54 protein-coding genes and 2 tRNA genes (1 of these 56 only partly in view) are annotated in these 54,498 nt (G+C 68.5%); 39 read left to right on the top strand and 17 right to left on the bottom strand.

Features of this window, described 5'->3' with window-relative positions; all coding sequences use genetic code 11:
* From JJB11_RS06945 to JJB11_RS06960, 4 genes are all read right to left on the bottom strand, one after another.
* Positions 1-307: the 5' end (the start) of a ChaN family lipoprotein gene (locus JJB11_RS06945; protein WP_201167613.1), read on the bottom strand. It extends 425 nt beyond the left edge of the window; the window shows 307 of its 732 coding nt (coding positions 1-307); the start codon lies at positions 305-307; its stop codon lies off the left edge, out of view.
* Between the two features lie 98 nt (positions 308-405).
* Entirely contained in the window at positions 406-678 is a 273-nt protein-coding gene (locus tag JJB11_RS06950) for a BTH_I0359 family protein (RefSeq protein WP_201167614.1), read from the bottom strand.
* 121 nt (positions 679-799) lie between these two features.
* Positions 800-1,771, bottom strand: coding sequence for a DUF3108 domain-containing protein (locus JJB11_RS06955; protein ID WP_201167615.1), 972 nt, complete (start codon positions 1,769-1,771; stop codon positions 800-802).
* Positions 1,768-2,547 carry an IclR family transcriptional regulator domain-containing protein gene (locus tag JJB11_RS06960; RefSeq protein ID WP_201167616.1) on the bottom strand — a complete coding sequence of 260 codons (780 nt, stop codon included), beginning with the start codon at positions 2,545-2,547 and terminating at the stop codon, positions 1,768-1,770. The genes JJB11_RS06955 and JJB11_RS06960 overlap by 4 nt, the downstream gene beginning before the upstream one ends.
* Positions 2,548-2,663: 116 nt before the next feature.
* On the opposite strand from JJB11_RS06960, the gene JJB11_RS06965 reads away from it, so the two are divergent.
* The 4 genes from JJB11_RS06965 (at position 2,664) to JJB11_RS06980 (ending at position 7,049) form a co-directional block, all read left to right on the top strand.
* Positions 2,664-3,677 carry a fumarylacetoacetate hydrolase family protein gene (locus tag JJB11_RS06965; RefSeq protein ID WP_201167617.1) on the top strand — a complete coding sequence of 338 codons (1,014 nt, stop codon included), beginning with the start codon at positions 2,664-2,666 and terminating at the stop codon, positions 3,675-3,677.
* Positions 3,678-3,847: 170 nt separating this feature from the next.
* Positions 3,848-4,813, top strand: a complete 966-nt coding sequence (locus JJB11_RS06970) for a Bug family tripartite tricarboxylate transporter substrate binding protein (RefSeq protein WP_201167619.1) — start codon at positions 3,848-3,850, stop codon at positions 4,811-4,813.
* Positions 4,814-4,901: 88 nt separating this feature from the next.
* On the top strand, positions 4,902-5,282 hold the full coding sequence (locus JJB11_RS06975; RefSeq protein ID WP_201167620.1) for a hypothetical protein: 381 nt from the start codon (positions 4,902-4,904) through the stop codon (positions 5,280-5,282).
* Positions 5,283-5,321: 39 nt separating this feature from the next.
* Positions 5,322-7,049 (top strand): OPT/YSL family transporter, encoded by a 1,728-nt coding sequence (locus tag JJB11_RS06980; RefSeq protein ID WP_201167623.1) that lies wholly within the window; start codon positions 5,322-5,324, stop codon positions 7,047-7,049.
* A 42-nt stretch (positions 7,050-7,091) separates the two neighbouring features.
* Here JJB11_RS06980 and otsA read toward each other — a convergent pair whose 3' ends face one another.
* The 3 genes from otsA to otsB are packed head-to-tail and all read right to left on the bottom strand — an operon-like array spanning position 7,092 to position 11,050.
* Complete coding sequence (otsA, locus tag JJB11_RS06985) at positions 7,092-8,495, bottom strand: alpha,alpha-trehalose-phosphate synthase (UDP-forming) (RefSeq protein WP_201167625.1); 1,404 nt, start codon at positions 8,493-8,495, stop codon at positions 7,092-7,094.
* Between the two features lie 12 nt (positions 8,496-8,507).
* Positions 8,508-10,313 (bottom strand): glycoside hydrolase family 15 protein, encoded by a 1,806-nt coding sequence (locus JJB11_RS06990; protein ID WP_201167626.1) that lies wholly within the window; start codon positions 10,311-10,313, stop codon positions 8,508-8,510.
* Complete coding sequence (otsB, locus tag JJB11_RS06995) at positions 10,310-11,050, bottom strand: trehalose-phosphatase (protein ID WP_201167631.1); 741 nt, start codon at positions 11,048-11,050, stop codon at positions 10,310-10,312. Before otsB ends, JJB11_RS06990 begins: the two co-directional genes overlap by 4 nt.
* A gap of 115 nt (positions 11,051-11,165) precedes the next feature.
* Here otsB and JJB11_RS07000 point away from each other — a divergent pair, with 115 nt between their 5' ends.
* Genes JJB11_RS07000 through JJB11_RS07010 form a run of 3 tightly spaced genes read left to right on the top strand, consistent with a single transcriptional unit; the run spans position 11,166 to position 14,155 of the window.
* Positions 11,166-12,140: a TraB/GumN family protein gene (locus tag JJB11_RS07000; protein ID WP_201167634.1), complete on the top strand. Its 975-nt coding sequence runs from the start codon at positions 11,166-11,168 to the stop codon at positions 12,138-12,140.
* A gap of 42 nt (positions 12,141-12,182) precedes the next feature.
* Positions 12,183-12,881, top strand: a complete 699-nt coding sequence (locus JJB11_RS07005) for a PhaM family polyhydroxyalkanoate granule multifunctional regulatory protein (protein ID WP_201167636.1) — start codon at positions 12,183-12,185, stop codon at positions 12,879-12,881.
* Between the two features lie 14 nt (positions 12,882-12,895).
* The gene (locus JJB11_RS07010) at positions 12,896-14,155 is read left to right on the top strand and encodes an FIST N-terminal domain-containing protein (RefSeq protein WP_201167638.1); all 1,260 of its coding nucleotides are present in this window, start codon (positions 12,896-12,898) and stop codon (positions 14,153-14,155) included.
* A gap of 18 nt (positions 14,156-14,173) precedes the next feature.
* On the opposite strand, the gene JJB11_RS07015 is transcribed toward JJB11_RS07010, so the two are convergent.
* Positions 14,174-14,908 (bottom strand): helix-turn-helix domain-containing protein, encoded by a 735-nt coding sequence (locus JJB11_RS07015; RefSeq protein WP_201167640.1) that lies wholly within the window; start codon positions 14,906-14,908, stop codon positions 14,174-14,176.
* Between the two features lie 113 nt (positions 14,909-15,021).
* Here JJB11_RS07015 and JJB11_RS07020 point away from each other — a divergent pair, with 113 nt between their 5' ends.
* The 3 genes from JJB11_RS07020 to JJB11_RS07030 all read left to right on the top strand — a co-directional run bounded on the left by JJB11_RS07020 (position 15,022) and on the right by JJB11_RS07030 (position 18,905).
* Positions 15,022-15,810, top strand: coding sequence for a hypothetical protein (locus tag JJB11_RS07020; RefSeq protein ID WP_201964676.1), 789 nt, complete (start codon positions 15,022-15,024; stop codon positions 15,808-15,810).
* A 14-nt stretch (positions 15,811-15,824) separates the two neighbouring features.
* Positions 15,825-17,765: an MFS transporter gene (locus JJB11_RS07025; protein ID WP_242528870.1), complete on the top strand. Its 1,941-nt coding sequence runs from the start codon at positions 15,825-15,827 to the stop codon at positions 17,763-17,765.
* A 75-nt stretch (positions 17,766-17,840) separates the two neighbouring features.
* Positions 17,841-18,905 carry a zinc ribbon domain-containing protein gene (locus JJB11_RS07030; RefSeq protein WP_201167646.1) on the top strand — a complete coding sequence of 355 codons (1,065 nt, stop codon included), beginning with the start codon at positions 17,841-17,843 and terminating at the stop codon, positions 18,903-18,905.
* Between the two features lie 105 nt (positions 18,906-19,010).
* On the opposite strand, the gene tgt is transcribed toward JJB11_RS07030, so the two are convergent.
* Entirely contained in the window at positions 19,011-20,171 is a 1,161-nt protein-coding gene (tgt, locus tag JJB11_RS07035; RefSeq protein ID WP_201167649.1) for a tRNA guanosine(34) transglycosylase Tgt, read from the bottom strand.
* Positions 20,172-20,179: 8 nt separating this feature from the next.
* Positions 20,180-21,211 (bottom strand): tRNA preQ1(34) S-adenosylmethionine ribosyltransferase-isomerase QueA, encoded by a 1,032-nt coding sequence (gene queA / locus JJB11_RS07040; RefSeq protein WP_201167652.1) that lies wholly within the window; start codon positions 21,209-21,211, stop codon positions 20,180-20,182.
* A gap of 61 nt (positions 21,212-21,272) precedes the next feature.
* On the opposite strand from queA, the gene recG reads away from it, so the two are divergent.
* Genes recG through ubiA form a run of 4 tightly spaced genes read left to right on the top strand, consistent with a single transcriptional unit; the run spans position 21,273 to position 26,160 of the window.
* Positions 21,273-23,336 carry an ATP-dependent DNA helicase RecG gene (gene recG, locus JJB11_RS07045; protein ID WP_201167655.1) on the top strand — a complete coding sequence of 688 codons (2,064 nt, stop codon included), beginning with the start codon at positions 21,273-21,275 and terminating at the stop codon, positions 23,334-23,336.
* A gap of 48 nt (positions 23,337-23,384) precedes the next feature.
* Positions 23,385-24,338: a LysR substrate-binding domain-containing protein gene (locus tag JJB11_RS07050; RefSeq protein ID WP_201167658.1), complete on the top strand. Its 954-nt coding sequence runs from the start codon at positions 23,385-23,387 to the stop codon at positions 24,336-24,338.
* A complete protein-coding gene (locus tag JJB11_RS07055; protein ID WP_201167662.1) occupies positions 24,335-25,279 on the top strand; it encodes a Dyp-type peroxidase in 945 nt (314 codons plus the stop codon). Before JJB11_RS07050 ends, JJB11_RS07055 begins: the two co-directional genes overlap by 4 nt.
* The gene (ubiA, locus tag JJB11_RS07060; RefSeq protein ID WP_201167664.1) at positions 25,276-26,160 is read left to right on the top strand and encodes a 4-hydroxybenzoate octaprenyltransferase; all 885 of its coding nucleotides are present in this window, start codon (positions 25,276-25,278) and stop codon (positions 26,158-26,160) included. Before JJB11_RS07055 ends, ubiA begins: the two co-directional genes overlap by 4 nt.
* An 18-nt stretch (positions 26,161-26,178) precedes the next feature.
* Here the strand turns inward: ubiA and proC are convergent, their stop codons facing one another.
* Positions 26,179-26,997 carry a pyrroline-5-carboxylate reductase gene (proC, locus tag JJB11_RS07065; protein WP_201167667.1) on the bottom strand — a complete coding sequence of 273 codons (819 nt, stop codon included), beginning with the start codon at positions 26,995-26,997 and terminating at the stop codon, positions 26,179-26,181.
* A complete protein-coding gene (locus JJB11_RS07070; protein WP_201167670.1) occupies positions 26,994-28,157 on the bottom strand; it encodes an esterase-like activity of phytase family protein in 1,164 nt (387 codons plus the stop codon). Before JJB11_RS07070 ends, proC begins: the two co-directional genes overlap by 4 nt.
* Before the next feature lie 108 nt (positions 28,158-28,265).
* On the opposite strand from JJB11_RS07070, the gene glpK reads away from it, so the two are divergent.
* From glpK to JJB11_RS07175, 21 genes are all read left to right on the top strand, one after another.
* On the top strand, positions 28,266-29,765 hold the full coding sequence (glpK, locus tag JJB11_RS07075) for a glycerol kinase GlpK (protein WP_201964678.1): 1,500 nt from the start codon (positions 28,266-28,268) through the stop codon (positions 29,763-29,765).
* Positions 29,762-31,360: a glycerol-3-phosphate dehydrogenase/oxidase gene (locus tag JJB11_RS07080; protein WP_201964679.1), complete on the top strand. Its 1,599-nt coding sequence runs from the start codon at positions 29,762-29,764 to the stop codon at positions 31,358-31,360. Before glpK ends, JJB11_RS07080 begins: the two co-directional genes overlap by 4 nt.
* Before the next feature lie 241 nt (positions 31,361-31,601).
* Positions 31,602-31,970: a 50S ribosomal protein L14 gene (rplN, locus tag JJB11_RS07085; RefSeq protein WP_193675928.1), complete on the top strand. Its 369-nt coding sequence runs from the start codon at positions 31,602-31,604 to the stop codon at positions 31,968-31,970.
* Between the two features lie 12 nt (positions 31,971-31,982).
* Complete coding sequence (gene rplX / locus JJB11_RS07090) at positions 31,983-32,300, top strand: 50S ribosomal protein L24 (RefSeq protein ID WP_201167676.1); 318 nt, start codon at positions 31,983-31,985, stop codon at positions 32,298-32,300.
* Positions 32,301-32,307: 7 nt separating this feature from the next.
* Positions 32,308-32,847, top strand: coding sequence for a 50S ribosomal protein L5 (gene rplE, locus JJB11_RS07095; protein WP_201169053.1), 540 nt, complete (start codon positions 32,308-32,310; stop codon positions 32,845-32,847).
* 9 nt (positions 32,848-32,856) lie between these two features.
* The gene (gene rpsN, locus JJB11_RS07100) at positions 32,857-33,162 is read left to right on the top strand and encodes a 30S ribosomal protein S14 (protein WP_201167678.1); all 306 of its coding nucleotides are present in this window, start codon (positions 32,857-32,859) and stop codon (positions 33,160-33,162) included.
* Between the two features lie 19 nt (positions 33,163-33,181).
* A complete protein-coding gene (rpsH, locus tag JJB11_RS07105) occupies positions 33,182-33,577 on the top strand; it encodes a 30S ribosomal protein S8 (RefSeq protein WP_201167680.1) in 396 nt (131 codons plus the stop codon).
* Positions 33,578-33,592: 15 nt separating this feature from the next.
* Positions 33,593-34,126: a 50S ribosomal protein L6 gene (rplF, locus tag JJB11_RS07110; RefSeq protein ID WP_201167682.1), complete on the top strand. Its 534-nt coding sequence runs from the start codon at positions 33,593-33,595 to the stop codon at positions 34,124-34,126.
* An 11-nt stretch (positions 34,127-34,137) separates the two neighbouring features.
* Positions 34,138-34,506 carry a 50S ribosomal protein L18 gene (rplR, locus tag JJB11_RS07115; protein WP_201167686.1) on the top strand — a complete coding sequence of 123 codons (369 nt, stop codon included), beginning with the start codon at positions 34,138-34,140 and terminating at the stop codon, positions 34,504-34,506.
* An 18-nt stretch (positions 34,507-34,524) separates the two neighbouring features.
* Positions 34,525-35,046 carry a 30S ribosomal protein S5 gene (rpsE, locus tag JJB11_RS07120; protein WP_201167688.1) on the top strand — a complete coding sequence of 174 codons (522 nt, stop codon included), beginning with the start codon at positions 34,525-34,527 and terminating at the stop codon, positions 35,044-35,046.
* An 11-nt stretch (positions 35,047-35,057) separates the two neighbouring features.
* Positions 35,058-35,249: a 50S ribosomal protein L30 gene (rpmD, locus tag JJB11_RS07125; protein WP_201167689.1), complete on the top strand. Its 192-nt coding sequence runs from the start codon at positions 35,058-35,060 to the stop codon at positions 35,247-35,249.
* Positions 35,249-35,680: a 50S ribosomal protein L15 gene (gene rplO / locus JJB11_RS07130; RefSeq protein ID WP_201167691.1), complete on the top strand. Its 432-nt coding sequence runs from the start codon at positions 35,249-35,251 to the stop codon at positions 35,678-35,680. The genes rpmD and rplO overlap by 1 nt, the downstream gene beginning before the upstream one ends.
* A 15-nt stretch (positions 35,681-35,695) precedes the next feature.
* Positions 35,696-37,012, top strand: a complete 1,317-nt coding sequence (secY, locus tag JJB11_RS07135) for a preprotein translocase subunit SecY (RefSeq protein ID WP_201167693.1) — start codon at positions 35,696-35,698, stop codon at positions 37,010-37,012.
* A gap of 2 nt (positions 37,013-37,014) precedes the next feature.
* Positions 37,015-37,233: a translation initiation factor IF-1 gene (infA, locus tag JJB11_RS07140; protein ID WP_201167696.1), complete on the top strand. Its 219-nt coding sequence runs from the start codon at positions 37,015-37,017 to the stop codon at positions 37,231-37,233.
* Positions 37,234-37,277: 44 nt separating this feature from the next.
* Positions 37,278-37,391, top strand: a complete 114-nt coding sequence (rpmJ, locus tag JJB11_RS07145) for a 50S ribosomal protein L36 (protein WP_011481465.1) — start codon at positions 37,278-37,280, stop codon at positions 37,389-37,391.
* Positions 37,392-37,424: 33 nt separating this feature from the next.
* Positions 37,425-37,790: a 30S ribosomal protein S13 gene (gene rpsM / locus JJB11_RS07150; RefSeq protein WP_201167700.1), complete on the top strand. Its 366-nt coding sequence runs from the start codon at positions 37,425-37,427 to the stop codon at positions 37,788-37,790.
* 80 nt (positions 37,791-37,870) lie between these two features.
* Entirely contained in the window at positions 37,871-38,275 is a 405-nt protein-coding gene (gene rpsK / locus JJB11_RS07155) for a 30S ribosomal protein S11 (RefSeq protein WP_201167704.1), read from the top strand.
* A gap of 143 nt (positions 38,276-38,418) precedes the next feature.
* Positions 38,419-39,042 carry a 30S ribosomal protein S4 gene (gene rpsD / locus JJB11_RS07160; RefSeq protein ID WP_201167707.1) on the top strand — a complete coding sequence of 208 codons (624 nt, stop codon included), beginning with the start codon at positions 38,419-38,421 and terminating at the stop codon, positions 39,040-39,042.
* Positions 39,043-39,168: 126 nt separating this feature from the next.
* Positions 39,169-40,158, top strand: a complete 990-nt coding sequence (locus JJB11_RS07165) for a DNA-directed RNA polymerase subunit alpha (protein ID WP_201167710.1) — start codon at positions 39,169-39,171, stop codon at positions 40,156-40,158.
* Positions 40,159-40,226: 68 nt separating this feature from the next.
* Entirely contained in the window at positions 40,227-40,622 is a 396-nt protein-coding gene (gene rplQ / locus JJB11_RS07170) for a 50S ribosomal protein L17 (RefSeq protein ID WP_201167714.1), read from the top strand.
* Positions 40,623-40,630: 8 nt separating this feature from the next.
* Positions 40,631-40,707 (top strand) — tRNA-Met (locus tag JJB11_RS07175).
* A gap of 52 nt (positions 40,708-40,759) precedes the next feature.
* Here JJB11_RS07175 and JJB11_RS07180 read toward each other — a convergent pair.
* Entirely contained in the window at positions 40,760-41,680 is a 921-nt protein-coding gene (locus JJB11_RS07180; protein ID WP_201167742.1) for a LysR family transcriptional regulator, read from the bottom strand.
* 99 nt (positions 41,681-41,779) lie between these two features.
* On the opposite strand from JJB11_RS07180, the gene JJB11_RS07185 reads away from it, so the two are divergent.
* Complete coding sequence (locus JJB11_RS07185; protein ID WP_201167745.1) at positions 41,780-42,502, top strand: SDR family oxidoreductase; 723 nt, start codon at positions 41,780-41,782, stop codon at positions 42,500-42,502.
* Positions 42,503-42,513: 11 nt separating this feature from the next.
* Complete coding sequence (locus JJB11_RS07190) at positions 42,514-43,182, top strand: NAD(P)H-dependent oxidoreductase (protein ID WP_201167747.1); 669 nt, start codon at positions 42,514-42,516, stop codon at positions 43,180-43,182.
* Positions 43,183-45,240: 2,058 nt separating this feature from the next.
* Here JJB11_RS07190 and JJB11_RS25940 read toward each other — a convergent pair.
* Genes JJB11_RS25940 through JJB11_RS07210 form a run of 3 tightly spaced genes read right to left on the bottom strand, consistent with a single transcriptional unit; the run spans position 45,241 to position 52,530 of the window.
* Positions 45,241-46,665, bottom strand: a complete 1,425-nt coding sequence (locus tag JJB11_RS25940; RefSeq protein WP_201167751.1) for a hypothetical protein — start codon at positions 46,663-46,665, stop codon at positions 45,241-45,243.
* Positions 46,662-48,389: a cytochrome P450 family protein gene (locus JJB11_RS07205; RefSeq protein ID WP_201167752.1), complete on the bottom strand. Its 1,728-nt coding sequence runs from the start codon at positions 48,387-48,389 to the stop codon at positions 46,662-46,664. Before JJB11_RS07205 ends, JJB11_RS25940 begins: the two co-directional genes overlap by 4 nt.
* A gap of 40 nt (positions 48,390-48,429) precedes the next feature.
* Positions 48,430-52,530, bottom strand: a complete 4,101-nt coding sequence (locus JJB11_RS07210) for an AAA family ATPase (protein WP_201167754.1) — start codon at positions 52,528-52,530, stop codon at positions 48,430-48,432.
* Between the two features lie 220 nt (positions 52,531-52,750).
* Between JJB11_RS07210 and JJB11_RS07215 the strand changes: the two genes are divergently transcribed.
* The gene (locus JJB11_RS07215) at positions 52,751-53,839 is read left to right on the top strand and encodes a porin (RefSeq protein ID WP_201167756.1); all 1,089 of its coding nucleotides are present in this window, start codon (positions 52,751-52,753) and stop codon (positions 53,837-53,839) included.
* 53 nt (positions 53,840-53,892) lie between these two features.
* Positions 53,893-53,969, top strand: a tRNA-Met gene (locus JJB11_RS07220).
* Positions 53,970-54,082: 113 nt separating this feature from the next.
* Here JJB11_RS07220 and JJB11_RS07225 read toward each other — a convergent pair.
* Positions 54,083-54,424, bottom strand: a complete 342-nt coding sequence (locus tag JJB11_RS07225) for a hypothetical protein (protein ID WP_201167759.1) — start codon at positions 54,422-54,424, stop codon at positions 54,083-54,085.
* Between the last annotated feature and the right edge of the window lie 74 nt (positions 54,425-54,498).

Below are 54,498 nucleotides of genomic sequence, written 5' to 3' on the forward strand. Positions count from 1 at the left end.
CGGGCGCGTAGCGCGGCCACGGCCAGCCCTCGGCGTTCCAGTGCAAGGCGGTGCGCACCTCGTCTTCCGTCGCGGCCGCGGGCAAGCCCGCCGTGGAGGTGCCCCGGTCGGCCATCTCGAGAGCTACGCCGGCGAGGGTGCCCTTATGAGCCAGGGTCTCCACCCAGCGTTGCTGCAGGCGCGGCTGCGCCGGCGCATCGTGCTGTTCGCCCAGCAGCAAGGCGTCCACGCCAGCGGTGTCGAGAAGGGGCCCGGCGGCGCAGCCGCCGAGCAGCAGGGCCGAGGCAAGGGCGAGGCGGAAGCGCATGGCGCGATCCTAGCCCCAGCGGGTCGGCTGCCGCCGCGGCCCCAGAAAGCAGAAAGCGCGGAGCAAGCCGCGCTTTCCACTCCTCCGCCGGGCTGGCGTCAATGGATGACCAAGGGGTTCTGGGCTAGCTCGGCATAACCGTCGAGCGTCGCTTCCACCTCTTCCTGGGTCGGTGTGTTCAGCTGCCAGGCATTGATCTGCCGCTGGAAGGCGTCGGCCCAGGTCCCGTCGAGGTAGACCTCCTTGTTGGAGCGCTTGTCGACGATCTCGAAGCCGTGCCGCACCAAGTCCGGGTGCGGTTCGCCCTCCACGGGCTCGTTCGCCTGGAGGTGCACCACCACGAACGAATCGGAGTCATAGAGCATCTGCATGTTTTGAGTCCTTATGCCTTTAGCTGGCTGCGACTGGCTTCGATTCAAGTGTGGCACTCAAAGAGCTTCCCCGCAGGCACCGGCCGGATTGGCCATGGATTCAATGTAGGTGCCGGGGCGTTCAGCCCTTGTCGGTTGAGGACCAGCGCTGGTCGACCCAGCCACCGTCCGGGTTTGTCAGACGCAGCCGCACCGGCGCGTAATCCTGTCCGCGAGCGAGCCACAGTTCGATGCGCTGGTCGAACTCCTTGCGAGGCAGGTGTTCGAGCTTGACGGCGCGCACGCTGCCCCCGGGCAGCAGCAGTTCCTCTTCGCCGACCACGCGAAAGATCCACTCGTCCGCGTCGCGCGTGGTGGCGGTCGGGATCGCCAGCTCGGTGCCGGGGGTGAAGCGTTCCGGCGCAGCCGCCGCGAGCATCGCCAGTTGCAGCAGCACGCTCAGGCGGTCCTGCATCCCCGTGCGCAACACGGCCTCGGGCTGGTTGTTGCTGAAGACCACCCGCCCACCCGCGCGGTCGAAGTGCGTGGCCTGTTCGCTGCGGGCGCGGTCGGAGAAGCGTTCCGGCAGCAGCCCCGAGGCGCTGAACGCGCCCGTGCTTTCCTGCACCCGCGGACGCAGTCCGGCGGCCGTGAGTTCGAGGCGCGCCGCGTAGCGCTCGCCGTCCTGGCGCCAGTCCAGGCGCGCCGTGCCTTGGACGCGCACGCCGCGCGACTGCGTGCTGACCTCGTAATGCAGGACGGCCGACGGCAGCGCGGCGATGCTGGCGGGCAGCGCCTGCGTGTGCGCCGCCGCCGCGGCTGGCGCCGGCATGGCCGGGGCGACCCGCCGCGGCGCCGCAGCGGGCGCCGGGCGCGCGGACACAGCCGGCTTCGGCGGCTCCGGGGGTGCGGTCGCCGCAGCGGCCTGCACTGGCGGTGAGGGAGCTGCGATCGGCGCCGGCACGATGCTGCGCGTTCGGAATCGCGCGATGCGCGGGGCGCTTTCCGGCGCCAGCGTGAGCTGCGTCGGCCGCAGCAGCACGAAATGCGCGGCCAGCACGAGGACGGTGAGCAGCGCGAGCTGCCGCGACCGCCTCGGCGGGCCGGTGTTCATCCCTTGTGCCCGAGATCGCTGGAAAGCTGCGCGGCCGCGCGCCGCAAGGGGCCGTCCACGGCGCCGCCCCATTCGGGATCGAACACGCCGGCGGGGCCGAGCGACACGATGCCGAGCACCATGTGCCCGTCGGCATCGAAGACCGGAACGCAGAAGCCGACGATGCCGGGCAGCAGCGTGTCCACCACCCGCGCGGAGCCGCGCTGGCGCACGCCGTCGAGCAGCGCCCGCACTTCGGCCATCGTGGTGGGCACGTCGGCGCGGCCCTGCTTCTGCGCCCGCGCCATCTCTTCCTTGAGCATGGGCGCGATCGCCTCCTTGGGCGCGTAGGCGGCGAAGCACTGGCCGGTGGCGGACGTGAGCAGCGGCATGACGTCGCCCAAGCGCAGGTTGACCGTGACGGCGGACGGCGATTCTTCCCAGTGCACGATGGTCGGGCCGTGGTTGCCCCACACCGCCAGCGCCAGTGTGTGGCCGATCTCCTCCATCAGCCGCGCGACCCGTTCGCGCGCGAGCTTCACCGCGTCCAGCCGTTCCAGCGAGGCGAGTCCGAGCTTCAAGGCCGCGGGCCCCAGGTCGTAGCGCGTGGTCGCCGCGTCCTGCACCACCAGTTGCAGGCGCTGGAAGCTCACCAGGTAGCGGTGGGCCTTGGCCGCGCTCATGCCGGCGGCGCGCGCCAGGTCGCGCAGCATCAGCGGGCCGTCCGCGGCGCCGAGCACCTGCAGCAGCGCGAAGCCCACCTCCACCGACTGGATGCCTGCGCGTTCCTTGATCACCGGGCGGCCTCCGCGAGGCCGTTGGATCTCCGGCTAGAATTACGTTTAGGTAAATTCATTTCACAATGCGTAATGGTCCGGACGGACTCTAGCGCATCCTCTTTCCGGGGTCCACGATGAAACTGGCAACGTACAGGGATGGTTCGCGCGACGGGCAACTGGTGGTGGTCTCGCGCGACCTGCAGACGGCCCACTATGCCACCGGCATCGCGCACAAGCTGCAGCAGGTGCTGGACGACTGGAACTTCCTCGCCCCCCAATTGCAGGATCTCTACGAGACCCTCAACGGCGGCAAGGCGCGCCACGCCTTCCCCTTCGATCCCACGCAGTGCATGGCGCCGCTGCCGCGCGCCTACCAGTGGGCCGACGGCTCGGCCTACATCAACCACGTGGAGCTGGTGCGCGCGGCGCGCAACGCCGAAGTGCCCAAGACCTTCTACGAAGACCCGCTGATGTACCAGGGCGGCAGCGACGACTTCCTGGGCCCGACCGAGGACGCGAAGTTCCTGAGCGAGGACTGGGGCATCGATTTCGAGGCCGAGGTGACGGTGGTGACGGGCGACGTGCCCATGGGCGCCACGCCCGACCAGGCGCTGGACGGCGTGCGGCTCGTCATGCTCGCCAACGACTGGAGCCTGCGCAACCTCATTCCCAACGAGCTCGCCAAGGGCTTCGGCTTCTTCCAGAGCAAGCCGGCGACCGCGTTCAGCCCCGTCGCGGTGACGCCCGACGAACTGGGCGATGCGTGGTCCGGCGGTCGCCTCAACCTGGTCGTGCAAAGCAGCTGGAACGGCCGCAAGGTCGGCATGTGCGACGCGGGCCCGGACATGACCTTCCACTTCGGCCAGCTGATCGCGCACATCTGCAAGACGCGCAACGTTCGCGCCGGCAGCATCGTCGGCTCGGGCACGGTGAGCAACAAGGGCGTCGCCGACGCGAAGGGCCGCACCGAGTGGCCCAAGGGCTACAGCTGCATCGCCGAGAAGCGCGCCATCGAGACCATCCAGGACGGCAAGCCCTCCACCGACTTCATGCGCTTCGGCGACACGATCCGCATCGAGGTGAAGGGCAAGGACGGCCAGAGCCTGTTCGGCGCCATCGACCAGAAAGTCGTGAACGCCGCCGGCTGATCGGGCGCCGCCGAAGACGAAAACCAGAGGCAAGAACGCAAAGGGCGCAAAGGATTCGCAAAGGTCGCAAAAGGACATCCATTCTCCAGATGGATTCTTTTGCGAGCTTGGGCTGTTCGCTTTTGCGACTTCTGCGTTCGGCTGTTCCATCTCTCCAACTCAGAAGACACATGCAACGCAGACACTTCCTCGCCGCGTCCGCAGCGACGCTCGCCACGCCGTTCGCGCTCGCCCAGTCCTGGCCCGAGCAGCCGATCCGCTGGATCGTTCCCTATCCGGCGGGCGGCGGCACCGACGTGCTGGCGCGGACCGTCGCGGAGGCCATGCGCCCTGGCCTGGGCCAGACCATCGTGATCGACAACCGCCCGGGCGCCTCGACCAACATCGGCGGTGACATGGTCGCGCGCGCCAAGCCGGACGGCTACACCGTCATGTCCGCCGACAACGCGATCCTCGCGTACAACGAGCACCTGTTCACCAAGCTGCCCTTCAACCCCGAGAAGGACTTCAGCTACCTGGGCGCGATGGCCCGCTTCCCCCTCGCGCTGGTGGTGAACCCGTCCTTCCCGGCGAAGGACGTCAAGGAATTCATCGCGTATGCGAAGGCGCATCCGGGCAAGCTGAACTACGCGTCGCCCGGCAACGGCTCGCCGCACCACCTGGCGATGGAGCTGTTCAAGAACCGCACCGGCACCTTCATCACGCACATCCCCTACCGCGGCGCCGCGCCGGCGGTGCAGGACGTGATGGCCGGCCAGGTGCCGTGCATGTTCCTGGACCTGGCCGGCGGCCTGCCCGCCATGAAGGGCGGCAAGGTGCGCGTGCTGGCGATCGGCTCGAGCAAGCGCGCTCCCTCGCTGCCGGACGTGCCGACGCTCGCCGAAGCGGGGGTGCCCGGGGCCGAGGTCTATGCCTTCCAGGGCGCCCTGGGCCCCGCCGGCCTGCCCGAAGCCATCGTCACCCGCTTCAATGCGGAGCTGAACAAGGCCCTCGCCAGCGCCGAAGTGCGCAAGCGCGCCGCCGACTTCGGCATGGAACTGCTGCCCGGCACGCCCGCGCAGTTCAAGGCGATGGCGCGCGCCGAGGCGAAGCGCTGGGGCCCGATCATCCAGGCGGCCGGCGTCAAGCTGGACTGAGCGCTCCCCGGGGTCGAGGCTGGACCTTGGCCCCATGCGCGGCGCGCGCCGCGCGGCCACAATGCACGGGTCCACGGAGGCCCGTGCCATGCCCACCAACGTCCGCGTCATCCATCCCCCGGATTTCCTGCGCGCGCGCGCGGATGGGCAGGTGGACCTCGAGATGGGCAAGGACCTGCTGCAGCAGGTCGCGGCCGCTGCCGAGCCGCTGGGCGCCTACGAGGTGCTGATCGACATCCGCGACGCAGTAGGGCGGCTCACGCCGGATGAAGTGCACGAGCTCGCCGGCTCGCTGATCCAGTTCCGCCGCACGTTCCTGCACAAGACCGCGGTACTGTGCCCGCGCGACCGCTTCGACAACGCGCGCTTCTTCAGCCTGCTCGCGGCGAGCTACGGCTTCAGGAACATCCGCGCCTTCCTCTCGTACGAGGACGCGATGGAGTGGCTGATGTCTCCCGACCAAGACTGAAGCTCCCGGCCACGGACCGCTGCCCGCATACTGCGGGCGATGGCTGCACCCGCCGGACCCCGCTGGAGCTGGCTGCCCGCGCAAGGCAGCCGCAGCTACCACCTCCTGCTCGCGGCCACGGGCATGCTGGTGCTGGGCCCGCTCGCCGGCGTGACGGCGGCCTACATGAACTTCTCGCTCGGGTTCTTCGTCGGCGGCCAGGTGCTCGCGGGCCTGCTCGGCTCCGCCGTCACCGCCGGCTACGGTGCGCAGGGCAAGCACGGCGCCAACTACATCCAGACCGCGGCCGCATCCGTCGCCAGCATGAGCGGCCTCGGCGTGCTGGTGCAGGCGATGGTCTGGATGGGGCTGCCGCAGCCGCCCGCGTGGCAGCTGGTGGGCTACTTCGCCTGCATCGGCATGTTCGGCGTCGGCGTGGGCATGCTCTACACGCCGGTGCTCGTGGACCGCCTGCACCTGGCCTTCCCCTCGGGGCTGGCGGTCGCCAACATCCTGCGCGCGCTCACCGACACGCGCCTGTTGCGGCACTCGGTGCAGCATCTCGGCGGCGGCGCGCTCGCCGGCCTGGTCACGGGACTGGCAGCGCCGCGCATCGGCTGGCTCGGTCGCATCGACTGGTCCGCCTCCACCTTCGGCGCCGGCATGGTGGTCGGCGCGCGCATCGGCGTGCCGGCGTTCGTGGGCGGCGTGCTCGCCTGGGCCGCGCAGCCCTTCTTCGTGCGCATCGGCTGGCTGCAGCCCGGCGACCCCTTTCGCAAGATCACGTTCCTCATCGCGCTGGGCATGATCATGGGCGCGGCGGCCGTGGACCTGGCGCTGATCCTGTGGCGCGCGTGGGCGAGCCTTCGCGGCCAGGACGCGGGCGACGCGCCGGCCGATGATCCCGGCTGGCGGCGCGTGCATCGCGGGCGGCTCTGGCTGTGGGTGCTGGCCTGGGGTGCCGCCACGCTCGCCACGGGCCACCTGCTGCTCGGGCAGCCGCTGTTCTTCCTCGCACTGGCAGTCGCGCTGGTGTTCCTGTTCGCGCTGGTGAACGGCATCTCGGTGGGCGTGAGCGACTCCAATCCGATCTCCTCCGCGTTCGTGGTCTCCGTGGTGCTGATGGCGCTGCTGGGCCTGTCGGATCCCGGCGTGGGCCTCATGGCGGGCGCGGTGCTGTTGGTTTCCACCAGCGTGGCTTGCGACATGCAGCAGGATCGCTCCACCGGCTGGCGACTGGGCACGCCGCGCGTGCTGCAGTTCCGCTACCAGGTGCTGGGGATCCTGGTGGGCGCCGTGCTGGCGGTGGTCTTCGCACGCGTGTTCATGGCGGCCTACCCGGTGCTGCTGCAGGACCAGACCGCGATGCAGGCCGGCCAGCAGCCGGCGCAGTGGAGTTCCGCCATGACCTACAAGTTCGTGGGCGTGCTGCGCAGCCTCACGGACGACAAGCCGTACCAGCGCACGGCCATCCTCGCCGGCGTGCTCGCGGGCTTCGTGATCGAGCTGCTGCGCAAGCGCCTGCGGCCGCGCGCGTTCCTGTTCGACGCGGTGCTGCTGCCCTCCCCGTATGCTCTTTCGTTCGGGGGCTTCGTGAACCTGCCGACGTCCTTCTGGCTGGGAGCGGGCGGGGTGACGGGCACCTTGCTGGAGCGGCGTGCGCCACGGCGCGGCGAGCTGCCGCAGGACATGAGCGCCACCTCGCTGTTCGGCGGCGGCCTCATCGCGGGCGATGCGCTCGCGGCGCTCGCGCTGGGCGTGGCCGGGCTGCTCGCGACCGTGTTCTGAGGAGTCTGCGCAGGCCCGTTTCTCTGCCGCGCACTCCGAGGCTCAGAGGCGCAGCCAGGACGTGCCTTTTTCCTCGGCACGCGCTTCGGCGAGCGCGGCCAGGAAGCGTTCGCACCACCAGTGCACGTCCTGCTGCCGCACATTGCGCATGAGCGACTGGTGCCGTTCGCGCCGCTCTTCCAGCGGCATCTGCAGCGCCAGCAGGATCGCAGCCGCGGTGCCTTCGGTGTCGTAGGGATTCACCAGCAGCGCTTCCTTCAGCTGCTCCGCCGCGCCGGCAAAGCGCGAGAGCACCAGCACGCCGGGATCTTCCTCGTCCTGCGCGGCCAGGAATTCCTTCGCCACCAGGTTCATCCCGTCGCGCAAGGGCGTGACCAGCGCGACCCGGCTGGCCTTGTACAGCCCCGGCAGGCGCGCGCGCGCCACGGTGCGGTGGATGTAGCGCACGGGCATCCAGTCGAGGTCGCCGAAGTTTCCGTTGATGGAGCCGCACAGGCTTTCGAGCTCGTGCAGCAGGTCGCTGTACGCCCCCACGTTCTCGCGGCTCGGCGAGGCGATCTGGATCAGCGTGGCGCTGGAGCGCAGGTCCGGGTTCTTGTCCAGGAACTCGCGGAACGCCCGCATGCGCTGCGGCAAGCCCTTGGAGTAGTCGAGACGGTCCACGCCGACCAGCAGCTTGCGCCGGTAGTACTCGCGCTTCGTGCGCTCGTACATCTCGACCGCCTCGCGGGCGTTGGCGAGCTCGGTGAACTCCTGCACGTCGATGCCGATCGGGAACGCGCCCGCGTGCACCGTCCGCCCGAACGCGCGCCAGCGCTGGTCGGGCAGGCGCTGCGCATGCGCCTCGCTCTCCACGTAGCGCGCGAAGTGGTCCAGGTCGGCCTCGCTCTGGAAACCCACGAGGTCGTACGCGAACAGGGCGCGGATCAGCCAGTCGTGGCCGGGGATCGCCGCCAGGATCAGCGGCGGCGGCAGCGGAATGTGCAGGAAGAAGCCGATGCGTTGCTGGCAGCCGAGCGCGCGCAGTTCCGCCGCGAGCGGGATCAGGTGGTAGTCGTGCACCCAGATCACGTCGTCCGGGCGCAGCAGCGGCAGCAGCTTGCGCGCGAACAGCTGGTTCACGCGCCGGTAGCCCGCGATGTAGCCGGCGTCGAAGTCCGCCAGGTCCAGGCGGTAATGGAACACCGGCCACAGCACGCCGTTCGAATAACCGAGATAGAACGCGTCGTGGTCTGCCTTCGACAGGTCGACCATCGCCAGCTTGACCGGGCCGGCCTGCTGCACGTGCACGTCGTCCACTTCGGTCTGGTCGACGATCCTGCCGCTCCAGCCGAACCAGAGGCCGCCGGTGTTGTTCAGCACCTCCGCCAGCGCCACGGCGAGGCCGCCAGCCGCCGTCTTGCGCGGGTCCGCGATGCGATTGGAGACGACGACGAGCCTGCTCATTGCATTTGCAGGTCAGATCACCGTATCCCACGGCGCCGACAGCCGCACCGCTGCATTGATCGTGCCCACCATGGAATAGGTCTGCGGGAAGTTGCCCCACATCTCGCCGGTGACCGGGTGCGTGTCCTCGGACAGCAGTCCGAGGTGATTGCGGCTCTTGAGCATGACCTCGAAGATCTCACGCGCCTGCGCCTTGCGGCCGATGCGCGCGAGCGCGTCGATGCGCCAGAACGTGCAGATGTTGAACGCCGTCTCCGGTTTGCCGAAGTCGTCGGCGGCCTCGTAGCGGCGCATGTAGGGCCCGTCGCACAGCGACTTCTCCAGCGCGTCCACCGTCGCGACGAAGCGGGAGTCGTTCGGGTCGATCATGTTCACTTCGGCCATCAGCAGCGCGCTCGCGTCGAGGTCGCGACCGCCGAAGCTTTCCGCGAAGGCCTGGCGCTGTTCGCTCCAGGATTCCTTGAGGATGCGCGAGCGGATCGTGTCCGCGCGTTCGCGCCAGTAGCGAATGCGCTCGGGCAGGCCCAGCGTCGCCGCGATCTTGGCGAGCCGGTCGCACGCGGCCCAGCTCATGAGCGCGGACGAGGTATGGATGCGCGCCCGGGTGCGCAGCTCCCACATGCCGGCGTCGGGCGAGTCGTAGATCTTGAACGCCTGCTCACCCACCGCTTCCATGTGCGCGAACTCGGCGCGGCCCGCGCGCTTGAGCAGCCGGTGGTCGTGGAAGGCCTGCGCCGCCCCGAGCAGGATGTTGCCGTACACGTCGTGCTGGAAGTGCTCCTGCGCCTGGTTGCCCACGCGCACCGGCCCCATGCCGCGGTAGCCCGGCAGGTGTTCGACGATCCTCTCCGTCAGCTTCTCTTCCTGGCCGATCCCGTACAGGGGCTGGATGTGGCCGCCGCCGGAGCGGATCACCACGTTCATCAGCCAGCGCAGGTACTCCTCCATGGTCGCCACTTCGGAGATCGAGTTGAGCGCGCGCACCACGAAGAACGCGTCGCGCAGCCAGCAGTAGCGGTAGTCCCAGTTGCGCCCGCTGTTCGGCGCCTCGGGAATGCTGGTGGTCATGGCCGCGACGATCGCGCCGGTGTCCTCGAACAGCGACAACTTCAGCGTGATCGCTGCGCGGATGACGGCCTCCTGCCACTCGAGCGGCAGCGACAGCGCGCGCGTCCACTGCCGCCAGTAGGCGACCGTCTCCTGCTCGAACAGGCGCGCCGTGTCCTCGATCCCGGTGGCGAGCGTCTCGTCGGGACCCATGATGAAGTTCATCGGGCGGTCCACCACGAAGTAGGTCTCGGCCAGCACGTACGAGATCGGCGCGTCGGTGTTGATGCGGATCGTGCTGTTGCCGGCCACGTAGCGGATGTGCGTGCTGCCCTGCGTCACGGTGGGCTTGGCGCGGCCCCAGTCGAAGCGCGGCCGCAGCAGCACCCGCATGCGCGGCGAGCCCGAGAGCACGCGCACGCGCCGCACGAGCGTGAGCGGGCGGAAGGTCCGGCCCCGGCTCCAGAAGCGCGGCGCCAGGTCGGTCACTTCGATGCCCTGGCCCTTGCGGTCGTACATGCGGGTGCGCAGCACCGCCGTGTTGGGCTCGTAGAACTGCTCGCTGCGGTCGTAGTCTTCCAGCTCGAAAGCCCACAGGCTTCCGTTCGCCGTGGGGTCCAGCAAGGAGTTGAACACGGGATCGCCGTCGAAGCGCGGCAGGCAGCACCAGACGATGCGCGATTGCTGGTCGATCAGGGCGCTGTACGCGCAGTTGCCGATCATGCCGACCTGCAGGCTGTTGGGGGTGACCAGGGGTGCGTTGTTGTTCATGCGTTTCTCGTCGGGCGGCGCGCGACGGCCGCCTCCAGTTCGCGGCGCAAGGCCGTGGGATCCGATACGCGGCGCCAGGCGACCGAGGGACCCTCGCCGACCTTGACGCCGATGCCACCGAGCCGCTGCACGGTGGAAAAGCCGACTTCGTCCGTCACGTCGTCGCCGATGAAGATCGGCGTGCGGCCGGCGAACGGAGCCTCGCCGAGGAAGTCCTCGATGGCGCGGCCCTTGCTCGCGCCGCCGGGCTTGGCCTCGGCGACCATCTTCCCGCGCAGCAGCGTCAGGCCGGGCGATTCGTTCACCGCCTCCTGCATGGTGCTCAGGCAAAGGGACTCGAGCTCCGGGCGCTGCCGGTAATGCAGCGCCAGCGACCCGCGCTTGTTCTCCACCAGCAGGCCGGGATGGTCGGCGGCGAGCGCGCAGGCGGCTTCTTGCACGTGGTCCAGCGGGTGCGTGTGCAGCAGATGCACGGCTCCGTCCACGCCGCGGCGCTCGGCGCCGTGCACGCCGGCGACGGGCAGGTGCAGGGGGCGCAGGAAGGCGTCGATCTGCGTGATGGGCCGCCCCGAAATCACGGCGACGGCGCCGTCCAGGTAGGCGCTGAGTTCGCGTAGGACGGCGAGCAGAGGCTGCGGCACATGCACGGCGCTCGGTTGAGGGGCGAGGTCCACCATGGTCCCGTCGAAGTCCAGGAACAGGGCGCAGGAGGGATAGAGGATCTCCGCGAGCGTCATGTAATGTCGAACGTAGCAAAGGCGAGGGCGGCCCGCCAGACCGGCGGGACTCCGCCCAAGGTAGGAAGCATCCTACGCGCGCCCGTGCTGCCCGGGTGGCGGACAATGCCCGGCCATGCGCTTCACCGCCCCCTTTCGCACCCTCCTGTGCGGTTTTGTCTGCGTGTTCGCCACAGCGCTGGCCCAGGCGCAGGACAGCTGTCCACCGCATCCCCCCAGCCCGCAGGACCTGCACGCCGGCGCGTCGCGCACCGACGTTCGCGATCGAGGCTTCCTGTGGCGCCTCACCCGCGGTGGCCGGACTTCGTGGTTGTATGGCACCGTGCACGCGAGCCGGCCCGACTGGGTGCGGCCGGGGCCGCGGGTGCAGGCGGCGCTGGCCGGCAGCGAAGTGCTGGCGCTGGAGCTCGATCCTTCCGATCCGGAATTGATGCGCGCCTTCAGCGCGCCCGCCGACCCGGCGCGGGTTGCGCGCGTCACGGCCGGTCTGGCGCCGCGCATCGCGGCCCTCGCCGCGCGCGAGTGCGTCTCCGCAACGGCGCTTGCGCACTTGCAACCCGTGCTGCAGGTCGCGACGCTCAGCCTCGAGGACACGCGGCGCGACGGCTTCCATCCCGAGCTGGCCATCGACGTCATGCTCTGGGCGCTTGCGCGGGGCGCCGGCAAGGACGTGGTGGCGCTGGAGACGCCAGCCTCGCAGCTCGCCGCCCTGCTGCCCGAAAGCGAGGCGGAGGAACACGCATTGCTGGACGAGAGTCTCAGGGAAATCGAGACGGGCGAGGGCCGCACCACGCTGCGCCGGCTGCTGCAAGCCTGGGCCGACAACGACACGCCGCAACTGGCCAGCTATGCCAAGTGGTGCCAGTGCCTGGACAGCCCGCAGGAGCGCCGCTACATGGAGCGCCTGAACGACGAGCGCAACGGGCCGATCGCCGACAAGCTGGCAGTGCTCGATGCGTCCGGCCGCCCCTTCTTCGCCGCGGTCGGCTCCCTGCACATGACCGGCCCGCAGGCGCTGCCGCGGCTGCTGCACGAGCGCGGCTTCCAGGTGGAGCCGATCGCGCTGGCTGCCCGCAGCACCGCGCGGTGAGGCTGGAGTAAGCTGTAGCCCGCAGCACCCCAGGAGCGCGCCATGAGCGACAACACGAACTTCGGCTTTGCCACGCTGGTCCCGGGTTTCGATTTCCTGCAGAACCTGTCCAAGGGCGCGTCGTCGATGCCGCAGATGCCCACTCTGTCCAGCTGGATCGCTCCCACGCTGAACGTGGAGGAACTCGAGAAGCGGATCTCGGACCTGAAGGCGGTGCACTTCTGGCTGGACCAGAACAGCAAGGCCCTCGGCGCGACGATCCAGGCGCTCGAAGTCCAGCGCATGACGCTGGCCACCCTGCAGGGCATGAACGTGAGCATGGGCGAAGTGGCCAACGCGCTGAAGCTCAAGACCTCCGAGAACATGTCCAGCATGCAGAAGATGGCGGGCGCGGCCGGCACGATGGCGGGCAACATGGCAAGTGGCGGCGGCCGCCGCAAGGCTGCCGAGGAGCCGGCGAAGGAGTCCGCGCAGGAGCCGGCGAAGGAAGCGCCGCCCGAGAAGAAGGCCAAGGGCGGCAACGGCGCGTCAGGCGCGCCGGCGGTGGACCCGCTGCAATGGTGGAGTTCGCTCACCAACCAGTTCCAGGAAATCGCCGCCAATGCGATGAAGGACGTCGCGCAGACCGCCGCGGCGATGGAGCCGGCCGCCAGGGCCAAGGCGTCCGCCGCCGCGAAAGCCCCGGCCAAGGCCGCCAGGAAGACCGCGGCGCGCAAGCGGCCGCCCCGCAAGGCGGCGTAGTCCCGGGAGCCGCCGTGCAGTTGTTTCCCTTCGGCCATGCCACGCACCCGCAGTGGCAGATGGCGGCCGGGCTCGTGCTCGCGCAGTTGCGTGCGCAGATGACGTTGCCCACCTACGCGGCGCATCCGACGCTGGCGCTCGTGTACATCACGGACCACTACGCGGCCTCGGCGCAGGACATCCTGGACCACCTCGGCGCGGAGCTGCCGACCGTGACCGACTGGTCCGGCACGGTGGGCATCGGCATCGCCTCCTCCAACGTGGAGTACTTCGACGAGCCCGCGCTGGCCGTGATGCTGTGCGCGCTGCCGAGCGACCAGTACCGCGTGTTTTCCGGCGTCGCGCCGCTGCCCGCGACCTTCCGGCCGTACACCGCCCTGGTCCACGCGGACGGCTCCACGCCGGAACTGGGCGAGCTGGTGGCCGAGATGGCCGATCGCACGGTGACCGGCTACCTGTTCGGCGGGCTCGCAGCCAGCCGCGGTGACGTCGTGCAATTCGCGGTCGGCGGCAACGGCAACCTGCGCGGCCACGGCAAGGCCGGCGGCGTGTTCCGCGGCGGCCTCTCCGGCGTGGCGTTCGGCGAAGGCGTTCAGATCGTCTCGCGCGTGACGCAAGGCTGCCAGCCGGTGGCGCCCGAGCGCCGCATCACGGCGGCCGACGGCAACCTCGTCACCGAGCTGGATGGCGAGCCCGCGCTCGACGTGTTGCTGGAGGACCTGCAGCTCACGCTGGAGCAGCCGCAGGCCGCGGTCGCCGCCTTGCGCCAGACGCTCGTCGGGCTCACGGAGCCGAGCGACGACGTGGCGAGCACGCCAGTGAGCCGCAGCGGCCACTTCGGCGAGGACGTCATCGTGCGCCACATCATCGGCCTCGACCCGCGCCGCCGCGGCGTGGCCATCGCGCAGAACGTGGAAGAGGGCATGAAGCTCGCGTTCTGCCGTCGCAACGTGGAAGCGGCGCGCGCCGACCTCGTGCGCATCTGCGCCGAGATCCGCGAGGAGGTGGAGCCCGAGGAGCTGCCGCTCGCCGCGGCCACCGCGTTGGCCGCCGCCGACGCACTGGCCGCGCCCACGCCTGAGCGCGCCATCGCGGGTGCCGTGTACGTCAGCTGCTCGGGCCGCGGGGGACCGCACTTCGGCGGGCCGAGCGCGGAGCTGCAGATCGTGCGGCGCGCGCTCGGCGACGTGCCGCTGGTGGGCTTCTTCGCCAACGGCGAAATCGCGCGCAGCCACCTCTATGGCTACACGGGCGTGCTCACGGTGTTCCGCTAGCGCTGCGCGGCGCGGCGCTCACTTGCGCCGCAGCTGGGTGAAAGCCGAGAACTCCCAGCTGCGCATCGCGAGCACCACGGTGTAGCCCTCGCGCTGCGACTGCGGCAGCTTCTGGTCGGCCTGGTGCTGCTGCGCGAAGTCCTGCGCGACGCGCTGCAGCCGGTCGACGAAGGAGGACGCGATGGCGCGGCTCACGGAGCCGTGCACGAGGAGCATGCATTCGCCGGGCCCGTCGAAGCCGCCGTTGAAGTAGTCCAGCACCACGTGCTCGCGGAAGTAGTCCATCACCGGTCCGTGCGGCCGCCAGCGGAAGGCCTTGGCCAGCTTGAGCCGGTAGCGATTGAGCGGGCGCAGCTCGATGATGCCCAGGCGATCGAGCTGGGCGAAGTACTTGATGCACTCGGCTTCGCCCAGCCGGTACTCCGTCGTGATCTGCTCCAGCGTCCACTGCGACAGCACGCAGATCGCGCACAGCAACAGCTTCTTGTCCGAGACCACCGCCCTTTCCTGCTCGTGCGTCAGCTCCTTCAGCAAGGGCTGCGCATCGGCCACGCGGCGCGCGAGTTCGGCGAAGTCCAGCTTGAGCACGCGGCAGATGGCGTCGATGCGGGACAGCGTCATGTCGCCCTGGGCCAGCATGCGCTTGACGCTGGACTCCGCCATGCCCAGGCCGCGGGCGAGGTCCGCATAGGTCATCTGCGCGGACTTCAGCTCCTTCTTGAGCGTGAGGACGAGGTCGGCGGTGGTGCTCATGGAAAGTATCGGCTGGCGATACCGAAAGGACGATGCGCCGCAATCTAGCCGAAAATGCGAGACCGGCCCAGCGCCGTTTCGCAGACTGCGGCCTTCTTTCCACAGGAATTGCCGTGCGGTATCGATTGACCCGTCCCGAGATGCACCTGGTCCTGGCCTGCGCCGCGCTCGTGGCGCTCGCCCTGCTAGCGCCCGCCGTCGCGCAGCCGCCCGACGCCCACGCGTTCGCGGACCAGCGTGCGCTGTTCGGCATACCGCACGCGCTGGACGTGCTGTCCAACCTGCCGTTTGCGGCGGCAGGCGCGTGGGGGCTCGTGCTGCTGCACAGGGCGCGCCTGTCGCAGCTGCACCCTACGCAGCGCGGCTGCGCGCAGGTCTTCTTCATAGGCCTGCTCGTGACCGCCGCAGGATCGAGCTGGTACCACCTCGCTCCGGACGACATTGGCCTGGCGATCGACCGCGGCTCGATGAGCGTGGCCTTCGCCGGCCTGCTCGGACTCGTCGCCGCAGGCCGGGTGAGCGATCGGGCGGGCCGGGCACTGTGCGTCGGGCTGCTGCTGGCAGCACCGGCCAGCGTGCTGTTCTGGCTGCGCACGGGCAACGTGCTGCCGTGGGCAGTGGTGCAGTTCGGTGGCATCGCACTCGTGCTGCTGGTGCTCGCGACGGGTTCGCAGAGGCTGGCGACGCTGCCGGTGCGCTGGAGCCTCGTGCTGCTCGCCTACGCGATCGCCAAGCTGTTCGAGGTCAACGACCATGCCGTGCTCGCCGCCAGCGGCGAGTTGTTGTCCGGCCACACCCTCAAGCACGTCGCGGCCGCTTTGGCCGCAGCGCCCGTGATCGTCGCCCTCCTGCCGCTGAGGCGGCGGCAGAATGGGACGGGGAACGTGGCCCGGGCTACGTGATGGAGGAGAACGCCATGGACAACACCGCCAGCGTGGCCACGCTGCCGTCGCCTGCGCACGAAGAGCACCCGAACCAGTTCGCGTTGCTGAAGCAGCGGCGCTTCGCGCCCTTCTTCTGGACGCAGTTCGCCGGGGCCGCGAACGACAACCTGTTCAAGTTCGCGTTCACCGTGATGGTCACCTACCAGCTGCAGGTGGCCTGGATGCCGCCGGCGATGGCGGGCCTGGTGATCGGCGCGCTGTTCATCCTGCCCTTCCTGCTGTTCTCCGCCACCAGCGGACAGCTCGCCGACAAGTTCGACAAGCGCAGCCTGGTGCGCTTCGTCAAGTGGCTGGAGATAGTCATCATGCTGCTCGCGGCCTTCGGCTTCTTCACGGCGAACGTCGTCGTGCTGCTGGCCTGCACCTTCCTCATGGGGCTGCACTCGACGATCTTCGGACCGGTGAAGTTCGCCTACCTGCCGCAACACCTGGCCGAACGCGAGCTCACCGGGGGCAATGGCATGGTGGAGATGGGCACCTTCGTGGCCATCCTCCTGGGCAACGTGGCGGGCGGCCTGATCGTCGCGGTGCCGCAGGTGGGGCCGCACTGGGTCGGCGTAGGCTGCATCGCACTGGCCGCGGCGGGCCGTCTGGTGGCGCAATGGGTGCCGGTGTCGCCGGCAACCGACCCGGGCCTGAAGATCAACTGGAATCCGTTCACCGAAACCTGGCGCAACCTGAGGCTCGCGCACGGGAACGTCGTCGTGTTCCGCTCGCTGCTGGGCATCAGCTGGATGTGGTTCTTCGGCGCGGTGTTCCTGAGCCAGTTCCCCAGTTTCGCCAAGGAGGTGCTGCACGGGGACGAGCACGTCGCTTCGCTGCTGCTGGTGGTGTTCTCGATCGGCATCGGCACGGGTTCGCTGCTGTGCGAGATGCTGTCGCGGCGCCACGTGGACATCGGCCTGGTGCCGCTCGGGGCGATCGGCATGACGGTCTTCGCCGTGGACCTGTACTTCTCGTCGCATGCCCTGCCGCCGGCCGGGTCGCTCACCGTCACGCAGTTTCTCGCGCAGGCGGCGCATTGGCGCGTGATGGCGGACCTGGCCCTGCTCTCGCTGTTCGCCGGCCTCTATTCGGTGCCCATGTATGCGCTGATCCAGCTCCGCGCGCAGCCCACGCACCGTGCGCGCATCATCGCCGCCAACAACATCCTGAACGCGCTGTTCATGATCGCCAGCGCGCTGATTGCCGGTGCGCTGCTGTCCGCCGGCGCGACGATTCCGCAGATCTTCCTGTTCACCGGCATCGCCAATGCGCTGGTCGCCGGCTACATCTTCCTGCTGGTGCCCGAGTACCTGCTGCGCTTCGTGGCCTGGGTGGTCACGCATCTCGTGTACCGCTTCCGCGTGCAGGGCGAGGAGCACATCCCGGTCGCCGGCCCCGCGGTGCTGGCCTGCAACCACGTGAGCTTCGTCGACGCCGTGCTGCTGATGGCGGCGAGCCCGCGCCCGATCTACTTCATGATGGACCACCGCATCTTCCAGGTGCCGGTGCTCGGCTGGCTGTTCCGCCTGGCCAAGGCCATTCCCGTCGCGCCGCAGAAGGAAGACTCCGCGGTGTACGAAGCCGCCTTCGAGCGCGCGGCGCAGGTGCTGCGCGAAGGTGACCTGCTGGCGATCTTCCCCGAGGGATCGATCACGCGCGACGGGCAGCTGCAGCCCTTCAAGGCCGGGATCATGAAAGTGCTGGAGCGTGCGCGCGCCGATGGCGTGGAGCCGCCCGTGGTGCCGATGGCGCTGACCGATCTGTGGGGTTCTTTCTTCAGCCGCATCGAGGAGCACGGCGCGATGGTGCGGCCCTTCCGGCGCGGCATCTTCAACCGCGTCGGGCTGAACATCGGCACGGCGCTCGCGCCCGCCCAGGTGCAGCCGGACGTGCTGCAGCAACGCGTCGCGCACCTGCTGGCCGCGTGACGCCGCCGCGAGGGGGGCTTTCATCGCGTGAGGGAATAAGTCGGCGCTACCCGACAAACGACGGAGGGAAACGGAATGAGCAAGGCACTGCGCCTGTCCGAGCAATGGTTCCGCCGCGGCCTGTGGCTGGTTGCGGTGGTGTTCGCAGGCTTCCTGATCGGACTGGGGAGCACCATCGTCGGGGACCTGCCCAAGGTGGAGAAGCCGCTGCAGGTCGAGGACTTCCTGGACAAGGCCGCCGCCGACCGCCTGCGGGCCGGCATCCAGCAGTCGGAGCGCAGCGCACGCGAGGCGCAGGATGCGCTGGAGCAAGCCCGGCTGAAGCGGCGCGTCGCCGAGTCCGACACGCAGACCGGACGCGAGACTTTCCAGAACTGGCTCGCCACCCGCCGCGCGACGCAACTGTCCGAACAGGACCCGGATCTCGTCGCACGCACGCAGGCGCTCGACCGGCTGAAGCAGGCCGAACGCGCCGCGCAAGCCGCGGAGCAGCGGCAGGATCAGGTGCTGCTGGATCTGCGGCAGGGGCAGGCACGGGCTCGCCAGCAACTGCAGGACATGGAGCAGGAGGCTTACCGCAAGTTGAACCAGGAGGCGCGGCGCGTGGAACTGCGCGTATTCCTGTATCGGCTGGCGCTCACACTGCCCTTGCTGGTGATCGGCGGCTGGCTGCTGCGCAAGCACCGGCACGGCACGTGGTGGCCGTTCGTGTGGGGCTTCGCGATGTTCGCGCTGTTCACGTTCTTCGTCGAACTGGTGCCCTACCTTCCCAGCTACGGCGGCTACGTGCGCTACATCGTGGGCATCGTCGTCACGGTGGTCGCGGGCCGGCAGGCCATTGTGGCGCTGAACCGCTACCTGGAGCGGCAGAAGGCCGCAGAGCAACTGCCGGACGTGCAGCGGCGCGAGGAGCTGAGCTACGACACCGCGCTCGCGCGGCTCGCCAAGGGTGTATGCCCCGGTTGCGAGCGGCCGGTGGACCTGCGCAACGACAAGATCGACTTCTGTCCGCACTGCGGCATCGGGCTGTACGACCGCTGCCCGCAGTGCGCGACGCGCAAGAGCGCGTTCGCGAAGTTCTGCCACGCCTGCGGGACGGGGGCGGGGGCGTTCACGCGATTGATCCCTGCCGCGACCTGACTTCGTGGGCTGGCGGTGAGCGCAGCGAACCCCAGCTCGCAGCGCTACGCTGGATCGCTGGGGTTCGCGTTGCTCACCACCAGCCTACGAGACCGCAAGCCTGGATCAAACGCCCCGCTGACGGTCCTGCCGGAACGCCTGCGCGAACTGCGCGAAGCGGCCCGCGTCGAGCGCGTCACGGATCTCGCGCATCAGGTTCAGGTAGAAGTGCAGGTTGTGGATCGTGGCCAGCATCGGACCCAGCATCTCGCCGCAGCGATCGAGGTGGTGCAGGTAGGCGCGCGAGAAGCCACCGGTGACGCTGCCGTCCGGGTTGGTGGTTCCGCGGCAGGTGTAGCAGGTGCAGGTTTCGTCCAGCGGACGCTCGTCGCTGCGGTGCTTCGCGTTGCGGATCTTCAGGTCGCCGAAACGGGTGAACAGGTGGCCGTTGCGGGCGTTGCGCGTCGGCATGACGCAGTCGAACATGTCCACGCCTTGGGCCACGCCTTCCACCAGGTCCTCCGGCGTGCCCACGCCCATCAGGTAGCGCGGCTTGTTCGCGGGCAGACGGTGCGGCGTGTGCGCCATGATGCGCAGCATCTCGTCCTTGGGCTCGCCCACGCTGACGCCGCCAACGGCGTAGCCCGGGAAGTCCATCTCCACCAGCGCCTGCAGCGATTCCTCGCGCAGGTTCTCGAACATGCCGCCTTGCACGATGCCGAACAGCGCGTTGGGGTTCTCCAGCCGGTCGAACTCGGCGCGGCAGCGCACGGCCCAACGGCGCGACAGCTCCATCGAGAAGCGCGCTTCCGCCTCCGTGGTGCGGTGGCCCTTGGTCTCGTAAGGCGTGCATTCGTCGAACTGCATGACGATGTCCGAGTTCAGCGCCGCCTGGATCTGCATCGAGGTCTCGGGCGTGAGGAACAGGCGGTCGCCGTTCACCGGCGAGGCGAACTTCACGCCCTCCTCGCTGATTTTGCGCATCTCGCCCAGGCTCCACACCTGGAAGCCGCCCGAGTCCGTGAGGATGGGCTTGTGCCACTGCTCGAAGCGGTGCAGGCCTCCGAACTGCTTCAGCACGTCGAGGCCCGGGCGCATCCACAGGTGGAAGGTGTTGCCCAGGATGATCTGCGCGCCCATCTCCTCCAGCGAGCGCGGCATCACGCCCTTGACGGTGCCGTAGGTGCCCACGGGCATGAAGATCGGCGTCTGCACCATGCCGTGGTTCAGCGTGAGCGTGCCGCGGCGCGCCAGGCCCTCGGTCTTGTGGAGTTCGAATTTCAGCATCGTCGTTCTCAGGTGGGGCTGCGCGCGAGCAGCATGGCGTCGCCGTAGCTGAAGAAGCGGTAGCGCGCGGCGATCGCGTGCCGGTACAGCGCCATGATGTGCTCGTAGCCGGCGAAGGCGCTCACCAGCATCATCAGCGTGGATTTGGGAAGGTGGAAGTTGGTGAGCAGCACGTCGACCTGCCGGAACGCGAACCCCGGCGTGATGAAGATGTCGGTGTCGCCGCTCGCCTGGCCGCTGCGTGCCCACGACTCCAGCGTGCGCACGGTGGTCGTGCCGACCGCGACGAGCCGGCCGCCGCGCGCGCGCAGCCGCGCGATCGCATCCTGCGTGGCCTGCGGCACCTCGTACCACTCGCTGTGCATGCGGTGCTCGGCGATGTTCTCCGTCTTCACCGGCTGGAAGGTGCCGGCGCCCACGTGCAGGGTGACGCTCGCGCGCTCGACGCCACGCTCGGCCAAGGCGCGGAGCACCGCTTCGTCGAAGTGCAGGGCTGCGGTGGGCGCGGCGACGGCGCCCGGGTTCTTCGCGAACACGGTCTGGTAGCGATGCGCGTCTTCCTCGCTGTCCGCGTGCGTGATGTAGGGTGGCAGCGGCACGTGGCCATGCTGCTCCATCAGTGCGTAAGGGTCCGCGCTGAACCCGAACCGGAACAGCGGCCCGTCCTCCTGCGGATAGCGTCCGAGCAACGTCGCGGTGAAGCCGCCATCCATGCGCAGCTGCGTGCCCACGGGCGGCTTCTTGCTCACCCGCATGTGGGCGACGACCTCGTGGCCTGGCAGCACGCGTTCGACCAGCAGTTCCAGCTTGCCGCCGGTGGGCTTCTCGCCGAACAGGCGCGCCTTGACCACCTGCGTGTCGTTGAAGACCAGCAGGTCGCCGGGCGCGAGCAGCGAGGGCAGGTCGCGGAAGATGCGATCGACGGGAGCGGGCCCCGTGCCATCCAGCAGCCGCGAGCCGCTGCGTTCGGCGGCCGGGTGCTGGGCGATCAGTTCGGGAGGCAGGGCGAAATCGAAATCGCCCAGGGTGAATGGGTGCATGCGCTTGAGGGCCGGACGGACCCGTTCCAAGTGAATCTGAAGAGCAGGGCAGAATTGTCCCATGCCCGAAACGCAGGCGCTGACCGAACCCCAGAAGGCCCTCCGCAAGATGGGCCTGGCGCGGGACATCGACCTGGCGCTGCACATTCCCTTGCGCTACGAGGACGAAACACGGATCGTGCAGCTGCGCGACGCCCGCGAAGGCGACACGGTGCAGATCGAGGCGACGGTCACGGAGTGCCAGGTGCAGTACCGGCCGCGCCGCCAGCTCGTGGTGACCGTGGACGACGGAAGCGACACCTGCGTGCTGCGCTTCTTCAGTTTCTATCCCTCGCAGCAGAAGGCGCTGGCGCCGGGCGCGCGCCTGCGCATCCGCGGTGAGTTGAAGGGCGGCTTCCTCGGCTGGCAGATGGTGCACCCGACGTACCGCGCCGCCGGTGGCGAGCTGCCCGAGGCCCTGACCCCCGTCTATTCGACGGTGGCGAGCCTGCCGCAGGCTTACCTGCGCAAGGCGGTGGCTGGCGCACTTTCCCGCGCGGATCTGTCGGAAACGCTTCCGCCCGATGCGCCGCCCGCGCCGGGGAACGCCACTGCATGGGCATTGCGCCAGGCCTTGCAGTTCCTGCACCACCCGACGCCGGAGGTTTCGCTGGCGGCGCTGGAGGATCGCACGCACCCGGCCTGGCTGCGCCTGAAGGCGGAGGAGCTGGTCGCGCAGCAGCTCTCGCAGGTGAGCAGCCGGCGCGCGCACGACGTGTTGCGCGCACCGGCGCTCCGGGCGAAGCCGGGCGGGCTGCACGAACAACTGCTCGCCGCGCTGCCCTTCCAGCTCACGGGCGCGCAGCGCCGCGTGAGCGAGGAGATCGCGCAGAACATGGCGCGCGAACGCCCCATGCACCGGCTGCTGCAGGGCGATGTCGGTTCCGGCAAGACCATCGTCGCTGCGCTGGCCGCAGCGATCGCGATCGACGCCGGTTGGCAATGCGCCCTGATGGCGCCGACGGAAATCCTCGCGGAGCAGCACTTCCGAAAGCTGATCGGCTGGCTGGAGCCGCTGCTCGCGCCGCGCGGTCTGCGGGTGGCGTGGCTCACGGGCAGCCAGCGCAAGAAGGAACGCGGCGAGATGCTGCAACTGGTCGCGAGCGGCGAGGCTGCGCTGGTGGTGGGCACGCACGCCGTGATCCAGGAACAGGTGCAGTTCAGGAACCTGGCGCTGGCGGTCATCGACGAACAGCATCGCTTCGGCGTGGAGCAGCGCCTGGCCTTGCGCGGAAAGATGAACTCCGGCGGCGAGCCTCATTTGCTCATGATGTCGGCCACGCCGATCCCGCGCACGCTGGCGATGAGCTACTACGCGGACCTGGACGTGTCCACCATCGATGAACTGCCGCCGGGCCGCACGCCCGTCGTCACCAAGCTGATCTCCGACAGCCGCAGGGACGAGGTGATCGAGCGCATCCGCGGCCAGCTCGCCGAAGGCCGGCAGGTGTACTGGGTGTGTCCGCTGATCGAGGAGAGCGAGACGCTGGACCTCACCAACGCCACTGCGACCCACGAGGCGCTCAGTGCGGCCTTGCCGGGCGTGATGGTGGGCCTGCTGCATTCGCGCATGCCGGTGCCGGAAAAGAAGGCGGTGATGTCGCTCTTCACCGGCGGCCAGATGGGCGTGCTGGTCTCCACCACGGTGATCGAGGTCGGCGTGGACGTGCCCAATGCCTCGCTGATGGTGATCGAGCATGCCGAACGGTTCGGCCTGTCGCAGTTGCACCAGCTGCGCGGGCGCGTGGGGCGCGGCGCCGCGGCCTCGGCCTGCGTGCTGCTCTATGCGGCAGGCGACAACGGCCGCCTGGGCGAGACGGCGCGGGCGCGGCTGAAAGCGATGGCGGAGACGAACGACGGCTTCGAGATCGCCCGGCGCGACCTCGACATCCGCGGCCCGGGCGAGTTCCTGGGCGCGCGCCAGTCGGGCGCGCCTCTGCTGCGGTTCGCGGACCTCGCGACCGACACGGCCTTGCTGGAGTGGGCGCGTGCGGTCGCACCGCTGCTGCTGGACCGGCATCCCGCGCTGGCCGCCCAACACGTCGCCCGCTGGTTGGGTGGAAAATCGGATTACCTGAAGGCGTAGTGAAGAACATGGGGACAGACCTTCAGTTCTGTCCCCTCCGATCAAGAGATGACGCTCACCGAACTCAAGTACATCGTCGCGGTCGCGCGTGAGAAGCACTTCGGCCGCGCAGCCGAGGCTTGCTTCGTCTCGCAGCCGACGCTGTCCGTGGCGATCAAGAAGCTCGAGGACGAGCTGGAAGTGAAGCTGTTCGAGCGCAGCGCCAACGAGGTGTCGGTGACCCCGCTGGGCGAGGAGATCGTGCGGCAGGCGCAGAGCGTGCTGGAGCAGGCCGCCGCCATCAAGGAGATCGCCAAGCGCGGCAAGGACCCGCTGGCGGGGCCGCTGCGCCTGGGCGTGATCTACACGATCGGCCCCTACCTGTTGCCGGACCTGGTGCGCCAGGCCATCGCCCGCTCGCCGCAGATGCCGCTCATGCTGCAGGAGAACTTCACGGTCAAGCTGCTGGAGATGCTGCGCATGGGCGAGATCGACTGCGCGATCATGGCCGAGCCTTTTCCGGACACCGGCCTGGCGATCGCGCCGCTGTACGACGAGCCCTTTCTCGCGGCGGTGCCGACCACGCACCCGCTGGCGCAGCGCAAGACCATCACGGCCGAGGAACTCAAGCGCGAGACCATGCTGCTGCTCGGCACCGGCCACTGCTTCCGCGACCACGTGCTGGAGGTGTGTCCCGAGTTCGCGCGCTTCTCCAGCGATGCCGAGGGCATCCGCAAGAGCTTCGAGGGCTCGTCGCTGGAGACCATCAAGCACATGGTCGCAGCGGGCATGGGCGTGACGCTGGTGCCGCGGCTGTCCGTCCCCAAGGAGGCTTTCTCCGCCAAGCCCAGGCGCCGCAGCGACGACCAGGCCTTCGTCAAGTACATCCCCTTCGACGGCGACCCGCCCAGCCGCCGCGTCGTGCTCGCGTGGCGCCGCAGCTTCACGCGCTACGAGGCGATCGCGGCGCTGCGCAACGCCATCTACGCCTGCGAGTTGCCGGGCGTCAAGAGACTTTCATGAGAGAAGCCAGTACCACTCCGATCGAGAAACCCTACCAGCCCGGCATCTTCGAGGGCATCCCCGCCGTGGCGCGCTACGTGCTGTTCACCCTGGCCGATCCCTCCGTGGACGGCGCCGCCATCAAGGAGGCGCTCACGCGCCTGACGCCCCTGGTGGATGGCAGCGACGTCGTCGTGGGGCTCGGCCCCTCGCTGGTGAAGGCGCTCGGCGCGGACATCCCCGGCCTGCACGAGTATCCGGACTTCTCCCGCGGCGACCTGAAGATCCCCGTCACGCCGGGCACCTTGTGGTGCTGGTTGCGCGGATCCGACCTCGGCGACCTGCTGCAGGTCACGCGCAAGGTGCAGAAGGCGCTGGCGCCGGCGTTCAACGTGCGGCACGTCACCGATGCCTTCCGGCATGCGTGGAAGGAGGGCGGCCACGGCCGCGATCTCACGGGGTTCGAGGACGGCACGGAGAACCCGGAAGGCGAGGCCGCGGAGCAGGCCGCTTTCGCGCACGGACTCGGCGCGGGCCTGGACGGATCGAGCTACGTCGCCGTGCAGCAATGGGTGCACGACCTCGACGCGTTCGAGGCGCTGCAGGACGAGGCGCGCGATTTCCACATCGGCCGGCGCCTGGCGGACAACGAGGAGCTCGAGGACGCGCCGGAAGAAGCGCACGTCAAGCGCACGGCGCAGGAGAGCTTCGATCCCGAGGCGTTCCTGCTGCGCCGCTCCATGCCGTGGATGATGAGCATGCAGGCGGGGCTGATGTTCGTCGCGTTCGGCCAGTCCTTCCGGGCGTTCGAGCAGCAGATGCGCCGGATGACGGGGCACGACGACGGCATCGTGGATGCGATGTTCCGGATCTCCAAGCCTGTGAACGGCGCCTACTTCTGGTGTCCGCCGATGCGCGAGGGCCGGCTCGACCTGCGCCGCCTGGGGCTCGGCGTGGCATGACCGCGCTGGGGCTCGCTCCCTTGAGGTCGAAGGCCGGTCTCTACCTCGACCTGATCCGCTGGAACCGGCCCGCGGGCTGGCTGCTGCTGCTGTGGCCATCGCTCGCCGCGTTGTGGATCGCCGCTGGCGGCTTTCCGGGCTGGCATCTCGTCATCGTGTTCGTGCTGGGGACCATCCTGATGCGCAGCGCCGGCTGCTGCGTGAACGACGTGGCCGACCGCGAGTTCGACAAGCACGTGAAGCGAACGGCGCAGCGGCCCGTCACCACCGGTGCGGTGGGCGTGCGCGAAGCGTTGCTCCTCGGTGCGGTGCTCGCATTGCTCGCCTTCGGCCTGGTGCTCACGACCAATGCGGCGGCGATCGCGTGGTCGTTCGCGGCGCTGGCGATCGCCATCGCGTACCCGTACGCGAAGCGCTTCGTCTCGATGCCGCAGGCGGTGCTGGGCGTGGCGTTCAGCTTCGGCATTCCCATGGCCTTCGCCGCCGTGCAGGGTCGGGTTCCCCTGCTGGCGTGGGTGCTGCTGCTCGGCAACCTGTTCTGGGTGCTCGCCTACGACACCGAGTACGCCATGGTGGACCGCGACGACGACCTGCGCATCGGCATCAAGACTTCGGCCATCACGCTGGGCCACGCCGACGTGCCCGTGATCATGGCCTGCTACGCCGCGACGCTGCTGGTCTGGGCGGCCGTGATGGTGGGCCGCATTTCGAACATCATCATCGTGGTCACGCTCGCGGCCGCGGGCGCGCAGGCCGCCTGGCACTACACGCTGATCCGCGAGCGCACGCGCGAGGGCTGCTTCCGCGCCTTTCGCCTGAACCACTGGTTCGGCTTCACGGTGTTCGCCGGGACGGCGCTCGGCTATGCGCTGATGCATTGAGGCGGTGGGCCGCCTTGTTCACTTGCCGAATTCGTCGCCGAGTTCCGCGGCCCGTCGGCAGGCCGCGTGCAGCGCCCGTACGAAGGCCTCCTTCACGTGGTCCTGCTCCAGCGAGGTGAGCGCGGCGTAGGTCGTACCGCCCTTGGAAGTGACGCGTTCGCGCAGCAGCGCCAGCGGTTCGGTCGACGCGCGGGCCAGTTCGGACGCGCCCGCGAAGGTCGCGACGGCGAGCTGCCTCGACTGCTCCGGCGACAAGCCCATCTCGCCGCCTGCCTGGGTCATCGCTTCCAGGAAATAGAACACGTACGCCGGCCCCGAGCCGGAGAGCGCGGTGACCGCATCCAGGTGCTTTTCCTCGGCGACCCACAGCGACTCGCCGGTGGTCGCGATCACCTGCTCGACGCGCGTCTTGTCGGCGGCGCTCACGGCGGAGCGCGCGAACAGCGCCGTCATGCCCTTGCACACCAGCGCCGGCGTGTTGGGCATGGAGCGCACGATGCGCTCGGTGCCCAGCCAGGCCGCGATGCTGTCGGAGCGGATGCCCGCGGCCACGCTCAGGTGCAGCGCCTGTGCCACGTGCGGCTTCGCCTGCGCGGCGGCGTCCTTGAACGTCTGCGGCTTCACGGCCCAGACCACCAGTCCCGCGGAAGCGAGCGCAGCGCCCGCGTGCTCCATCGCAACCACGCCGAACTGCTGCTGCAGCCGCGCCCGTGCCTCGGCGAAGGGCTCCACCACCTGCACCTGTGCCGGTGCGAGCCCTTGCCGCAGCAGCCCGCCGATGATGGCGCTCGCCATGTTGCCGCCCCCGATGAAGGCGATGTCTTGCGTGTGGTTCATGCTGGTTCCAGGTATTCGAAGGCGGCGAACTGGGTGACCTGTGCCGAGCGGAAGTTGTCGTCGCTGACCACCACCAGGCTGCGCCGGCCGTTCGGTAGGCGCGGGCCCCAGCACATGCCCTCGGTATTGTCGAGGCGCGACAGGCCCAGCGTGGCGAAGTCCGCGACGAGCCGCTTCGCGCAAGGCCGGTACTCGCCCGCGCGCAGTTGCTCCTGCGCCAGCGTGTCGCTGCCGCCGGCCGTGTCGATCTCGTAGATGCGCAGCGACATGCCGTGGCCGAACACGTATGCGCGTTCGAGCACCAGCATGCGCTGCGCATCGATCATCAGGATCTCGCTGATGCCGTTTTCCGCCGGCATGCCGGGGGCGATCGAAGCGTGCGGCACGGCATCCGGCAGGTAGGCCACCTGCCGGACCGCGCGGCCGCTTGCGAGGTCGAAGGCCGTGATGCGGCACGGGCCCCCGGGGCGGCCCACGCCCGGCACGGGGCCATCCTGCTGCAAGGCGTTCTCCATCGCGACCCACGCGGTGTGCGCATCGGGCGTGAGCGCGAGCCCTTCGAAGGTGAGGTTGTCGCGCGGTCCCGTGCCGGCGGGCGCAGGCAACTGGAACATGGGCAGGCGCTCGAAGTCGCGCACATGTGTGCCGTCGAGGCGCGCCTCGCGCAGCATGGGGGGTTGGCCGGAGGCGTAGTCGCCTTCGCTGGTCCACAGCACGCCGCGTGCGCCGGGCAGCAGCCGCATGCCTTCGGGGTCGACGATTTCGCCACCGCTGCCGCGCGGGGGAAAGGGGTGGCCGGCGGCGTCGCGCAAGGTCACGACGTCCAGCAGTTCGACCCGCACGGCGCCTTCGCGCACGTCGATGTTCAAGGTGTAGAAGCGCGCGGGCTGCAGGGTGGAGCGGTCGTCGCTCAGCGACACCCACAGGCCGGTGGCCGGGTCGAAGTCGAGCGCCGACAAGCCGCCGACCGTCGTGCCCTTGAAGTCCATCCGATGCGGCAGGAAGGCTTCCCCGAGCAGCCGAAGCGACGCCGATGCGCGCGCGACGGGCTGCAGGGTGCGTTCGGCGCAGCCGACCGTGGCCAGCACCGACGCGGCGACGGCACCGCGCAGCAGCGCGCGGCGGGTGAGGAGGGGCGAAGGAGTGGCTTCACGCAGCATGGGCGCGCAGTCTAGCGCCCCATGCGGACCCGCTCAGCCCGGCGGCGCGGAGCGCAGCAAGACCGGCTTCCGGGCACCCGCGGCAAACGCTGCACTACAGTAGCGTCCATGAGCTACATCCTGGCCCTCGACCAGGGGACCACCAGTTCCCGCGCCATCGTCTTCGACCAGGAGGGCCGCGTCGTCTCGGCGGCGCAGCGCGAGTTCCGCCAGATCTTCCCGCAGCCCGGCTGGGTCGAGCACGATGCGCGCGAGATCTGGGCGACGCAGCACGCGGTGGCGCTCGAGGCGATGGAGCGCTCCGGCGCCGACGGCGCTGCGTTCGTGGGGCTGGGCATCACCAACCAGCGCGAAACCACGCTGCTGTGGGACCGGGCCACGGGGCATCCGATCGCCCATGCCATCGTCTGGCAGGACCGCCGCACCGCAGCGCGCTGCGATGCTTTGCGCAGGCAGGGGCACGCTGCGCGCATCCAGCAGAAGACGGGGTTGGTGATCGACGCGTACTTCGCCGGGACCAAGCTCGAATGGTTGCTCGACCATGTGCCCGGTGCCCGCGAGCGCGCCGAGCAGGGCGACCTGGCCTTCGGCACCATCGACAGCTGGCTGGTGTGGAACCTCACGGGCGGCCGCGTGCATGCGACCGACGCGAGCAATGCGTCGCGCACGCTGCTGTTCAACCTGCACACCCAGGACTGGGACGACGAGTTGCTCGCGCTGCTGCGCGTCCCGCGCGCCGTGCTGCCGGACGTCGTCCCCTCGAGCGGCGTGCTGGCCGAGACCGAGTCCTCGCTGTTCGGCGTGGCGCTGCCCATCGCCGGCATCGCGGGCGACCAGCAGGCCGCCACCTTCGGGCAGGCCTGCTTCGCGCCGGGCATGGCCAAGAACACCTACGGCACCGGCTGCTTCATGCTGATGAACACCGGCGACCGGCCGGTGCAGAGCCGCAACCGCCTGCTCACCACCGTGGGCTGGCAAGGGCCTCCGGGGCAGCATCGGGTGGCGTATTGCCTCGAAGGCAGCGTCTTCATGGCCGGTGCCACCGTGCAGTGGCTGCGCGACGGCCTGCAGGTCATCCAGTCGGCGCCGGAGGTGGAATCGCTCGCGGCCCAGGTCGACGACACCGGCGACGTGTACCTGGTGCCGGCGTTCGCGGGACTCGGCACGCCCGACTGGGATGGCTACGCACGCGGCACGCTGGTCGGCATGACGCGTGGCACCACGCGCGCCCACATCGCGCGGGCGGCCCTCGAGGCCATCGCCTTGCAGTCCGCTGACGTGTTCGCGGCGATGACGCGCGACGCCCGCATTCCGCTGAAGGAACTGCGCGTCGACGGCGGCGCCTCGCGCAACAATCTGCTGATGCAGATGCAGGCGGACTTCCTGGGCGTGCCGGTGGTGCGGCCGCAGGTGACGGAAACGACGGCCCTGGGCGCCGCCTACCTGGCGGGGCTCGCGACGGGGTTCTGGCGCGACGCGGACCAGATCTCCGCGCAATGGCAGGTGGACCGCCGCTTCGAGCCGCGGCTGGCCGAAGCGGAACGCCAGGCCAAGCTCGCGCGCTGGCGCGAAGCCGTCGAGCGCGCCAAGGGCTGGGCGCGGCCTTGAGCGGCAGCGACGGCATTCGCCCGGCCGCGACCCGGCGGGACGCGCTGCTCGACGCGCTGGCGCAGGGCGGCACCTGGGACCTGGTCGTCGTGGGCGGGGGCGCGACCGGGCTGGGCGTGGCGCTCGATGCGGCAGCGCGCGGGTTCTCGGTGGTGCTGCTGGAGTCGCTCGACTTCGCCAAGGGCACGTCCTCGCGCGCGACCAAGCTGGTGCACGGCGGCGTGCGCTACCTGGCGCAGGGCAACGTGGCGCTCGTGCGCGAAGCGCTGCGCGAGCGCACCACGCTGCTGAAGAACGCGCCGCACCTCGCCCAGCCCCTGGCCTTCGTCATGCCGGCGTACGGCTGGTGGCAGAAGCCGTTCTACGGCATCGGCTTGAAGATGTACGACGCGCTGGCCGGCTCGGCGGGGCTCGGGCCGACCGAGATCCTCGGCCGACGCGAGACCCTGGCCTGCCTGCCGACGGCGCGCCCGCAGGGCCTGCACGGCGGCGTCAGGTACTGGGACGGCCAGTTCGACGACGCGCGGCTCGCGATCGCGCTGGCGCGTACCGCCGCCGCGCGCGGCGCACTCGCCGTGAATTACTGTCCCGTCACCCGCTTGCTCCACGAGGGAGGCAAGGTGAGCGGCGTGGCGTGCCAGGACGCCGAAAGCGGCCGGGAGTTCACGCTGCGCGCGCGCTGCGTCGTCAATGCGACGGGCGTGTGGGTGGACGAACTGCGGCGCCAGGACGCCGGCGCGGCCGGCCGCGACGTGCAGCCCATGGTGGCGCCCAGCCAGGGCGTGCATGCGGTCGTCGACCGCGAGTTCCTGCCCGGCGACGACGCGCTCATGGTGCCGAAGACCTCGGACGGGCGCGTCCTGTTCGGCGTGCCCTGGATGGGCAAGGTGATCCTCGGCACCACCGACACGCCGCGTGCCGACCTGCCGCGCGAGCCGCGGCCGTTCCGCGCGGAGCTGGAGTTCATCCTGGGCGAGTCGGCGCGCTACCTGGTCCGGCCGCCGCGCCCCGAGGACATCCGCAGCCTCTGGGTCGGCCTGCGCCCGTTGGTGAAGCCCGAGGGCGAAGAAGGGGAGCGGACCCAGTCGCTGAGCCGCGAGCACACGGTGCTGGTGAGCCGGTCCGGGCTGGTCACGGTCACGGGCGGCAAGTGGACGACCTACCGTGCGATGGCGGAGGACGTGCTGGAGAAATGCTTCGACGCGCAACTGCTGCTGCGGCGTCCCGCAGGAGTGACCGCTGACTTGAGGGTGGTCGGCGCGCCCGAGGGCGGCGCCCGCACGCGCATCAGCGCACCGCCGGGACCGCATCTGTATGGAACGGAGGCCGGCGAGCTGGCCTCTCTTCCCGGCAGCGAACGCCACCTCGGCGGCGGCCTGACCGAGGCCATGGTCCGGTTCGCGGCGCGCCATGAATATGCGCGGACGGCGGAAGACGTGCTGGCCCGGCGTAGCCGCCTGCTGTTCACCGACGCCGCGCTCGCGGACTCGCTCGCCGCGGAAGTCGGGGGGCTGCTGAGGCAGGAGACCGGCGTCGATCCGCAGGTCGAGGCCTTCCGCGCGCTCGCCGCGAGCTACCTGCAGATGCCGGCCTGAGGGGCTCGCTGTAGGACCCGTTTGACAAGCGCCCGCGATCTGCCATAATCGCGGGCTCGCCTTTTCGAAGGCGGGAGTGCTATGGCAAATCCAGTCCGCTTCCCAGGAGGCGGATGTCGCCCATTCGAAGCCACGGGCATCCTTTCAACGGGGTCCGCGGCAACGGCGGGCCCAAGACTGCCCCGATGTCCTGCCGGATCGTCCTGCAGGGTGCGTTCGGGTCAAGTTGGGAACAAACGAAATGATCCAGACTGAATCTCGGCTCGAAGTCGCCGACAACACCGGCGCGAAGTCCGTTCTTTGCATCAAGGTGCTGGGCGGCTCCAAGCGTCGCTACGCCAGTGTTGGCGATGTCATCAAGGTGAGCATCAAGGAAGCTGCTCCGCGCGGTCGCGTCAAGAAGGGCGAGATCTACAGCGCGGTGGTGGTCCGCACCGCCAAGGGCATCCGCCGCGGCGATGGCTCCCTCATCAAGTTCGACGGCAATGCCGCCGTGCTGCTCAACAACAAGCTGGAGCCGATCGGCACCCGCATCTTCGGACCGGTCACGCGCGAACTGCGCACCGAGAAGTTCATGAAGATCGTGTCGCTGGCCCCGGAAGTCCTGTAAGGAACCCCCGCCATGAAGAAGATCCGCAAGGGTGACGAAGTCATCGTCCTGGCCGGCAAGGACAAGGGCAAGCGCGGCCGCGTCGTGCTGCGCAAGGACGACGAGCATCTCGTCGTCGAAGGCATCAACCTGGTGAAGAAGCACACCAAGCCGAATCCCATGAAGGGCGCAACCGGCGGCATCGTGGAAAAGGCCATGCCGATCCACCAGTCCAACGTGGCGATCTTCAATTCCGCCACCGGCAAGGCTGACCGCGTGGGCATCAAGCTCGACGGCGACTCGCGCAAGCGCGTGTTCAAGTCGTCCGGCGAAGAAATCAAGGTGGCCTGACATGACCGTGTCCCGTCTGCAAGAACACTACCGCACCAAGGTCGCTCCCGAGCTGACCGAGAAGTTCGGCTACAAGTCGCCGATGCAGGTGCCTCGCATCACCAAGATCACGCTGAACATGGGCGTGAGCGAGGCCGTCGCCGACAAGAAGGTGATGGAGAACGCCGTCGCCGACCTGACCAAGATCGCTGGCCAGAAGCCGGTCGTGACCAAGGCCAAGAAGGCCATCGCCGGCTTCAAGATCCGCGAAGGCCAGGCCATCGGCACGATGGTGACGCTGCGCGGCGCCCGCATGTACGAATTCCTGGACCGCTTCGTCACCGTGGCCCTGCCGCGCGTGCGCGACTTCCGCGGTGTCAGCGGCCGGGCCTTCGATGGCCGCGGCAACTACAACATCGGCGTCAAGGAACAGATCATCTTCCCGGAGATCGAGTACGACAAGGTCGACGCAGTGCGCGGCCTGAACATCTCGATCACCACGACGGCCAAGACCGACGAGGAGGCGAAGGCGCTCCTGGCTGGCTTCCGTTTCCCCTTCAAGCAATAAAGGTGCACCGTGGCTAAGACTGCTTTGATCCAGCGCGAACTCAAGCGCGACAAGCTGGTTGCCCAGTACGCGAAGAAGTACGCGGAACTGAAGACCATCGCCAACGATGCGAAGAAGAGCGACGACGAGCGCATGGCGGCCCGCCTGGCGCTGCAGCGGCTCCCGCGCAACGCCTATCCCACCCGCCAGCGCGAACGCTGCGAACTGACCGGCCGTCCCCGCGGGACCTTCCGCCAGTTCGGGCTCGCCCGTCACAAGATCCGCGAACTCGCGTTCGAAGGCTCGATCCCTGGCGTGACCAAGGCCAGCTGGTAAGCGGCGAGGAGACACAGATATGAGCATGAGTGATCCCATCTCCGACCTGCTGACGCGCATCCGCAACGCGCAGATGGTCTCCAAGGCAACCGTGTCGGTGCCCTCTTCCAAGGTGAAGGTGGCCATCGCCCAGGTGCTGAAGGACGAGGGTTACATCGATGGTTTCCAGGTGAAGACCGAAGGCAACAAGAGCGAGCTCGAAATTGCCCTCAAGTACTACGCCGGCCGTCCCGTGATCGAACGCATCGAGCGCGTGAGCCGTCCCGGCCTGCGCGTCTACAAGGGCCGCGACGCGATCCCCCAGGTCATGAACGGCCTCGGCGTCGCGATCGTCACCACCCCCAAGGGCGTGATGACGGACCGCAAGGCGCGCGCCACCGGCGTGGGCGGCGAAGTCCTCTGCTACGTCGCGTAAGGGAAGGATAGGAACATGTCCCGAGTCGGAAAATCGCCGGTCGCCGTCCCCCAGGGCGTCGACGTGGCCATCAAGGAAGACCAGATCAGCGTCAAGGGCGCGGGCGGCACGCTGCAGCTCGCCACGAACCGCTTGGTCAAGGTGAGCAACGAGAGTGGCAAGCTGACGTTCACTCCCGTCGACGAGTCCCGTGAAGCCAATGCCATGAGCGGCACCATGCGCCAGCTGGTGAACAACATGGTCCAGGGCGTCACCAAGGGCTTCGAGAAGAAGCTGAACCTGGTGGGCGTGGGCTTCCGCGCCGCTGCCCAGGGCAACAAGCTGAACCTCGCCATCGGTTTCTCACACCCCGTGAACATCGAGATGCCCCAGGGCATCACGGTGGCGACCCCCGCCCCGACGGAAATCGTCATCAAGGGTGCGGACCGCCAGCGCGTGGGCCAGATCGCCGCCGAGATCCGCGCCGTCCGCCCGCCCGAGCCCTACAAGGGCAAGGGCATCCGGTATTCGGACGAGACGGTCGTGATCAAAGAGACCAAGAAGAAGTAAGGAGCCGCACCATGAACTTGACCAAGAAGGAACAGCGTCTGCGCCGCGCGCGCCAGACCCGCATCCGCATTGCGACGCAAGGTGTGGCCCGCCTGACGGTGAACCGCACCAACCTGCACATCTACGCGAGCCTGATCTCCGACGACGGCTCCAAGGTGCTGGCCACGGCCTCCACCGTCGAAGCCGATGTGCGCAAGGAACTCGGTGGCGCCGGCAAGGGTGCCACCGTCGCCGCCGCCCAGAACGTCGGCAAGCGCATCGCCGAGAAGGCCAAGGCCGCCGGCGTCGAGAAGGTCGCGTTCGACCGCGCGGGCTTCGCCTATCACGGCCGCGTCAAGGCGCTGGCCGAGGCCGCCCGTGAAGCGGGCCTGCAGTTCTAACGGACACGGAAACTCGATATGGCAAAGATTCAAGCGAACAGGCAAGGTGACGGTCCGGAAGACGGCCTGCGCGAAAAGATGATCGCGGTGAACCGCGTGACCAAGGTGGTGAAGGGCGGCCGTATCCTCGGTTTCGCCGCGCTCACCGTGGTCGGCGACGGCGACGGCAAGGTCGGCATGGGCAAGGGCAAGTCGAAGGAAGTGCCCCTGGCCGTGCAGAAGGCGATGGAAGAAGCCCGCCGCAACATGACCAAGGTGACGTTGAAGAACGGCACCATCCATCACAACGTGTTCGGCCAGCATGGCGCCGCCCGCGTGATGATGGCTCCCGCCCCCAAGGGCACCGGCATCATCGCCGGCGGCCCGATGCGCGCCGTGTTCGAAGTGATGGGTATCACGGACATCGTGGCCAAGAGCCACGGTTCGACCAATCCCTACAACATGGTCCGCGCCACGTTCGACGCGCTGAAGAACGCCACCACCCCCGGTGATGTGGCGGCCAAGCGCGGCAAGTCGGTCGAAGAGATCTTCACCGCCTGAGGAGATACGCAATGGCCAAATCCGAACAGCAGAAGACCGTGAAGGTCCAGCTGGTACGCAGCCCGATCGGCACCAAGGAGTCGCACCGCGCGACCGTCCGCGGCCTGGGCCTGCGCAAGCTGAACTCCGTGAGCGAGATCGAAGACACGCCCGCGGTGCGCGGCATGATCAACAAGATCGATTACCTGGTGAAGGTGCTCTGATGGAACTCAATAGCATCAAGCCTGCCGAAGGCAGCAAGAAGGCGCGTCGCCGCGTCGGCCGCGGCATCGGCTCCGGCCTGGGCAAGACCGCCGGCCGTGGCCACAAGGGCCAGAAGTCCCGTGCGGGCGGCTACCACAAGGTCGGCTTCGAAGGCGGCCAGATGCCGCTGCAGCGCCGCCTGCCCAAGCGCGGCTTCAAGTCGCACAACCTGCAGTACAACGGCGAGATCACGCTGACGCAGCTCGAGCAGCTGGGTGCGGCGGAAGTCGACCTGCTCGCGCTCAAGCAAGCCAAGCTGGTGGCCCAGATCGTGAAGAACGTGAAGGTCATCAAGTCCGGCGAACTGAAGCGCGCGGTCAAGCTGACCGGCATCGGTGCCACCGCGGGTGCCAAGGCTGCCATCGAGGCGGCCGGCGGCTCCCTGGCCTAAAGGCAACGCGAACCCGTGGCAACCGCTGCCCAGATCGCGAAGACCGGCAAGTTCGGCGACCTGCGTCGCCGGCTCGTCTTCCTGCTGCTCGCCCTGGTCGTGTACCGGATCGGCGCGCACATCCCCGTGCCCGGCATCAACCCGGACCAGCTCGCACAGCTGTTCAAGGGCCAGCAGGGTGGCATCCTGAGCCTGTTCAACATGTTCTCGGGCGGGGCGCTGTCGCGCTTCACGGTATTCGCGCTGGGCATCATGCCGTACATCTCGGCGTCCATCATCATGCAGCTGCTCACGTACGTGCTGCCGTCGATGGAACAGCTGAAGAAGGAAGGCGAAGCCGGGCGGCGCAAGATCACCCAGTACACCCGCTACGGGACCCTGGGCCTGGCGCTGTTCCAGTCGCTGGGCATCGCCATGGCGCTGGAAGGCTCGGCCGGCCTGGTGCTGAACCCCGGTTTCGCGTTCCGCATCAACGCAGTGGTGAGCCTCACGGCCGGCACCATGTTCCTGATGTGGCTGGGTGAGCAGATCACCGAACGCGGCCTGGGCAACGGCATCTCGATCCTGATCTTCGCCGGCATCGCCGCGGGCCTGCCGAACGGAATCGGCGGACTGCTGGAGCTGGTGCGCACGGGGGCCATGGGTCCGCTCGTGGCGATCTTCATCGTCGCGGTCGTGATGCTGGTGACCTACTTCGTGGTGTTCGTGGAGCGGGGCCAGCGCAAGATCCTGGTCAACTACGCGCGCCGCCAGGTGGGCAACAAGGTCTACGGAGGCCAGTCCTCGCACCTGCCGCTGAAGCTGAACATGGCCGGGGTGATCCCGCCGATCTTCGCGTCGTCGATCATCCTGCTGCCGGCGACGGTGGTCGGCTGGTTCGCGACCGGTGATTCCATGCGCTGGCTGAAGGACATTGCGAGCACGCTGAGCCCCGGCCAGCCGATCTATGTCATGCTTTATGCCGCTGCGATCGTCTTCTTCTGCTTCTTCTACACGGCCCTGGTGTTCAACAGCCGGGAGACCGCGGACAACCTGAAGAAGAGCGGCGCGTTCGTCCCGGGCATCCGTCCGGGCGAGCAGACCGCGAAGTACATCGACAAGATCCTGGCGCGGCTCACGCTGGCGGGTGCGTTCTACATCACCTTCGTGTGCCTGCTGCCGGAGTTCCTGATCCTGAAGTACAACGTCCCGTTCTACTTCGGCGGAACCTCGCTGCTGATCATCGTGGTGGTCACGATGGACTTCATGGCCCAGGTGCAGAACTACCTGATGAGCCAGCAGTACGAATCATTGTTGAAGAAAGCGAACTTCAAGACGTCCCTCGGTGGTTGATTGTGTCGAAGGATGATGTCATCCAGATGCACGGTGAGGTGATCGAAAACCTTCCCAATGCAACCTTCCGGGTGAAGCTGGAAAACGGGCACGTGGTGCTCGGACATATATCGGGAAAGATGCGGATGCACTACATCCGCATCCTCCCAGGTGACAGGGTCACCGTGGAATTGACGCCCTACGACTTGTCGCGGGCACGGATCGTGTTTAGGGCCAAGTGATCGGGCACCCCTGACCAAGGCAGAAGGATTTAGGAGAAAAGCAAATGAGAGTTTCGGCTTCCGTCAAGAAGATCTGCCGCAACTGCAAGATCATCCGCCGCAAGGGCGTGGTCCGCGTGATCTGCACCGATCCGCGGCACAAGCAGCGCCAGGGCTGATCGTCCGGGCTGATAGAGATTTAGAGGAACGACATGGCACGTATTGCTGGCATCAACATTCCGCCGCACCAACACGCCGAGATCGGCCTGACGGCGATCTTCGGCATCGGCCGCACGCGCGCGCGCAAGATCTGCGAAGCCACGGGCATCGCCTATTCCAAGAAGGTGAAGGACCTGACCGACGCCGACCTGGAAAAGATCCGCGACCAGATCGCCCAGTTCACCATCGAGGGTGACCTGCGCCGCGAGACGACGATGAACATCAAGCGTCTGATGGACATCGGCTGCTACCGCGGTTTCCGCCATCGTCGCGGCCTGCCCATGCGTGGCCAGCGCACCCGCACCAACGCCCGCACCCGCAAGGGTCCGCGCAAGGCTGCGCAGGCGCTGAAGAAATAAGGCTAAGTGCCAGGGGTCGGACCCGGTAGCGCACAGCGCGACGGCTCGGACCTCTCATATCAAACGGAAAGAGATAAGACATGGCCAAGGCTCCTGCCAACAACGCTGCGCAGCGCGTGCGCAAGAAGGTCCGCAAGAACGTGAACGACGGCGTCTGCCACGTGCACGCGTCCTTCAACAACACGATCATCACGATCACCGATCGCCAGGGCAACGCACTGTCCTGGGCGTCCTCCGGTGGCCAGGGCTTCAAGGGCTCGCGCAAGTCCACGCCGTTTGCCGCGCAGGTCGCGAGCGAAGTGGCCGGACGCGCTGCCATGGAGCAGGGGATCAAGAACCTGGACGTCGAGATCCGTGGCCCCGGCCCGGGTCGCGAGTCCTCGGTGCGTGCGCTCGCCGCGCTGGGCATCCGGATCAACTCGATCTCGGACGTCACGCCGGTGCCGCACAACGGCTGCCGCCCGCAAAAGCGTCGCCGCATCTGAGCGCTAATCAGAGGTGGCCGGGCAAGCGCGCTGAGCGCTCCTTGGTCCGGCACCTGGTCATTAGCTAAGCCCACCGCCGGCGGCGCACGCGCAGCCGGCTCCCGCGGCAACAGGCCGCGGTAGTCATTTGAAGGAAAGAGAAAGTGGCACGTTATCTCGGCCCCAAGGCCAAACTCTCCCGCCGTGAAGGCACCGACCTGTTCCTGAAGAGCGCCCGCCGCTCGATCCAGGACAAGGCCAAGTTCGACTCCAAGCCCGGCCAGCATGGCCGCACCTCGGGCCAGCGCACCAGCGACTTCGGCCTGCAGCTGCGCGAAAAGCAGAAGGTCAAGCGCATGTACGGCGTGCTGGAGCGCCAGTTCCGCCGCTACTTCGAGGAAGCCGACCGCCGCAAGGGCAACACCGGCGCCAACCTGCTGTTCCTGCTGGAGTCCCGCCTGGACAACGTCGTGTACCGCATGGGCTTCGGCTCCACGCGCGCGGAAGCCCGCCAGCTGGTGAGCCACAAGGCCATCACGGTGAATGGCAAGCCGCTGAACATTCCGTCGTACCAGGTGAAGGCCGGTGACGTGATCGCCGTGCGCGACAAGTCCAAGAAGCAGAACCGCGTCGTCGAGGCCCTGCAGCTGGCCACGCAAGTGGGCATCCCGGGCTGGATCGAAGTCAACGTCGAAAAGGCCGAAGGCACCTTCAAGAAGGTTCCGGACCGCGACGAGTTCGGCGCCGACATCAAGGAAGCGCTGATCGTCGAACTGTATTCCCGCTAACGCGGGCGGGAGCCGCCCGCGTGGGCCGGCTCCGCGCGAGTTTTTAGTTCCCTGGCGTCGGGCACGGTGCCAGGGCCCCAGCCTTACCGGTGTAACGAGCCGGGGGTATTGAGAGGAAAGTCCTGCATGCAAACCAACCTGCTGAAACCCAAATCCATCAACGTGGAACAGCTTGGCACGAACCGCGCCAAGGTGACCCTCGAGCCGTTCGAGCGTGGCTACGGCCACACGCTGGGCAACGCGCTGCGCCGGGTCCTGCTCTCGTCGATGCTGGGTTATGCGGCGACCGAGGTGACCATCGCCGGCGTCCTGCACGAGTACTCGTCGATCGACGGCGTGCAGGAAGACGTGGTGGGCATCCTGCTGAACCTCAAGGGCGTGGTGTTCAAGCTCCACAACCGCGATGAAGTGACCCTGTCGCTGCGCAAGGACGGCGAAGGCGTCGTCACGGCCGCCGACATCCAGACCCCGCATGACGTCGAGATCATCAATCCCGACCACGTGATCGCCACGCTGTCGCAAGGCGGCAAGATCGACATGCAGATCAAGGTGGAGAAGGGCCGCGGCTATGTCCCCGGCAACGTGCGCCGCTACGGCGACGAGCCCACCAAGTCCATCGGCCGCATCGTGCTGGACGCGTCGTTCTCGCCCGTCAGGCGCGTGAGCTACACCGTGGAAAGCGCGCGCGTCGAGCAGCGTACCGACCTGGACAAGCTGGTGATGGAGATCGAGACCAACGGTGCGATCACCGCGGAAGACGCCGTGCGCGCCTCCGCGAAGATCCTCGTCGAACAGCTCGCCGTCTTCGCGCAGCTGGAAGGCTCCGAACTGGCCGCCTTCGACCAGCCGGTGCAGCGCTCGTCGCAGCAGTTCGACCCGATCCTGCTGCGCCCGGTCGACGAACTCGAACTGACTGTGCGTTCCGCGAACTGCCTGAAGGCCGAGAACATCTATTACATCGGTGACCTGATCCAGCGCACCGAGAACGAGCTGCTCAAGACCCCCAACCTGGGTCGCAAGTCGCTCAACGAGATCAAGGAAGTCCTGGCTTCCCGCGGTCTCACGCTGGGCATGAAGCTCGAGTCCTGGCCGCCTGCTGGCCTGGACAAGCGTTAATTCGAAACCTCAATGGTGAACTGGCAGTACCTGACACGGCTGCCTTTAGATAAGGAAAGGAACACACCATGCGTCACGGACACGGCCTCCGCAAACTGAACCGCACCAGCGAGCACCGCCTCGCGATGCTGCGCAACATGATGGTCTCGCTGCTCCAGCACGAAGCCATCAAGACCACGGTCCCCAAGGCCAAGGAACTGCGTCGCGTCGTCGAACCGATGATCACGCTGGCCAAGGAACCCAGCCTGGCGAACAAGCGCCTGGCGTTCGACCGCCTGCGCGATCGGGATATCGTCTCCAAGCTGTTCAACGAACTTGGCCCGCGCTACCAGACGCGCCCGGGCGGCTACACGCGCATCCTGAAGATGGGCTTCCGCGTCGGCGACAACGCGCCGATGGCGCTGGTCGAACTGGTGGACCGTCCCGAGCCCACCGAAGCGGCCGGTGACCAGGCCGCCGAATAAGAATCTGACGCGCGGTGGAGCAGCCTGGTAGCTCGTTGGGCTCATAACCCAAAGGTCGCAAGTTCAAATCTTGCCCGCGCAACCAATTCAAACGCCCGGTTTTCACCGGGCGTTTTTCTTTGGGGCGGTGGAAACGATCAGGCCTGCTGGTCCGCGGCGACCGCTTCGCGCAAGGTGTCCCGCAGCCAGATGTGCGCAGGGTCCGCGTGTGTGCGCGGATGCCACGCCATGGAGACGCTGAAACCCGGAACCTCGCAAGGCGGGGACAGCACTGCCAGGCTTGCGTTCCAGCGCCGGGCCAGCCGCGCCGGGACCGTGGCAACCAGGTCGGAGGCTTCGACCAAGGCCGGCACCAGCAGGAAGCTGTTCACGGACACCTGCACTGTGCGGCTGCGGCCCAGGGCTGCGAGCACGTCGTCGACTGCCCCGACGAACCCACCGCCCGCCGGCGAAACCATCGCGTGCGAGAGGGAGCAGAAGGTGTCGAGGTCCAGCGGCCGCGCCGCCGCCGGATGGTCCTTGCGCAGCACGCAGAGGAAAGTCTCTTCGTAGAGCTTGCGGGCATGCAAGGCCGGCGGGACCGCGCCCGGCGTGGCCAGCAGCAAATCGAGCTCGCCCGCGGCGAGTTGCTCGGTGACCGAGCGCAGGTCCACTGCATGCATGGCCAACTGGCAGTGAGGGGCCAGCGTTTGCAGCCGGGTCGCCAGCGGCGTGGTGGCGATGCTGTGGATGGCGTCGGTTGCGGCGATGCGCAAGCGCTCGCGCGCGGTGAGCGGATCGAAACCGCGGCTGCTTGCAAGGAGGCCTGAGACGCCCGCCAGCACCTCCCGTAGCGGCTCACGCAGCGCCTCCGCGCGCGCGGTGAGCGTCATGCCGCGCGCAGTCGACGGCACGAGCAGTGGATCGCCGAACGCATCGCGCAGCTGCCTGAGCTGGGCTGACAGTGCCGGCTGCGACAGGCCCAGCCGGGCGGCCGCCCGCGTGACATGGCGCTCGGCCAGCAACACGTCGAGGGACAGCAGCAGGTTCAGGTCCAGGCGTGCAGGAAGCCGCTCCATAGAAGCCTTGGATTGTTCGTATAACGAGCATCCATTTTACGAATTGATCACGCGCACCCACACTTCCTGCATCCCATCCACTTCGCATCAGAGGCCTTCATGTCACTCGCACAACAACGCATCCTCATCATTGGCGGCTCCAGCGGCATGGGCCTGGCCAGCGCCCAGCAACTGGTCCGCGCCGGCGCCGACGTCTTCATTGCCGGCCGCGACGCGGCGCGCCTGCAGGCGGCCGTCCAGTCGCTGGGGGGCAAGGCGGCCGGCATCGCGGCCGACTGCACCGATCCGAAATCGCTGGCGGCCCTGATGGCCCGCGTCGGCCGCCTGGATCACCTGGTGCTCGCCGCTGGCGGAACGGCGGCCTGGGGCCCCTTCGCCCACACCACGCCTGAGGCGCTGCGCCGTGCCTTCGACACCAAGCTGCTCGGCTACTGGCAATCGCTGCAAGCGGCGTTGCCTATCCTGCGCAAGGACGGCTCCGTGGTGATGCTCACGGGCGCTGCGTCCCGGGTCGCCATGAATGGCACCGCCGGCTTGGCGGCCATCAACGGCGGCATCACGCAAATGGCCCAGACGCTGGCGCGCGAACTGGCGCCGCTGCGCGTGAACGTGATTTCGCCCGGCCTCGTCGACACGCCGGCGTACGACGGCATGCCGGCAGAGGCCAAGGCCGGCATGTTCGCCGGCGCTGCCAAATCGCTGCCGGTGGGCCGCGTGGGCCGCAGCGAAGACATCGCCGCCGCGGTCGAACTGCTGCTTGCGAACACCTTCGCCACCGGCGTGCTGCTCGACATCGACGGCGGCGCGCGGATGCCCTTGTGAGTCGGCCAGGCATGAAGATCTTCATCGTCCTCGCCCATCCCGAGCCCCGCAGCTTCAACGGCGCGCTGTTCGACACGGCCGTCGACACCCTGCGCGGTGCCGGCCACGAGGTGGCCACCAGCGACCTCTATCGCATGGGCTTCGATCCGGTTTCCAGCCGGCGCAACTTCACGACCGTGCACGACCCGGACTACCTGAAGCTGCAGGCGGAGGAACTGCATGCCAGCGAGCACGCCGGCTTCGCTCCCGAGGTGGAGGCGGAGCTCGCAAAGATGGAAGCCGCCGACCTGATGATCTGGCAGTTCCCGCTCTGGTGGTTCGGCCTGCCCGCGATCCTCAAAGGCTGGGTGGACCGCGTGTTCGCGATGGGCCGGACCTACGGCGGCGGCCACATCTACGAAACGGGCAAGTTCCGCGGCCGGCGCGCCCTGCTGTCGCTGACTACCGGCGGCCCGCAGCCCGCGTACGAGCGCGGCGGCTTCAACGGCGACCTCGACGCGATCCTGCGGCCCATCCAGCGTGGCATGCTGGCGTTCGAGGGTTACTCGGTGCTGGCGCCGCAGGTGCACTTCGGTGCTGCGCGCGTCGACGCTGCCCAGCGCAAAGCGTGGCTCGATGCCTGGGCGCGGCGGCTGCGCGCCATCGAGCGCGAACAGCCGATCGAGGTCGGGACCTATTGAAAGGAATGCTCGTTGCTGGGAAGACCGGGAAAGTCCCTCGCGGGCTTCAGGTCGGATGGCGGATGCGCAGGCTGGGTCGTGGCACGGCGCGATAGGGGCGGGTGTCGCCGGCATCGTCGAACGCACGCTCCAACTGGCGCAGCGCGGCAACGAGCGTGAGCAGTTCCCGGACCTGCTTCGCATTGAGGGGGATTTCCGAAGGCCACGGCTTCACGTGGTTGGGATCCCGCCGCAGCGGAGCTTCCTTCTCCGCATCCCGGATCTGGGGGACTAGCGGTTCCGTATGCCGGTCGAGATCGACTGCCTTCCCGAAATTCTCCATCCGGTCGCGCAGCGCGACCAGCAGGGTGTTGAACCGGACCCAGCGATGCTCCCGCCAGCCCCTGGCTTGGTGATCGACGAACTTGCGGATGAAGTCTTCGGCTGCGGGCTTGCCGTACTTCTCGCCGAGCCGCCGGATCTTCTCCGCGCTCATCCTGATGTTGACGCCGCCTTCTCCGGGATCGAGATAGATGCGAACCACCCGGTCGCGCACGCCGGGCATGCGCATCATCGTGCTGTCATTCCAGTGCCAGGTGGTCTTCCAGATACTCACCAGGAAGGCAAAGAGCCGCCATGTGGATTCCTCCGGCGCGTGGTCCCAGCGGTCGCCGCGCCCGCTGGTGTGGAACCTCGGAAGCCAGACGTGGCGCGCCGAGCCCCGGTCGCGCGTGTTGAGCGAAATGCCGAACGTCGGCCACATCGGCAGGAAGCTGTCGAACAGGTGGATGGGGAAGTTGGAACAGAGTCCGCCATCGGACATCCAGCATCGCTCGATGCTGCGCCGTGAGTGGTCGACCGCGTGCAAAGGCACCGCGGAGATCAGGAGCGGAAAGCTCATGGCCAGGCGCGCGGCCACGACGATGGGCATGTCCTCGATGGGCAGTTCCAGCAGGTCCGCGTAATCGCCGCCCGCCGGCGGATCCAGGCTGCTGCGCGGCGCGTACGGCGTGGAAACGGCGGCCAGGTAGCGCACGAGTTCCGCCGGGAAATACCGCTCCAGTTCCTCTGTCCGAAAGAAGAGCCGCCCCATGTCCTCCTCTTCGTCCAGCGGGAAGCGGTACGGGCGCCCTTGCGAGAGGTTGCTCGAATACACCTCGAGGTTGATGGACCGTGCGCGCTGGTCCGTTCTCTGGAAGCCCAGCATCTGGCCCGGCGAGCCGGGCGCGTTCCAGAGATCGCGGAAGGTGAGGGGTTGATCGCTGGATGGGTCGCGGCCGGCCACCTTCTGGATCGACACATGGAGGAAGGCGGCAAGATCCAGCGACTTCGGTTTGTCCGGATCCCAGCCCCGGCACAAGCCGAAGCCGTTGGGAACGACACTGCGCGTGAAGTCCTGGACGACGCCGGAGAGCACGCCGCCCACCACGGCAATCCCCACCGCCAGCAGTGCGGCGGCGATCCAGGACAGCCCCGTGAAGGAGCAGGTGAACCAATTCAGCCAGGCCGGCCAGGCCGGCGAACCCGGCCCGGCCCACGAACGCGCGCATTCGAGCACCGAGAGCAACGGGCCGACCAGCACGATCGCGAGCAGGACGACCGCCAGCAGGATCACGCGACGACGGTACTGGTGGACCGCTTCCCGCAATCCCGCAGCCGCGTACCGCACGCCGCTCTTGTTGTTCAGCGTGGAGAGGAAAATCTGGAACAGCCTGCGGGTGCCGGGCTGCGGCTGGAATAGTCGCTCGAGCTGGGTTCGCCCCTTGCGCACGGCGGCGAGCTTCTCGGGCAGTGCGTCGAGCTCCTTGAAACCTTCGCCGCTGCCGTGACGCCGCCGGTACTCCGCGGCCGCCGCGAGGGCGGCGGCGAAAGCGCCGATGGAACTGCCGCCGATGCTCTGGAACCGGTACTGGCGTGCGAGTTCGACGACCGCCGACGCGTAGATGATGCCGCTGGTGACGCCGCCCTCCATCACGACGTCGCAGAAGCGGTCGGCCGGCGCGTCCATCCAGTCGCCCGGCGCGCCTGCGGCGTTCGCGCCGTCCGCGCCAGCGGCCGCTTCCTGCTCCCCTGTCTCGGTCATGGCGTCCTCCACGATCCACCACCAGCGATGGCCTGCAGTGCGCTTCGGCTCGGGAACAGCGCATAGAGGGTGCCGCGTGTGTGCACGAAGTCCCGAAAGCCTTTCAGCACGATCGGCGCGGCGCGCTGCAGGGGGATGTGGAACGCCGCGTCCGCCCCGTCGTGATGTGCGGAGAGCGGGTCCTTCGCGCGCCCGGTGTTCTTCGGTCCCAGCGGGTTCTTCTCCAGCCATTCCGAGACGAGCAGCTCGAACTGTTCGTCGATGTGTGCGCAGAAGAAGACGCCGATCAGTCCGCGCTCGGCGCTCTCCGTCCCCGCCTGGTAGCGCGGTCCGTAGGGGATGCTGCGGCGGAACAGCGGGCGTTGCACCGGCGGCATCAGCGGATCCTTGCGCGGGTTGGCCCGGCGGATGTGGGCGCCGAAGGGGCAGCCGAAGCCATCCTTGTCCTGGGTGAAGTCGAAATCCGGACCACCGGGGCTCCAGTCCGCTGGCTCCTCAAGGTCCTCCGGCTGGATCGGCGCGCCGCCGGGCCAGCGGCCACAGAGCTTCGCTTTCAAGTAGTCGGGTGTCACGAACCAGTAGCCGGTCCGGCCGTTCCACTCCTTGCACTGCGCGGCCAGGAAGTCGTTGAACGCCGCTTCGTCCTGCTCGATCTGGCGCAGGACGCCGAAGGTTCCGTTGCGAACGAACTCCTCGAGCTCGCGCATGGTTCCATCGGCGGCCCAGACATTCGCCTCCTGGCTGTTCGGATAACCGAGCAGAAGGTCTCCGGCTGGCAGCGCCACGCCCCGCTCCGTCGGCAGTTTCCCGTCGGGCGCGAAGATGCTCGGCTGGGTGAGGTTGTCGCGGAAACCGAAGTGCACGAAGCGCTTCTCCCTGTCACCGCCCTCGAAGAGCTGCTCGCCGTCCGGCACGGCATCGCGGCTGCCCCAGCCGGCGAGCCCGGATGCGCCCTCCAGGTCGCGCAGGCTGCTCGTCGCGCGCTCCAGGGCCTGCGCGTCGGCTGCATTGATGGCGATCCACACGTGCGCGGCGTGAAGCTGGAACACGCTCTTCCACCGTTCGACCGCGCTCACGCCGGCGTCACCCAGGTAGCGCGCCCCGCGCAACGGTGCTCCTTCCGCGAACGCGGGAGACTTCTTCCTGAACAGGTCGAGGATCCTGTTCGGCGCCCCGAGCACGCGCAGTCCTTCGCAGGTGAAGCCGATGTTGACCCCTGCCACCTCGGGCCAACCCGTCTTCTTGCCGCCGAAGTCCAGCCAGTCCGACGCGTGGAGCTTCTCGAGGAACTTGCGCGCTTCGCCCGGCTTCGTCACCGTCAGCACCAGGTTGCGCATCGCCGCATAGCGTGCACCGTATCCGGTGAGAGGCAGGCCTTGCGCCTCGTGCTCCAGTTCGGTGTCGGTGGGTGCGGCGCTCATGTCTGGCCCAGCCCTGCGTTCTGGATGTCCGCCACGCCGGCGCCGGGATAGGCGCTGTAGAAATAGCCGCCCAGCGGAGCGTTGTTGTTCTTGCGGAGGAACTCGACGAACTCCCGGGGATGGTCGCGCACGGGCGTGGGCGGCGCGCCCTCGAGGAAACGGAACTGCTCGTTGAACAGCGGCACCTTCATCGCGAAGTGTTCGACGTAGGCATCGAAGTCGCCGTCGTACACGGTGTACATGAACAGGTGCGTGTCCCCCTTGATGAGGCCGAACCACGCGAAGTGCACGTTGTTCGCTTCGGCCAGGGCGCGCTCGACGACCGGCGCGCCCACGCGCGTCAGCTCCTTCAGGATCAGGGCGTTCTGGGCGACCGGCTCCTTGATCTTCAGGGACAGGAACAAGGGCTGCTGGTTCATGCGCCGAGCGCGCGCATAACGCAGGGGAAAGGAGAGGCAGCCAGCTCCCCATTGCTTCACCAGCGGCTTGGGCCGGCCCGTGGCGGGATCGATCACACGGGCGAGCCCGGGCAGCCGCAACACCTGGCGAACGGTTTCGCGAACCAGTGGCAACGCGAGGTGGCGGCCGATGCAGCTGTGCATGTAGGGCGGCCCCGAGAGGTCTCCCCCGAAGACCAGGGACCAGTCGCAGGGCACGTCCGCGCCCAGGGCGAGCAGCAGTGTCGTTCCGGGTTCCAGCTCGCCGTCGATTCCCGTCACTCTCATCGGGGAACGCGTCACCCGGGTGAGAAATGGCGCCGGCGGGCGCATCGAAAGGGCGAGGTCGACCAGTCCGTCCAGTTCCGCCCCGTCGTCACGCCTGGCGGCCCGGCCCGCCCGGTCGATGAGCAGCTCTCCTTGCCACATTTGCCGAAAGAACCAGTCCATCGTGTTCGCTACTGCCGACGCCACATTGCCGGCGGTCCCCGCGATCAGGCCGAGGATGACGATCTTCTGCATCTCCGGGTCACCGGGGAAGGACTTCGCCAGCGCCCCGCTGGCGTTCCCGACGTGCACGTGCTCATCCCAGAATTCGGGAAAGTCCTTGCCCTGTGCCGCATCCAGGGCGACCTGTTCCACCCGCTTCTTCCCTTCCGCGGTGGCCCGAGAATCCGGTGGCGGCAGGCCGTCGTTCTCCACGAAATGCCGGCCGATGATCTGGAAGGTCAGCCGCGTGTACGCCGCTTGCATGCCCTGCTCGAGGACGTAATAGGCTTTTGCTGGCATGCCGAAGAGGATCGACATCAGTCGCAGGGCGGCCTGTTCCGCCACGTCGCGCACCAGGTCGAACTCTCCCAGCCGTTCCGCCAGCACCATGGTCCGCGCCAGCGCTTCCTGGACGCAGGCATTGATCTGCGCTGGTGGGAACGCGAGCGCCTTTTCCGCTTTCTCGCGTTGGTCGCGATGCGCGGCAGGCGCGTCCACGCCCAGCATGAACCTGCCGCCGCTATCGAGCTCGGAATAGGGCTTGACGCTGCCCTGCTGCAGCGCGAGCGCGATGTCCTGCCGGGCCGTCAGCAGGTACACGGTCTCGCTCGGCCAGCTCGCGTTGCTGCGCATGCGCAGCACGCTCTTGAACGCAAGCGCGGGGAATCCACGCGCCGCGAGGTCGCGGTACAGCGCCGCGCGTCGCACGTCGTGCCGCAGCGACCGGAACAGCATCCGGTTCTGCGCCAGCGGGTTGCGCTCGTCCTCGATCCACTGGAGCCTGGACTTCTTCGCCATTCTTCGCTCTCCTCCACGGCGGTGCGCCGCCCGCGTCCAGCTAGCTTGTCGTCGCGCCCACCTTCATGCGTTCCCGCGCGGCGGTGATGTCGCGGGTGCCCTCGCCGCCCTCGATCGCGGTGCAGGCCTCCGCGAGCAGGGCGCGCGCCTGTTCGCCGCGGCCTTCGCGTTGCCAGAGGTCCGCCAGGTCGATGGCAGCGCGCAGTGCGAGCGAGCCGAGCTCGCGCGAGCGTGCGCACTGCAGCGCCTGCTGCATCCAGGTCTCGGCCTCGGCGCGGCGGTCCAGGCCGGCGCGCGCGGCACTCTGCAGGGTGAGGCGGCCGATCAGCCGATGCACTTCGGCCTCGTAGTAGCGCTCGCCCGTGCGGTTGACGATCGCCAGCGCCTGTTCCAGCAGCGCCAGGCCATCTTCGGGGCGATGGTCGAGCGCGTGGCCTTCGGCGCGCATGGCCAGGTAGAAGGGCGTGGTGACCACGGCGCCCGAGGCCGTCCACGCTTCGTAGCCTTGCCGCATCTCGTCCACGCCCGCAGCGACATCGCCCAGTTCCGCGGCGATGCGCCCACGCATGATGCGCGCGTGCGCGAGCCACACGGTGAAGCCGTTCTCCTCGCAGATCTGCACCGCGCGTTCGGCCGAGACCAGGGCTTCGCGGTTTTCTCCACGGAAATGCAGCACGGCGGCACGGAACCCGTAGGCCTCGCCGAGGCTGAACTGGTGCCGGATGCTTTCGGCATGGGCCACGACTTCCATCACGCGCCTGCGGGCTTCGTCCGGCAAGCCGAGCTGCCACAGCGACCATGCGGAGTAGCACAGGCACATCACGCCCGGGTCCTGCACCGCTTCGGGCCGGTGCGCGAGGCGCATGTAGGCGGCGCGACAGGCATCCATCTCCTGCACGGCCCGCAGCATGTCGCCCTGGTGCATGCGGATGTTCGCCAGCGCCCACTGGGTCTGGATGCGATGGATCGCAGCGCCGCCGACCTCGGCGCGCGCCGCCGCTTCCACCGCATGCGCGCGCGCCTTCTCGAAGTTCGCGCGCATGAAGTGGTAGGCCTCCAGCCCGAGCAGCACCCGCATCACCGCGCCTTCGTCGCCAAGCAAGGCCGCCAGCTCCCTGGCTCTCGCATACGCACGTTCGACACGGTCCGCGCCATAGCCCCGCGTCGCGATCAGCGGCCCCGCCAGCAGCAGCTGCAGGCGCAGCTCGAGCCGCAACAGGTCCTGGTCCTTCGGCATGCGCTGCAGCACCGCCAGCGCATTGCCCACATGGCTGATGGCCTCGGCGTGCGCCGAGCGTGCGGCGGCCTGGCGCGCAGCCGTCTCCCACTGGCGCAGCGCCTGCGCGTCCATCCCGGCCTCGGTGTAGTGGTAGGCCAGCAGCTCGGGGTGCCGTTGCGCCAGGCCGGAGAAACTTTCGGAGAGCACGTTCGCGATCACCTTGTGCAGGCGCACGCGGTCGCGTTCCAGCAGCGAGCCATAGGCGGCGTCCCGCATCAACTGGTGGCGGAAGGCGAACCGGGGGCCCGCCTCGTCCTCTCTGGCGACGAGCATGCCGGCGCGCACGAGCTCGGCGAGTCGTTCGGTGAGGTCCTGCGGCTCGAGCGGAGAGGCGGGGTGCTGCAGCACGGCGCGCAGCAAGGCGAGCGGAAACTCCCGGCCGATGGTGCCGCCCACCTGCGCCAGTTCCTTGCCGGGACCCAGCCGGTCGAGCCGTGCCGTCAGGAGGTCCAGCACCGTGCTCGGGACCGGCATGGTGGCGAGATCGGACGGCTCCTGTCCCGTGCTCAGGTCCAGCGCCATGCGGGTGGATTCCTCCAGGAACAACGGCACGCCGTCCGAACGGGCGGCGATCAATTGAAGCAGCTCCGGCGGCAGCCGTTGGCGGCCGCATGCACTCAGCACCATCGCTCGCGACAGTTCGGCGGACAGGCCGCGCAATTCGGTCTCGTACACGGCAAAGCGCGGGCGCCAGCGCAACTCCGCGTCCGTGCGCGCGGTGACACACACGAGCACCGGCATCTCCCGTGCCGCGAACGTCAGGCGGTCGAGGAACTCCGCCGTCGAGGGGTCGAGCCAGTGGATGTCTTCCACGATCATGCAGCCGGGGCGCCCTCGCACGACCTGCAAGGCCAAGGCCACGAGCAGGTCGACCGTGAGCTGCCGCCGGCGCTCGGCGCTTTGCTCCAGGATCGGGTGCGGAGCGGCAACGGGCAGCGAGAGAAGGTCGGCGAGCAGCGCCGTGGCTCCGTCCTCCAGTTCCCCGGTTCTCGTGACCATCGCGCGCAGGCGCGCGAGCATGGCTTCGGGATCCTGGCCGGCGCCCAGCCAAAGCTCCTTGCGCAAGGCCTGGATCAAGGGATGGAACGCGCTGTTCGCGTGTTCCGGCGAACAGCGGGCTTCGAACACCACGTGGCCGCCGTTGACGAGAATCTGCTTGAACTCGCGTACCAGCCGCGACTTGCCGATGCCGGCTTCGCCCAGCACCCGTGCGATGCGCAAGGACCCTTGCTGCGCTGCCGCCCAGTGTTCCTGCAACGCCTGCAGTTCGTTGCGCCGGCCCACGAAGGGCGTCACCGTCGGCAAGCGACCGGTGTCGGCCTGCTCGGCGGCCAGCGGCGCGGCTCCGAGCAGCCGGTGGCAGACCTGGGGCCCGTCGAATCCCTTCAGCAGGATGCCGTCTTCCAGCGGCTCGAACTGGAAGCGCTCCTTGACGATGCGGCGCGTGGATTCGCCGACCACCACCGTGCCGGGCGTTGCAACCGACTGCAAGCGCGCCGCGAGGTGGATCGCGGGGCCCACCGGCTGTCCCTCCCGCACCACGACCTGGCCTGTGCACACGCCGATGCGGATGCCCAGGCCGAGCGCCTGCACCGCGTCCACGAGCTCGAGACTGGCATGCAGGGCCTGGGCCGCTGCGTCTTCGCGTGCGACCGGCGTGCCGAAGTAGCACATCGCCCCGTCGTCGCCCTGGAAGTCGTCGGGACTGCCTCCGCGCGAGCGCAGGATCTCGTCACAGCGCTCGTGGTACTGCGCGAGCAGCTCGCTGTACCGCTCCGCCCCCAGCTTGCCCATCAGCCGTGTGGAGCCGGCGAGGTCGATGGAGACGATCGTCACCTGCCGGACGTTGTCGACGGGCGCGCGCACTTCGTTCAGCACGAAACTGCCGTCGCCGTGGAGCTCCGGCCGCAGCAGTGCCAGCGCGGCAGCGCCGTCCTGCTGGCGGAACGAGGCGCGCGAAGCGCGCACGGCTTCGGCCGCGGTGGCGCCGCGCAGGAAGGCCGTGTACACGTCGCGCAGGAAGCCGTGGGGCCGTGCGCCGCGCGCGGCGTGGCAGGTGAGCAGGTTGAGCCCGAGCCTGCAAGCAGCCACTGCGACGGCGGCGTTCGCGGCCGCGGCAAGCGCTTGCGTCGGTGCCTGCGCCTGCGAGATGAGCAGGCGCGGAGGCGAAGCGAGCGACGCGATCGCGCTCAGGTCCAGCGGTTCGTCCTGTCGCCACCAGAGCACGGATCCGCCCGCGGCTGGCCGGCCATCCACCGGCCCCACGTAGTGCACGACCGCGTGGGAACCGATGAGCCGCAGCAGCTCCGGCCTGGGCAGGTCGCTCGCCTGCACCACGCTGACGGCGAGACCGCCCAGGCTGCGCAGCGATGCACTCAACGGCGCGGCGGCCGCGTCCGCCTCGTCATCGCAGCCCTCGACCACCAGAACCTTCAGCACGCCGCGGTCGAGCGGCCGATCCGTGGCACGCACACGGGCGGGCTCCGCAGTGATGCGCCGGCAGACCTGGAACTTCTCGCCCAGCCAGTCCTTTCCATCCCACAGCAGCTCCCAGGGCACCCAGGCCAGGGACGGATCGAGCTGCAGGTTCAGGCAGCCGCCGGGGAGCTCGCGCAGCAAGCGCACGATCCCTTCGGGCAGCAGCTTGCTCAGCAGCAGCGTCGGAACGGGCACCTCGGGCGTCGCGCCGCCGTCGAGGGCGCGCCGGATCCGGGCGAGTTCTGCCGCGTCGAGCTGCAGCGTCTCCATGCGGGCCAGCAGGCCGAGATCGGTGAGCACGGCGGCCAGGCCGTCGCGCTGCGCCAGGAGCGTCAGGTGAATGGCCGCGCCCTCACTGCTGGGAGTGGATGCTGGCGTATCCATGGCGCGTGGGAGTGGGGCGAGCGATGTCGACGGGCGTATGGTTCGCGCGCGTCGCCCCGCTGTCAACAACCAATCGAGGGATGCGGCTCGCGGCGAAGCGGCCTGGGTTCGTCCCACTTGGACCAAGGGCCGATAGGCTGCGCATGCTCGTCGGCGTACTGTGGCCGTGAGCGTGGCGCGGGCACGGTGCCGGCGCGCGCTCCGATGCAGGAGAACCAAGATGAAGAAATGCTTGATGGCCCTGGCTGTCCTGGGCTGCGCGGGCGGAGCGGGCGCGCAAGTCGCAGGCACCGGCGCGGGCGAGGTCACCAGCAGCAGTGTCACGCTGTTCGGGGTGGTGGACCTCGCGGTGGCGTATGGCCACGGCAGCGAGAACAATCTCAGCCGCCTGGTGAGCGGCGCCAACACCGTCTCGCGTCTGGGCTTCCGGGGCGTGGAGGACCTGGGCGGCGGCCTCGGTGCCGGCTTCTGGCTCGAGTCGGGCCTGAACGTCGACGACGGCACGGGTTCGGGCAGCAACACTAACAACCAGCCGTCCGGGGCCACCAGCAGCGGCGCCCTCACGTTCGGCCGGCGGGCCACTGCCAGCCTGATGGGGACCTGGGGCGAGATCCGCCTCGGTCGCGACTATGTGGCGACCTTCCGCAACCGCGACCAGACGGACCCCTTCACCACCAACGGCGTTGGCGCGTCGCTGCCGTATGCGATCTCGATCATCGGTGTCACCGAGACGCGGGCCTCGAACATGATCGGCTACTTCCTGCCGGCCGCGGCGCTCGGCGGATTCTTCGGCGAAGCGCAGTACTACATGGGCGAGAACACGTCGGGCAGCGACGGCAACGGGTGGCAGGCGCGGCTCGGGTACGCCAACAAGGTGTGGGGCGTGGCCGGGGCCTACGGCCTGACCAAGTACGCGCAGACCGCCACCACCGGCGACAACAAGGCGTGGAACATCGGCGGCCACTGGAACTTCGGCTGGGCCAACCTCATGGCGGGATGGTTCGAGGACGAGGTGGAGCGCACGAGCACCCTCAAGGGCACGGGCTACATCCTCGGTGCGGTGATCCCGATCCGTGTCGACCAGCTGAAGATCTCGTACTCTTCATACAAGACCGACGACGTGGGTGACCCGCGGACCCAGAAGCTGGCCGTGGGCTACGTCTACAACCTGTCCAAGAGGACGGCGGCCTATGGCACCTATGCGCACGTGCAGAACCACGGTTCGGCGGCAGTGGGCCTCAATGGTTCGCTCACCGGTCCGGGCAAGAACTCCGACGGCTTCGACCTCGGCCTGAAGCACAGCTTCTGAGGCGCTTTCCCGCGCGCGCAAGTGCGCCGGATCGGTTATGATCTCCCTTCTGACGCGCGGTGGAGCAGCCTGGTAGCTCGTTGGGCTCATAACCCAAAGGTCGCAAGTTCAAATCTTGCCCGCGCAACCAATACGAAGACCCGCCGGGAACACCCGGCGGGTCTTTTTCTTTGGGGCGCGACGCGAATGAAAAGAAAAGCGGCCCATGAGGCCGCTGAGCGTCTAGCGGTCAGGGACTGACGCTCACTTCTTCTGGCCGCCTTCGTCGTCCAGCCGGCCGGAGCCTTCCTTGGTGGCCTGCGTACCGGTTTCCTTGCGCTTGGCCTTGGCCTTGGCCTTTTCGTCCTTCGACACCTTGACCTTCGGGCCGGCGGCTTCCGGCTTGTCGTCGGCGCGGCCTTCGTCCTTCTTGGACATTTCCTTGCTCGTGGCGCGGCGGGTGGCCTTGGCCGATTCCTTCTCTTCCTTCGTCGCCTTCTTGCTCGGCGCGGCCATGTCCTCGCTGGTGCCGTGCGTCTGTGCATAGGCCAGGCTGCCGAACAGGGCAAAGGCGGCGGCTGTCAGCGTCAGGATGAATTTCTTCATGGGTTTCTCCAATGATGAGGCCGGGAGACAGACTGGCCGGCCGAGTCCAGTGCGGGCATGGTCGGCGAGCCGCC

The sequence above is a fragment of the Ramlibacter ginsenosidimutans genome, assembly GCF_016654015.1.
Classification (GTDB): domain Bacteria; phylum Pseudomonadota; class Gammaproteobacteria; order Burkholderiales; family Burkholderiaceae_C; genus Ramlibacter; species Ramlibacter ginsenosidimutans.

Excerpts from the sequence above, each read along its gene's own strand:
- JJB11_RS06950 (WP_201167614.1), bottom strand. The coding sequence starts at position 678 with ATGCAGATGCTCTATGACTCCGATTCGTTCGTGGTGGTGCACCTCCAG.
- JJB11_RS06955 (WP_201167615.1), bottom strand. The coding sequence starts at position 1,771 with ATGAACACCGGCCCGCCGAGGCGGTCGCGGCAGCTCGCGCTGCTCACC.
- JJB11_RS06965 (WP_201167617.1), top strand. The coding sequence starts at position 2,664 with ATGAAACTGGCAACGTACAGGGATGGTTCGCGCGACGGGCAACTGGTG.
- JJB11_RS06970 (WP_201167619.1), top strand. The coding sequence starts at position 3,848 with ATGCAACGCAGACACTTCCTCGCCGCGTCCGCAGCGACGCTCGCCACG.
- JJB11_RS06975 (WP_201167620.1), top strand. The coding sequence starts at position 4,902 with ATGCCCACCAACGTCCGCGTCATCCATCCCCCGGATTTCCTGCGCGCG.
- JJB11_RS06980 (WP_201167623.1), top strand. The coding sequence starts at position 5,322 with ATGGCTGCACCCGCCGGACCCCGCTGGAGCTGGCTGCCCGCGCAAGGC.
- otsA (WP_201167625.1), bottom strand. The coding sequence starts at position 8,495 with ATGAGCAGGCTCGTCGTCGTCTCCAATCGCATCGCGGACCCGCGCAAG.
- JJB11_RS06990 (WP_201167626.1), bottom strand. The coding sequence starts at position 10,313 with ATGAACAACAACGCACCCCTGGTCACCCCCAACAGCCTGCAGGTCGGC.
- otsB (WP_201167631.1), bottom strand. The coding sequence starts at position 11,050 with ATGACGCTCGCGGAGATCCTCTATCCCTCCTGCGCCCTGTTCCTGGAC.
- JJB11_RS07000 (WP_201167634.1), top strand. The coding sequence starts at position 11,166 with ATGCGCTTCACCGCCCCCTTTCGCACCCTCCTGTGCGGTTTTGTCTGC.
- JJB11_RS07005 (WP_201167636.1), top strand. The coding sequence starts at position 12,183 with ATGAGCGACAACACGAACTTCGGCTTTGCCACGCTGGTCCCGGGTTTC.
- JJB11_RS07015 (WP_201167640.1), bottom strand. The coding sequence starts at position 14,908 with ATGAGCACCACCGCCGACCTCGTCCTCACGCTCAAGAAGGAGCTGAAG.
- JJB11_RS07025 (WP_242528870.1), top strand. The coding sequence starts at position 15,825 with ATGGACAACACCGCCAGCGTGGCCACGCTGCCGTCGCCTGCGCACGAA.
- JJB11_RS07030 (WP_201167646.1), top strand. The coding sequence starts at position 17,841 with ATGAGCAAGGCACTGCGCCTGTCCGAGCAATGGTTCCGCCGCGGCCTG.
- tgt (WP_201167649.1), bottom strand. The coding sequence starts at position 20,171 with ATGCTGAAATTCGAACTCCACAAGACCGAGGGCCTGGCGCGCCGCGGC.
- queA (WP_201167652.1), bottom strand. The coding sequence starts at position 21,211 with ATGCACCCATTCACCCTGGGCGATTTCGATTTCGCCCTGCCTCCCGAA.
- recG (WP_201167655.1), top strand. The coding sequence starts at position 21,273 with ATGCCCGAAACGCAGGCGCTGACCGAACCCCAGAAGGCCCTCCGCAAG.
- JJB11_RS07050 (WP_201167658.1), top strand. The coding sequence starts at position 23,385 with ATGACGCTCACCGAACTCAAGTACATCGTCGCGGTCGCGCGTGAGAAG.
- JJB11_RS07055 (WP_201167662.1), top strand. The coding sequence starts at position 24,335 with ATGAGAGAAGCCAGTACCACTCCGATCGAGAAACCCTACCAGCCCGGC.
- ubiA (WP_201167664.1), top strand. The coding sequence starts at position 25,276 with ATGACCGCGCTGGGGCTCGCTCCCTTGAGGTCGAAGGCCGGTCTCTAC.
- proC (WP_201167667.1), bottom strand. The coding sequence starts at position 26,997 with ATGAACCACACGCAAGACATCGCCTTCATCGGGGGCGGCAACATGGCG.
- JJB11_RS07070 (WP_201167670.1), bottom strand. The coding sequence starts at position 28,157 with ATGCTGCGTGAAGCCACTCCTTCGCCCCTCCTCACCCGCCGCGCGCTG.
- glpK (WP_201964678.1), top strand. The coding sequence starts at position 28,266 with ATGAGCTACATCCTGGCCCTCGACCAGGGGACCACCAGTTCCCGCGCC.
- rplN (WP_193675928.1), top strand. The coding sequence starts at position 31,602 with ATGATCCAGACTGAATCTCGGCTCGAAGTCGCCGACAACACCGGCGCG.
- rplX (WP_201167676.1), top strand. The coding sequence starts at position 31,983 with ATGAAGAAGATCCGCAAGGGTGACGAAGTCATCGTCCTGGCCGGCAAG.
- rpsH (WP_201167680.1), top strand. The coding sequence starts at position 33,182 with ATGAGCATGAGTGATCCCATCTCCGACCTGCTGACGCGCATCCGCAAC.
- rplF (WP_201167682.1), top strand. The coding sequence starts at position 33,593 with ATGTCCCGAGTCGGAAAATCGCCGGTCGCCGTCCCCCAGGGCGTCGAC.
- rplR (WP_201167686.1), top strand. The coding sequence starts at position 34,138 with ATGAACTTGACCAAGAAGGAACAGCGTCTGCGCCGCGCGCGCCAGACC.
- rpsE (WP_201167688.1), top strand. The coding sequence starts at position 34,525 with ATGGCAAAGATTCAAGCGAACAGGCAAGGTGACGGTCCGGAAGACGGC.
- rpmD (WP_201167689.1), top strand. The coding sequence starts at position 35,058 with ATGGCCAAATCCGAACAGCAGAAGACCGTGAAGGTCCAGCTGGTACGC.
- rplO (WP_201167691.1), top strand. The coding sequence starts at position 35,249 with ATGGAACTCAATAGCATCAAGCCTGCCGAAGGCAGCAAGAAGGCGCGT.
- rpmJ (WP_011481465.1), top strand. The coding sequence starts at position 37,278 with ATGAGAGTTTCGGCTTCCGTCAAGAAGATCTGCCGCAACTGCAAGATC.
- rpsM (WP_201167700.1), top strand. The coding sequence starts at position 37,425 with ATGGCACGTATTGCTGGCATCAACATTCCGCCGCACCAACACGCCGAG.
- rpsK (WP_201167704.1), top strand. The coding sequence starts at position 37,871 with ATGGCCAAGGCTCCTGCCAACAACGCTGCGCAGCGCGTGCGCAAGAAG.
- JJB11_RS07165 (WP_201167710.1), top strand. The coding sequence starts at position 39,169 with ATGCAAACCAACCTGCTGAAACCCAAATCCATCAACGTGGAACAGCTT.
- rplQ (WP_201167714.1), top strand. The coding sequence starts at position 40,227 with ATGCGTCACGGACACGGCCTCCGCAAACTGAACCGCACCAGCGAGCAC.
- JJB11_RS07180 (WP_201167742.1), bottom strand. The coding sequence starts at position 41,680 with ATGGAGCGGCTTCCTGCACGCCTGGACCTGAACCTGCTGCTGTCCCTC.
- JJB11_RS07185 (WP_201167745.1), top strand. The coding sequence starts at position 41,780 with ATGTCACTCGCACAACAACGCATCCTCATCATTGGCGGCTCCAGCGGC.
- JJB11_RS07190 (WP_201167747.1), top strand. The coding sequence starts at position 42,514 with ATGAAGATCTTCATCGTCCTCGCCCATCCCGAGCCCCGCAGCTTCAAC.
- JJB11_RS25940 (WP_201167751.1), bottom strand. The coding sequence starts at position 46,665 with ATGAGCGCCGCACCCACCGACACCGAACTGGAGCACGAGGCGCAAGGC.
- JJB11_RS07205 (WP_201167752.1), bottom strand. The coding sequence starts at position 48,389 with ATGGCGAAGAAGTCCAGGCTCCAGTGGATCGAGGACGAGCGCAACCCG.
- JJB11_RS07210 (WP_201167754.1), bottom strand. The coding sequence starts at position 52,530 with ATGGATACGCCAGCATCCACTCCCAGCAGTGAGGGCGCGGCCATTCAC.
- JJB11_RS07215 (WP_201167756.1), top strand. The coding sequence starts at position 52,751 with ATGAAGAAATGCTTGATGGCCCTGGCTGTCCTGGGCTGCGCGGGCGGA.
- JJB11_RS07225 (WP_201167759.1), bottom strand. The coding sequence starts at position 54,424 with ATGAAGAAATTCATCCTGACGCTGACAGCCGCCGCCTTTGCCCTGTTC.